General features: G+C 35.1%; 44 protein-coding genes and 1 CRISPR repeat array. Of the genes, 7 read left to right on the top strand and 37 right to left on the bottom strand.

Annotated elements, in window-relative coordinates; all coding sequences use genetic code 11:
* Positions 1 to 95: 95 nt before the first annotated feature.
* The 12 genes from clpB to M2139_RS10990 all read right to left on the bottom strand — a co-directional run bounded on the left by clpB (position 96) and on the right by M2139_RS10990 (position 12,722).
* Positions 96 to 2,705 carry an ATP-dependent chaperone ClpB gene (clpB, locus tag M2139_RS11045; protein WP_280738905.1) on the bottom strand — a complete coding sequence of 870 codons (2,610 nt, stop codon included), beginning with the start codon at positions 2,703 to 2,705 and terminating at the stop codon, positions 96 to 98.
* Positions 2,706 to 3,099: 394 nt separating this feature from the next.
* A complete protein-coding gene (locus M2139_RS11040) occupies positions 3,100 to 4,152 on the bottom strand; it encodes a lysylphosphatidylglycerol synthase domain-containing protein (RefSeq protein ID WP_280738908.1) in 1,053 nt (350 codons plus the stop codon).
* Between the two features lie 79 nt (positions 4,153 to 4,231).
* Complete coding sequence (locus tag M2139_RS11035; RefSeq protein WP_280738907.1) at positions 4,232 to 4,474, bottom strand: DUF1294 domain-containing protein; 243 nt, start codon at positions 4,472 to 4,474, stop codon at positions 4,232 to 4,234.
* Positions 4,475 to 4,604: 130 nt separating this feature from the next.
* Positions 4,605 to 5,834 carry a peptidase T gene (gene pepT / locus M2139_RS11030; RefSeq protein ID WP_280738904.1) on the bottom strand — a complete coding sequence of 410 codons (1,230 nt, stop codon included), beginning with the start codon at positions 5,832 to 5,834 and terminating at the stop codon, positions 4,605 to 4,607.
* Between the two features lie 36 nt (positions 5,835 to 5,870).
* Positions 5,871 to 6,680: a Nif3-like dinuclear metal center hexameric protein gene (locus M2139_RS11025; protein WP_280738903.1), complete on the bottom strand. Its 810-nt coding sequence runs from the start codon at positions 6,678 to 6,680 to the stop codon at positions 5,871 to 5,873.
* A 19-nt stretch (positions 6,681 to 6,699) separates the two neighbouring features.
* On the bottom strand, positions 6,700 to 7,401 hold the full coding sequence (locus M2139_RS11020; protein ID WP_280738902.1) for a tRNA (adenine(22)-N(1))-methyltransferase TrmK: 702 nt from the start codon (positions 7,399 to 7,401) through the stop codon (positions 6,700 to 6,702).
* A gap of 129 nt (positions 7,402 to 7,530) precedes the next feature.
* On the bottom strand, positions 7,531 to 8,487 hold the full coding sequence (locus M2139_RS11015) for a permease prefix domain 1-containing protein (protein WP_280738901.1): 957 nt from the start codon (positions 8,485 to 8,487) through the stop codon (positions 7,531 to 7,533).
* 28 nt (positions 8,488 to 8,515) lie between these two features.
* Positions 8,516 to 8,833 (bottom strand): helix-turn-helix transcriptional regulator, encoded by a 318-nt coding sequence (locus M2139_RS11010; protein ID WP_280738900.1) that lies wholly within the window; start codon positions 8,831 to 8,833, stop codon positions 8,516 to 8,518.
* Between the two features lie 147 nt (positions 8,834 to 8,980).
* A complete protein-coding gene (locus M2139_RS11005) occupies positions 8,981 to 10,174 on the bottom strand; it encodes a glucosaminidase domain-containing protein (protein WP_280738899.1) in 1,194 nt (397 codons plus the stop codon).
* A complete protein-coding gene (locus tag M2139_RS11000) occupies positions 10,175 to 10,534 on the bottom strand; it encodes a hypothetical protein (RefSeq protein WP_280738898.1) in 360 nt (119 codons plus the stop codon).
* 168 nt (positions 10,535 to 10,702) lie between these two features.
* A complete protein-coding gene (locus M2139_RS10995) occupies positions 10,703 to 11,710 on the bottom strand; it encodes a hypothetical protein (protein WP_280738897.1) in 1,008 nt (335 codons plus the stop codon).
* 100 nt (positions 11,711 to 11,810) lie between these two features.
* Entirely contained in the window at positions 11,811 to 12,722 is a 912-nt protein-coding gene (locus M2139_RS10990) for an aldo/keto reductase (protein ID WP_280738896.1), read from the bottom strand.
* Between the two features lie 621 nt (positions 12,723 to 13,343).
* Between M2139_RS10990 and asnB the strand changes: the two genes are divergently transcribed.
* Positions 13,344 to 15,203, top strand: a complete 1,860-nt coding sequence (asnB, locus tag M2139_RS10985) for an asparagine synthase (glutamine-hydrolyzing) (RefSeq protein WP_280738895.1) — start codon at positions 13,344 to 13,346, stop codon at positions 15,201 to 15,203.
* A 63-nt stretch (positions 15,204 to 15,266) separates the two neighbouring features.
* Here asnB and M2139_RS10980 read toward each other — a convergent pair whose 3' ends face one another.
* The 14 genes from M2139_RS10980 to purC all read right to left on the bottom strand — a co-directional run bounded on the left by M2139_RS10980 (position 15,267) and on the right by purC (position 33,044).
* The gene (locus M2139_RS10980; protein ID WP_280738894.1) at positions 15,267 to 15,584 is read right to left on the bottom strand and encodes a hypothetical protein; all 318 of its coding nucleotides are present in this window, start codon (positions 15,582 to 15,584) and stop codon (positions 15,267 to 15,269) included.
* A 159-nt stretch (positions 15,585 to 15,743) separates the two neighbouring features.
* Positions 15,744 to 16,167: a CRISPR direct-repeat array (repeat unit 36 nt; unit sequence GTTTGGGAACCATTCAAAATTACATACCTCTAAAAC).
* A gap of 91 nt (positions 16,168 to 16,258) precedes the next feature.
* Positions 16,259 to 16,948, bottom strand: coding sequence for a type II-A CRISPR-associated protein Csn2 (gene csn2 / locus M2139_RS10975; protein WP_280738893.1), 690 nt, complete (start codon positions 16,946 to 16,948; stop codon positions 16,259 to 16,261).
* Complete coding sequence (gene cas2 / locus M2139_RS10970) at positions 16,935 to 17,285, bottom strand: CRISPR-associated endonuclease Cas2 (protein WP_280738892.1); 351 nt, start codon at positions 17,283 to 17,285, stop codon at positions 16,935 to 16,937. Before cas2 ends, csn2 begins: the two co-directional genes overlap by 14 nt.
* Positions 17,275 to 18,153, bottom strand: coding sequence for a type II CRISPR-associated endonuclease Cas1 (gene cas1, locus M2139_RS10965; RefSeq protein ID WP_280738891.1), 879 nt, complete (start codon positions 18,151 to 18,153; stop codon positions 17,275 to 17,277). The genes cas2 and cas1 overlap by 11 nt, the downstream gene beginning before the upstream one ends.
* A 220-nt stretch (positions 18,154 to 18,373) precedes the next feature.
* Positions 18,374 to 22,825, bottom strand: coding sequence for a type II CRISPR RNA-guided endonuclease Cas9 (gene cas9 / locus M2139_RS10960; protein ID WP_280738890.1), 4,452 nt, complete (start codon positions 22,823 to 22,825; stop codon positions 18,374 to 18,376).
* Positions 22,826 to 23,141: 316 nt separating this feature from the next.
* Positions 23,142 to 24,410: a phosphoribosylamine--glycine ligase gene (purD, locus tag M2139_RS10955; RefSeq protein WP_280738889.1), complete on the bottom strand. Its 1,269-nt coding sequence runs from the start codon at positions 24,408 to 24,410 to the stop codon at positions 23,142 to 23,144.
* 110 nt (positions 24,411 to 24,520) lie between these two features.
* Positions 24,521 to 26,056, bottom strand: a complete 1,536-nt coding sequence (purH, locus tag M2139_RS10950; RefSeq protein ID WP_280738887.1) for a bifunctional phosphoribosylaminoimidazolecarboxamide formyltransferase/IMP cyclohydrolase — start codon at positions 26,054 to 26,056, stop codon at positions 24,521 to 24,523.
* 17 nt (positions 26,057 to 26,073) lie between these two features.
* Positions 26,074 to 26,646: a phosphoribosylglycinamide formyltransferase gene (gene purN, locus M2139_RS10945; RefSeq protein WP_280738886.1), complete on the bottom strand. Its 573-nt coding sequence runs from the start codon at positions 26,644 to 26,646 to the stop codon at positions 26,074 to 26,076.
* Positions 26,643 to 27,689, bottom strand: a complete 1,047-nt coding sequence (purM, locus tag M2139_RS10940) for a phosphoribosylformylglycinamidine cyclo-ligase (RefSeq protein ID WP_280738885.1) — start codon at positions 27,687 to 27,689, stop codon at positions 26,643 to 26,645. The genes purN and purM overlap by 4 nt, the downstream gene beginning before the upstream one ends.
* Before the next feature lie 34 nt (positions 27,690 to 27,723).
* Positions 27,724 to 29,163, bottom strand: a complete 1,440-nt coding sequence (purF, locus tag M2139_RS10935) for an amidophosphoribosyltransferase (RefSeq protein WP_280738884.1) — start codon at positions 29,161 to 29,163, stop codon at positions 27,724 to 27,726.
* Positions 29,148 to 31,370, bottom strand: a complete 2,223-nt coding sequence (gene purL / locus M2139_RS10930) for a phosphoribosylformylglycinamidine synthase subunit PurL (protein ID WP_280738906.1) — start codon at positions 31,368 to 31,370, stop codon at positions 29,148 to 29,150. Before purL ends, purF begins: the two co-directional genes overlap by 16 nt.
* A 2-nt stretch (positions 31,371 to 31,372) precedes the next feature.
* Positions 31,373 to 32,050 carry a phosphoribosylformylglycinamidine synthase subunit PurQ gene (gene purQ, locus M2139_RS10925; protein WP_280738883.1) on the bottom strand — a complete coding sequence of 226 codons (678 nt, stop codon included), beginning with the start codon at positions 32,048 to 32,050 and terminating at the stop codon, positions 31,373 to 31,375.
* Position 32,051: 1 nt separating this feature from the next.
* Positions 32,052 to 32,306, bottom strand: coding sequence for a phosphoribosylformylglycinamidine synthase subunit PurS (purS, locus tag M2139_RS10920; RefSeq protein WP_280738882.1), 255 nt, complete (start codon positions 32,304 to 32,306; stop codon positions 32,052 to 32,054).
* A 30-nt stretch (positions 32,307 to 32,336) separates the two neighbouring features.
* Positions 32,337 to 33,044, bottom strand: a complete 708-nt coding sequence (gene purC, locus M2139_RS10915) for a phosphoribosylaminoimidazolesuccinocarboxamide synthase (RefSeq protein WP_280738881.1) — start codon at positions 33,042 to 33,044, stop codon at positions 32,337 to 32,339.
* Positions 33,045 to 33,322: 278 nt separating this feature from the next.
* Between purC and M2139_RS10910 the strand changes: the two genes are divergently transcribed.
* Complete coding sequence (locus tag M2139_RS10910) at positions 33,323 to 33,703, top strand: hypothetical protein (RefSeq protein WP_280738880.1); 381 nt, start codon at positions 33,323 to 33,325, stop codon at positions 33,701 to 33,703.
* Between the two features lie 43 nt (positions 33,704 to 33,746).
* Here M2139_RS10910 and purB read toward each other — a convergent pair whose 3' ends face one another.
* The 8 genes from purB to M2139_RS10870 form a co-directional block, all read right to left on the bottom strand.
* On the bottom strand, positions 33,747 to 35,048 hold the full coding sequence (gene purB / locus M2139_RS10905; RefSeq protein WP_280738879.1) for an adenylosuccinate lyase: 1,302 nt from the start codon (positions 35,046 to 35,048) through the stop codon (positions 33,747 to 33,749).
* A gap of 37 nt (positions 35,049 to 35,085) precedes the next feature.
* Positions 35,086 to 36,237: a 5-(carboxyamino)imidazole ribonucleotide synthase gene (gene purK / locus M2139_RS10900; protein ID WP_280738878.1), complete on the bottom strand. Its 1,152-nt coding sequence runs from the start codon at positions 36,235 to 36,237 to the stop codon at positions 35,086 to 35,088.
* Positions 36,230 to 36,718: a 5-(carboxyamino)imidazole ribonucleotide mutase gene (purE, locus tag M2139_RS10895; protein WP_280738877.1), complete on the bottom strand. Its 489-nt coding sequence runs from the start codon at positions 36,716 to 36,718 to the stop codon at positions 36,230 to 36,232. The genes purK and purE overlap by 8 nt, the downstream gene beginning before the upstream one ends.
* Before the next feature lie 143 nt (positions 36,719 to 36,861).
* On the bottom strand, positions 36,862 to 37,437 hold the full coding sequence (locus M2139_RS10890; protein ID WP_280738876.1) for a xanthine phosphoribosyltransferase: 576 nt from the start codon (positions 37,435 to 37,437) through the stop codon (positions 36,862 to 36,864).
* 161 nt (positions 37,438 to 37,598) lie between these two features.
* Complete coding sequence (locus M2139_RS10885; RefSeq protein WP_280738875.1) at positions 37,599 to 38,285, bottom strand: hydrolase; 687 nt, start codon at positions 38,283 to 38,285, stop codon at positions 37,599 to 37,601.
* 47 nt (positions 38,286 to 38,332) lie between these two features.
* Positions 38,333 to 38,974 (bottom strand): glycoside hydrolase family 73 protein, encoded by a 642-nt coding sequence (locus M2139_RS10880; RefSeq protein WP_280738874.1) that lies wholly within the window; start codon positions 38,972 to 38,974, stop codon positions 38,333 to 38,335.
* A gap of 121 nt (positions 38,975 to 39,095) precedes the next feature.
* Positions 39,096 to 39,932, bottom strand: coding sequence for a M15 family metallopeptidase (locus M2139_RS10875; RefSeq protein WP_280738873.1), 837 nt, complete (start codon positions 39,930 to 39,932; stop codon positions 39,096 to 39,098).
* Between the two features lie 12 nt (positions 39,933 to 39,944).
* The gene (locus M2139_RS10870) at positions 39,945 to 40,466 is read right to left on the bottom strand and encodes a hypothetical protein (RefSeq protein ID WP_280738872.1); all 522 of its coding nucleotides are present in this window, start codon (positions 40,464 to 40,466) and stop codon (positions 39,945 to 39,947) included.
* A gap of 253 nt (positions 40,467 to 40,719) precedes the next feature.
* Between M2139_RS10870 and M2139_RS10865 the strand changes: the two genes are divergently transcribed.
* On the top strand, positions 40,720 to 41,676 hold the full coding sequence (locus M2139_RS10865; RefSeq protein ID WP_280738871.1) for a Gfo/Idh/MocA family oxidoreductase: 957 nt from the start codon (positions 40,720 to 40,722) through the stop codon (positions 41,674 to 41,676).
* 74 nt (positions 41,677 to 41,750) lie between these two features.
* On the opposite strand, the gene M2139_RS10860 is transcribed toward M2139_RS10865, so the two are convergent.
* Entirely contained in the window at positions 41,751 to 42,710 is a 960-nt protein-coding gene (locus tag M2139_RS10860; RefSeq protein WP_280738870.1) for an aromatic acid exporter family protein, read from the bottom strand.
* A gap of 124 nt (positions 42,711 to 42,834) precedes the next feature.
* On the opposite strand from M2139_RS10860, the gene M2139_RS10855 reads away from it, so the two are divergent.
* Positions 42,835 to 43,428: an aromatic acid exporter family protein gene (locus tag M2139_RS10855; RefSeq protein WP_280738869.1), complete on the top strand. Its 594-nt coding sequence runs from the start codon at positions 42,835 to 42,837 to the stop codon at positions 43,426 to 43,428.
* Between the two features lie 84 nt (positions 43,429 to 43,512).
* Here the strand turns inward: M2139_RS10855 and M2139_RS10850 are convergent, their stop codons facing one another.
* Both M2139_RS10850 and M2139_RS10845 read right to left on the bottom strand, forming a co-directional pair.
* Positions 43,513 to 44,823, bottom strand: a complete 1,311-nt coding sequence (locus M2139_RS10850) for a GH25 family lysozyme (protein WP_280738868.1) — start codon at positions 44,821 to 44,823, stop codon at positions 43,513 to 43,515.
* A gap of 166 nt (positions 44,824 to 44,989) precedes the next feature.
* Positions 44,990 to 45,451 (bottom strand): GNAT family N-acetyltransferase, encoded by a 462-nt coding sequence (locus M2139_RS10845; protein ID WP_280738867.1) that lies wholly within the window; start codon positions 45,449 to 45,451, stop codon positions 44,990 to 44,992.
* A 167-nt stretch (positions 45,452 to 45,618) separates the two neighbouring features.
* Here M2139_RS10845 and M2139_RS10840 point away from each other — a divergent pair, with 167 nt between their 5' ends.
* From M2139_RS10840 to M2139_RS10830, 3 genes are all read left to right on the top strand, one after another.
* Complete coding sequence (locus M2139_RS10840; RefSeq protein ID WP_280738866.1) at positions 45,619 to 46,221, top strand: YdcF family protein; 603 nt, start codon at positions 45,619 to 45,621, stop codon at positions 46,219 to 46,221.
* 179 nt (positions 46,222 to 46,400) lie between these two features.
* Complete coding sequence (gene helD / locus M2139_RS10835; RefSeq protein ID WP_280738865.1) at positions 46,401 to 48,680, top strand: RNA polymerase recycling motor HelD; 2,280 nt, start codon at positions 46,401 to 46,403, stop codon at positions 48,678 to 48,680.
* A 31-nt stretch (positions 48,681 to 48,711) separates the two neighbouring features.
* Positions 48,712 to 49,110 carry a hypothetical protein gene (locus M2139_RS10830; RefSeq protein WP_280738864.1) on the top strand — a complete coding sequence of 133 codons (399 nt, stop codon included), beginning with the start codon at positions 48,712 to 48,714 and terminating at the stop codon, positions 49,108 to 49,110.
* Positions 49,111 to 49,173: the final 63 nt, after the last annotated feature.

The following is a 49,173-nucleotide window of genomic DNA, read 5'->3' as shown; positions in this document are numbered from 1 at the left end:
TCTTTTTTATTTTACTAGAAAAAACGCATGAAATGAACGATTTTTCGTTATTTCATGCGTTTTTTGTTAGAGACTTTTGTCACAGCCCCTTTTTCTTAATTTTCTTCTGTTAAAGGTTCATTTTCAAAAACTAATTGATTGGCTAATAAACTAATGGTCACTTTCGTTTTTGGTAATACCCGACCAGCGATGATTTCTTTGGCTAAAGGCGTTTCGACTTCTTTAGTGATAAAGCGTTTCAAAGGTCGTGCCCCAAAAGCCGGTTCATAAGCATTTTCAGCAATCCAAGTTTTCGCTTCGGCAGAAATTTCTAAATAAATTTCTTGATGCTCTAAACGTTTAGATAATTGAGCAACAATTTTTTCAACGATTCCCATAACATTTTCTAAACTTAATGGTGTAAATAAAATCGTATCATCAATCCGATTTAAAAATTCTGGTTTAAAATATCCCCGCAATAAATTAAGCACTTGATTTTGTGTTTCTTCTGAAATCGTACCATCTTCATTTACTCCATCCAATAATAATTGGGAACCAATATTACTAGTCATAATCATCACAGTGTTCTTAAAGTCCACTACGCGCCCCTTAGAGTCGGTTAAACGACCATCATCTAATACTTGTAGCAGAATATTGAAAACGTCTGTATGGGCCTTCTCAATCTCATCAAGCAAGACAATCGTATAAGGATTACGCCGCACCGCTTCTGTTAATTGACCGCCTTCTTCATAGCCAACATAACCTGGAGGCGCACCGACTAACCGTGAAACGCTGTGTTTTTCCATATATTCACTCATATCAATCCGCACCATGTGGTCTTCTGAGTCAAATAAGTTTTCTGCTAAAGCTTTCGCTAACTCAGTTTTACCCACCCCAGTTGGACCTAAGAATAAGAAAGAACCTAAAGGTCGATTTGGATCTTGTAAGCCAGCTCGTGAACGTAAAACGGCATCGCTAACAGCGGAAACTGCTTCATCTTGCCCAATCACCCGTCGATGCAAGGTTTCATTTAATTTCATTAACTTTTCCCGTTCGCCTTCGACCAATTTCGTCACAGGAATCCCAGTTAACCGGCCTACTACTTGGGCAATTTCATTTTCGGTAACTGATTCTTGCACCATTTTTTCATGGTCTGTTTGATTTTTCGCTTCAAGGGTGGCTAATTCTTTTTCTAATTCAGGAATCGTGCCATGGCGTAAAACAGCAGCTCGCTCTAAATCATAGTTATTTTCAGCTTCTTCTAATTCATGCTTAGCTTTTTCGATTTCAGCTCGTTTGTTAGATAAGTGGTTGACTTCTTCTTTTTCCGTTTCCCACTGTAACTTCATCGCATTGGCTTCTTCACGCAACTCGGCTAATTCCGCTTGCAAATTGCCTAAGCGCTTTTTACTAGCATCATCAGATTCTTTTTTCAAAGCAGCTTCTTCAATTTCCAACTGCATTAAACGACGGGTAACTTGATCTAGCTCGGTTGGCATAGAATTCATTTCCACCCGAATCGTAGCACAAGCTTCATCCACTAAATCAATCGCTTTATCTGGTAAAAAGCGATCAGTAATATAACGATCTGATAAAGTTGCGGCTGCCACTAAAGCATTGTCGTGAATATTCACGCTATGATGAATTTCAAAACGTTCTTTTAGCCCCCGCAAAATACTAATGGTATCTTCAACAGTCGGTTCTTTAACTAAAACTTTTTGGAAACGGCGCTCTAACGCTTTATCTTTTTCCATATATTGACGATATTCATCTAAAGTTGTTGCGCCAATGGTATGTAATTCGCCCCGCGCCAACATTGGTTTTAACAAATTCCCGGCATCCATACTGCCTTCGGTTTTACCTGCGCCAACAATATTATGGATTTCATCAATAAATAAGATGATGCGGCCATCGCTTTTTTTAACTTCTTGTAAAACCGATTTTAAGCGTTCTTCAAATTCACCACGGAATTTTGCTCCAGCAATTAAAGCTCCCATATCTAATGAAAAAATCGTTTTATCTTTTAAATTTTCTGGCACATCTTTTCTGACAATTCGTTGGGCTAGCCCTTCAACAATTGCTGTTTTACCAACCCCAGGCTCACCAATTAAAACAGGATTATTTTTAGTTTTTCGAGATAAAATCCGAATTACATCACGAATTTCTTCATCACGACCAATAATTGGATCTTGCTTACCACTTTTAACTTGCTGCACTAAGTCAACACCGTATTTTTCAAGGGCTTTGTAGCGTTCTTCTTGATTTTTGGAAGTCACTTTATCGCCTCCTCGCATTTCTTCGATTAATGCACGCAAACTCTTTTCTGACACACCTTGTTTGCTTAAATATTTAGTTAAAACATAATTTTTTAATTTCATTAAAGCTAAAATGACGATTTCAGTTGATAAATATTCATCATCAAAGCTGTTTTTTAGTTGATCGGCTTCGTTTAATAAACTATATAAATTCTGACTCATTGATTGACCATATTGCACATTGCTACCAGCTACGGTTGGTAAGCTATCAATCACTTGATCGACTTCACTTTCAAAAGCCTCCACATCAAGACCGGCATCGGTATAGAAATTACGGCCAAAATGATTAGGTTGTAAGAAAATTTTCCACAAATGAGCAATATCAATCGCTTGTTGTTGACGGGTAACTGCTATTTGCTGTGCTTCAGCAATTGCTTCTTGTAAAGTACTAGTCATTTTCTCTGGATTCATATGGCATCCCTCCATTTTATAAAACTATTATACGATTTAGGTCAACAAAGGTCAAAAAATAGCCCCTACTATTTTCAGCAATTTATAAAAACTTAAAATCCCAAAAGCGAAAGTGGCTTATTCAGCTCTCAAGTAAAATGCAGCCATAAATTATAGTGCGTTTTCTACCGCGAATTCATTTCTCATTTTATCGAAGCGAGTTAGCCACTGCAGCTAGATTATACAAAAAGCGCAGAGACTTTTTATGCACCCGAGTAAAGTGCAAGAATAAATTATAGTGGCGTTTTCTGCCACGAATTTCTTCTTCACTTTATCGAGCGGTGCAAAGACTCGCAGCTAGATTAGCAAAACGAAAAAACCATACCATCTTTAAAAGATAGTACGGTCATTAAAATTATTCTTCTGCCGCTTGTTCTTTACGGACTTCTTCAATATCGGTTTTCATTTTATTTCGTCGATCAAACAAGAAATAAATAAAGCCGATAATGACTGGTAACACATAAGAAGCAAAGCGATACAACAAGACTGAAGATAACGCATCTACCGTTCCTACCAAAGGTTGAAATAGTAGTAAATAAACAAATTCTAACGAGCCCACACCAGCTGGTGCCGGAATGACACCTGCTAAGATAACCGAAAAACTAATAAAAGAAAAAATTTGCAAGAAGTCTAACTGGGGATAATCGGGCACTAAAACCACATAAGGCACAACGTACCAAAAAACTAATTTCAAAAGATTCCAGAAAAAGCTACGAACCCAAACCGTTTTATCACTGGTAACTGTTGCCACCGTTTCCCGTAAAGAATAAATTTGTAAATTTCCTTTATCAACTAAATCCCGCAATTTTTGATTTTTAAACAAGCGATTGGCTATTAGTAGTAAGCCTACTTGTAAATTGACACTAGATGATAAGGCTAACAAAATCGCAATCACGCCAACCGTCATAATTAAACCGATGATGATAAAAGGAATCATTTTTGGCGCATTGTTCGCTAAAAAAGAGCCTTGAATTAATAAACCAATAAATGCATAAGCTGCTACTGCCATTTTGTATAAAACCATATGCAAGCTAGCAACACCAATTCCTTGAGAAATTTTCATGCCTTTTTTCTTATAGAAATTGATTTCTGTTACTAAAGTGGCTGCTCCTAATGAAATAACTCTGAAAAAAGCAATTGAACAAGACATGAAAAATCCATCTTTTGCAGTAAATTTTTCATTTTCTTTCATAAATGGCGCTGCAATTACCGAGATTGATTGTCCTTCTATGACTTGATACATCAATCCTAAACCAGTAATCATAATTAAGGTTTTTAACGGTGTCTCTTTGATTTCATTAAAAATATCTTGTAACGAATTTTCGAAAAAGTAAATCAACAAAAAGATGATACCCGCAATTACAAGGGCGTTTAATAATAAATTGAATTTCGAATTTTTTTTCATTATTATCAGTAAGAGTCTATAAGCTTTGCAAAATAAGCTAACAGCTTAACACTCTAAGCTTTTCAATTCCTTTCCCGTCTATCTAGTTAGTAAAGTATAACAAAAAACTAAGTAAAGCAATCGCTACAATTGTGCCAAAAGTATAAACAACATAAAAAAGTGTCTTTCTTGATTTATGATGAAAAACTTGTTGCGCAATTAATCCCGCTAAACCGCCACCGAAAATTCCCAATAACAAAAGTGTTTTTTCTGGTATCCGCCATTGTTGGCGTTTAGCTTTAAATTTATCAACACCCATTAAAATAAATAGCAGTCCATTTATCATGATTAAATAGCCAATAATTAAGATTTTCAAAAACTAGCCCCCTACTATTTTTTAGAAATAAAGCTGGAAAATTAGCTCAGTCATGACTAATAACTAATCTCCAGCTTCTATTATACACTAAAATCTTACTTTACTTACTGTTTAATTCAATGATTTTAACAATCACATCTGTAGCTTTCTCCATCGCTTGTAAAGAAACGAACTCAAAACGACCATGCATATTTTCGCCACCAGCAAAAATATTTGGTGTGGGAATCCCTAAATAAGAAATTTTAGAGCCATCTGTGCCCCCACGAACAGGTTCAATTAAAGGTTCAATATCTAATTCTAGCATCGCATTTTTAGCTAACTCAACAATACTCATATCTTTTTCAATTATTTCTCGCATATTATAGTATTGATCGTACATATTTACTATAACCCGTTCTTGATCAAAGCGTTGATTGATTTTTGCTTGAATTTCCGTAATTTTTGCTTTGCGTGCTGCGAATTTTTGGCTATCATGGTCACGAATAATATAACTCATTTTTGCTTCTTCTACATTTCCTGCTAAATACATCAAATGGAAGAATCCTTCATAGCCATCCGTTTTTTCAGGAACTTCATCAGCTGGCAATTGTTCTTGAAACTCAATTGCTAATTGTAAAGCGTTAATCATCGTATCTTTCGCAGTCCCTGGGTGAACATTTTTCCCTAAAATAGTAATGTCAGCTTGAGCGGCTGAGAAAGTTTCATATTGCAACTCACCCACTGGACCGCCGTCCATTGTATAAGCAAAGTCCACCGCAAATTCTTCCACATCGAATTTATCAGCACCAGTGCCGATTTCTTCATCAGGACCAAAAGCGACTTTAACTAAACCATGTTTGATTTCAGGATTTTTGATTAAAATTTCCATAGCAGTCATGATTTCCGCAATACCAGATTTGTCGTCTGCTCCAAGTAAAGTAGAGCCGTCTGTAGTAATCAAAGTTTGATTGGCATAATTTTTTAAATTAGGAAAGTCTTTTGTATTTAAAGTATATTTACTTTCTGCATCTAAAGGAATTGTAGAGATGCCATCATAATTTTCAATAATTTGTGGACTAACATTGACCGCATTAAAATCCGCCGTATCCATATGAGCAATAAAGCCGATTGAACGGACTTCTTTATCAAGATTACTTGGCAAAGAAGCCATTACAAAGCCATTGCTTTCATTATAGTGAACATCGCTTAAACCTAATTCTTCTAATTCTTTCTTTAAAACTTGAGCAAAAGCGACTTGCGTTGGTGATGAAGGAGTTGTTTCACTCTGTGGATTAGAGCGGGTTTCTGTTTTAACATAGCGTAAAAATCTTGGTAATAAATTTTCGTACATTTTTTGTCATCCTATTCTATTTTAAAATTTAATTCCTTAACAAAAAGTAAAGGGATTGGTATTAACTTTTGAAGCAATAAATTCAATATCCCAGTGGTTTTCAGCTCGCCATTGATTAAATTTATCAACTAATTTAGCTTTACACAAACTTTCAATGTAGTGACCAGGGTCAATCACAGTTAAACCAGCACTTTGCATATCATGAGCTGTGTGATAATAAACATCACCCGTAATATAAACATCAGCTTTTTTCTGCAAAGCGTCATGATAAAATTTCTCTCCGCTGCCACCGCAAATCGCAATTCGTTGCACCAGATCTTTTGGCTCAGTTGGAAAAACCACCCGTAAATCAGCCACTTGAAAAGCGGTTTTAACTTTTTCGATAAAAGCATTAATTGGCATGGCTTCGGCTAAATCACCAATGCGACCAATTCCGTAAGTTTGATTAGCGACTTGATGCGTTTCATGTAAAAAATCATCAACTTCAATCGTCAAGACCTCACAAAACCAATCATTTAAACCATCGTTAACGATATCCATGTTAGTATGAGCCACATAGACTGCAATATCATGCTTAATCAAGGAAAGTAACATTGCCGATTGCAGATTTTCATCCGTTAAATGCGCCACCGGTCGAAAAATCGGTGCATGTTTGGTAATGATTAAATCAACTTTTTCAGCAATTGCTTCTTCAACCACTTGCGGACGAATATCTAAGGTCACCATGACTTTAGTTAATTTTTTTTGTAAACTTCCTACTTGCAAGCCAGAAACATCGCCAGTTTCTGAAAGCCACTGGGGGCAGTAATCTTCAAAAACTTCAATAAATTCCTTTGCCATAACCATTTAGCCTGCTCCTCTCGCGTTAATTTAGGACTATTTCAATCATTGAAATTTCTGCTTGAATTTCCGTGATTTTTTCTGTTTGTGGGGTTTTAGCCACTTTTAATTGCGCTAAAACTTGCTGTCTTTGGTGTAATTCCCGTTGCCATTTTTTAATAAAAGCCGCATTTTTAGTTTTAAGCAAATAAGGGCCGAAATAAAGTTCTTCCTTAGTATAACTTACAGCTGTTTCACTAAGTTCAGCCACAATAATTTCATAGATTTTATGATTTTCCTCTAAAATCTCTTCGGCAATGATTTGATACTGATTGGCTTGCAACCATTCTCGCAACAAAGCTTCGCCAATGTTCGCTTGTAAAATCAAACGTTCTTGTAAAGTAAGCTGTTGATTATTTTTTCCCGCTTCCAAAATGCTGCGGATTAAGCTACCACCCATGCCACAAATAGTAATTACATCAATCTTGTCAGCCGGACTAATCGCTGCTAAGCCGTCAGCTAAACGAACATCAATCATTCCTTGCAAACCATTTTTAGCTACTTGTTTTTCGGCAGATTGAAAAGGACCAAGCACGACTTCCCCAGCAATCCCATAAGAAATTTGTTGCTTAAGGGCTAAAAAAACGGGTAAATACGCATGGTCGGAACCAATATCTGCTAGGCGGCTGTTTTCAGGAACAAAACGCCCCACCATTTCTAAACGCTTTGATAATTCTTGATGATTCATTTAAAAATTTTTCTCCATTCCGTGATTTGCCATTCATATGTTATCTATTATAGCATTTTCTAAGAAGGTTAAAAGCGAAAAAAACTATGAAATTCATCTTTATGGAAAGAAAAATTTCATAGTTTTGTTTTAATCTTTTTTTATTAGTGCTTGTAAGCCTTGAAAAAGGATTCCCGCTATCGCAAAAATCACCCAAGTATAATGCCAATTCATCGTGGTAAAGCTCCAAAGTAAATAAATAACAGTTATAATCGGCCAGTAAACTTTTTCTAAAAAGCTTAGAGAAGCAGCTTTTTCACCGTAACGCTCGTACATTGCTCGTGGACCTAAGTTGTCGTTATCGTAAATAAAAATATTACCTTTTAAAAAAGATTCAAAACTCCCTTGAACCATGCCGGCATAGACAAACAGAAAAACACCAAAACCAATCGTGGTAAGCATTAAAAACAACCCAAAAGGACTACCATCTGTCATCAGTAAAAGTGCTACCGACACAATACACAAACCGACACCTGAAACAATACAGACAGTAAAGGAACGTTGAAAAGCATTTTTAAGCTCTGAAATATAATTTTTAGTATTACCGGCTATCGGTCTGTCATTTAATGATTCCCCAATATTACTTAAACGCATACCGCCAGTAATAAAGAAACCGACTGCAATCGCAATAAATAGTAACATAACAAATAATGCGGTCGTATCATTAACATGACGAAAACCGTCTTCTAATAATAAAAATAGCCCAATTCCTGTGGTGCACAATAGCACACCAAAAGCAATTTCAAGACCGCTTTTACGAAAACCAGCTAAGTAAGAACTAGCTTCTTCCGGTTGAATTGCTAAATATTCTTCACTTTCTTCTTCAAAATCATCATGAATTAATTTCAATTCTTCTAATAATTCATCAATAGAACCTAATTCCGTTATTACGGTTCCTACCGCTTCCGCTTCACCTTTACCATCTGCCAACAACTCTTGATAGCGGTCTTCCATATTTGCTAATAAATCCGTCTTCAACTGTTCCTTCTGCGGACTATCTTTAACCCCTAAAAATAAACTTTCTAAAAAATTATTAATTGTATCCATTGCTCTTCTCCTTTAATGTACTAATTTTCTAAATAAATAAATCAACTACTTCTTTAGTTAACTGCCATTCGGCTTTTTTTTCTTCTAAATATTGCAGACCTGCATCGGTGATCCGATAATAAGTTCTTTTTTTACCATGAGTAACTTCACCGGCAAAAGACTCAATATATTGATTTTTTTCTAAACGATTAAAGGCTGAATATAAAGTTGTTTCTTTGATTATATAAGCTTCTTTTGAAATCTCGCGGATTTCCTTAGAAATTGCGTAACCATAAGATTCTCCATGGCTTAAAATGGTTAAAATAATCACGTCATTATAGCCACGAATACCATCACTAGAAATCATCTCTTCACCCTTTCCAAAATTACTACGTCTGTCGGTATAATTACTATAGCATTTTTACTACGACAGGTAAAGTAATTTTTATAAAAAATGCGAAGAAAGTTTCTCGGCACAAAAAAAGACAACCCAATTTTGAGTTGTCTGAAAAGTTTATTTAATTTCTTCACTTGCTAAAATTTCATTGATCGGTCTTTCTAAAGCAGCTTTACCATTCAAAGCGGCATCATAGCTATATTCTGGTTGCACATTACTTAAATCATTTAAGAAATTCACAATCGAAACTTTCGCTTCTTTGGCTTCTTCAGTACGACCTGATGCTTCAGAAACTTTTTGCAAAACTTCTTCTTTGATTTTTTGGCTTTCACTCTTCTTAGATAAAGTTGAAAGTGGTGCTTCACCAACAGCAACATCATAGTCAGTTAACTTGTAAGTTTCAATCAAAGCATTTAATTTTTTATTATAACTTGTATCGGTTGCATATTTACCTGTTAAAAATTTCGTGGCATCTTTATAAGTTGCCGCATTACTCTTCCAAGCACCTTTATAAAAATTAGTATGCAATAAGCGGGCATAATCTTCCAAAGATTCTTTGACACTAGGATACTTTCTAAAAGCAGCTTGAATGGTGTAAAGATTCCCGCTACCGTCATCTTCTTGGGTTGGGAAAGAAACACTAGCGCCTTCATAAGCCCCTTTAATCCCAAATAAATTATAGTTTGGTGGACTTGATAAAGCACTGTTACCTGAACCCGTTTCTAAAATTGCTTGGGCAATCATCACTGATGCATATAAATCATAATCCCAAGCGACTTGTTGGGCATCATTTTTAATTAAATCAATAAATTCTTGGGTAGTAGAATTGCGAGAAACTGAAAAATTGTAGTTTTCTTCAACTTCTTCTGAATTAGCCACCCCAACGTCTTCACTCTCAGCTGGTGGTTCAACAGTATCGCTGCTTTCAGAAGATTCCTCTGTCTCGGTTGTTTCAGAATCTGAAGTTTCACTACTTTCTTCGCCTTCATCACTGCTAGTTTCTTCTTCATTCGTTGATTCTTCAGGATTTTCTTCATTAGAAGAAGAACTAGTTACTTCATCGCTAGGTTCTGAAGATGCAACAGTTTCTTCTTCAGAAGAACTTTGTGTTGTAGTTGTCGTAGTTGCTGTTTCTTCATCAGGCTTTTCAGCTTGTTCTGTCGAGCCAGTGGTAGAAGTTTTATGAGCGCTAGCTTGAGTTGTTTTTTCTTTTGCCAGCAAAACTGAACTTGGTGAAGTTACAATTAAGCTTGTGATTAAGCAACTAAAAGCGGTTGCTGTAGCAATCGTCATTAAAAGTCTTTTTTTCAATTAGCGGGCGCTCCTTTTCTTCTTTTTGGTATTTTTTGTCGATTTATCTTGTTTTTTAGACATAAAATTTAACTTGAACGTTTTTGAAAACTGAATATCTTCTTGAATGCCTTCCCCGCGGTTTTCATTTTCAATCAAAATGCGGTGATAATGTAACGCATTGATCCGGAAATAAAAAGCACCTAAAAAGAAGACCATTAATAAAAATAAACTACCCACATTTAACGAGTCACTAAAACCAGTTAAATAGTAAATAATCAAAAGAATGACTGTCATTAAAAAGCAAAAAATTGATGCACCTAAATACAACCAAAATAAAAAGTAGTATAATTCTTGTGCATTGCGATTATTAAATCTCATAAAAAACCTCGTTTATATCGTATTCACCTACAAAACCCTCTACTAACTATACCTAAAAATAGTGGAATTTGCTATCACTTTTTAGCTTTCTTCCGCTATTTTCGAAAAAAATTCAATATTTTACAATTAATTCATGCAAATTAAGAAATCTTTTCAAGAAAACAGCCTTTAACCGCGATACCACATGGTATAACTTCTTAAAAACGTCAGAAACTCTCCGTGAATAAAATCTTTCACAATATTGTAAACTTCCGGATTACGCAATTTTTGCTTGGTACTGCCGTTATATTTCGGATTAGCTAATTTAACAGAAACAATCACATCAAAGCGATCACAAAACATTTCGCGATCATAGTAAGCCAAATTGTTTTGCTCTTCTAAAAACTGATTAAAAGCCGGAATGGCACCGTCAAAAAAGCCTTCCAAATGAGCACCGCCTAAATAAGTCGGCTCACTATTAGCAAAACTGGCCATGACTTGCCCTTGATCATTGCGAGAAATCAAAATTTCAATTTCCAGCTGCTCAATCTTCCCTTTAAAATAAGCCGGGTTGCCTTTGCGTGATAAATAGTTATCATATTTATGTAAATAAATCTCTAAGCCATTGCTGTAACAAAAAGAATTTTGCTGTTTGTCTTTCTCTGATAAAGTAATGGAAAAATCGCTATTTAACATAGCTAAATGCTGACAAAAATCATAATAAAGAAAATAAGGCAAAGTTTTCAAGCCGAAAAAACGATAATCTGGCGTAAAAATTATACGGATTTCTTCGGCATCAACTGATGTTTCACGAGTGACTTCAGCAATCATTTTATCTTGCTTAAACTCTTGTGAAACAATTTGATTAGAAAACTGAATTTCTATTAAAAAATTTGTGGATAAAGTCTTCATTACCGCCAAATTAATGAAAGAAATTACTTGTTGATTTTGCTGCCAATCTGCTAAAGAATTGCCTGCACCTAACGTGAAAACTAAAGCAATCTGCCCTTCTTCTAAATTAATTTGCAACTGTGATTTCCCTAGATTTTTACTACTTTGTATCAGACTTTTAATGCCAGTGAAAATCATGGATTGCAAGCCTTCATAACCACGGGTACCTAAAAACATCGCTGGTCGTTCTTTAATATTACCATCTAATTTTTGATCGTTTAATGTATCCCACAAAGGCTTAAGCATTTTTTTCATCTCCAGTATCATCTATGTATTATTATGTAATTCAAGGCAACCGGGACTGAAACAAAGCTTTTGTCTCAGTCCGTAGTTGAACCCTGTCACTTTAAGGTAAAATATTGCCAGCTGCCATATATAAAGCATACCAGTCTTCTTTGCTTAAACGAATTTCAGCTGCTTGAGCAATTTCAGTAATCCGACCTAAATTCATTGTTCCGGCAATCACTTGCATATTTGGCACCCGTAAAATCCAAGCTGCCGCCATACCTGTTGGCGTTGTTTGATATTTTTCGGCCATTTCGTTTAATTTTTGATTCAATTCAGGGAATTTTTCATTACCAATAAAGACACCTTCAAAGAAGCCATATTGATAAGGCGACCAAGCTTGAATTGTCATATCATGCAAACGAGAATATTCATAAATCCCGCCGTCATGGTCAAAGCTACCTTGATCAGACATATTTACATGAATACCTTGATCAATCATCTCAGTATGTTTTAAGCCAAATTGTAATTGATTAGCCACTAATGGTTGTTTTACAGCTTTTTTCAATAAAGCAATTTGTTGGGGACTTTGGTTACTCACACCAAAATGTTTTACCTTACCAGCTTGCGCTAACTCGTCAAAAGCCGCTGCGACTTCTTCAGGCTCCATTAAAGCATCTGGACGATGAAGTAATAAAGCATCGACATAATCCATGCCTAAGCGCTGTAAGCTGCCTTCTACTGAAGCAACAATATGTTCTTTTGAAAAATCAAACATCTTCCCAGGAACAATCCCACATTTTGTTTGAATAAATAAATCTTCACGTTTAATACTCGTTTCTTTTAAAGCCTTACCAAAAATACTTTCACAATCGCCGCCGCCATAAATATCCGCATGATCAAAAAAGTCAATACCACTTTCATAAGCCGTTTCAATTACCTTAACCGGATTTTCAGCATTATTAATCCGCATACAGCCTAAAATAACCGCTGCCACATCTACATCGGAGGAACCAAATTTCATTTTTTTCATCAGACACACTCCTAAAATTTAATTAATTCATTTTCAGTGACTTAAAAGATTTATATATAAAAACTTACACTTAACAGTTTATCACAAAACCCATTTAACAGAAAATAATTTAATATAAAAAAGCGAAGTGGGCTCGTTCAGCTCTCGAGTAAAGTGCAAGAATAAATTATAGTGGCGTTTTTTGCCACGAATTTCTTCTTCACTTTATCGAAGAGAGTTAGCTCACGTAGCTAGATTAGAAAAAAAGCGGAATGGCTTGCCCTGCACCTGAGTAAAGTGCAAAAGAAAATATAGCGATGCTTTTTACCGCGGATTTTCTTTTCACTTTATCGAGTGGTGCAAAGCCATGCAGCTGGATTAGAAAAAACGGAATGGCTTGCCCTGCACCCGCGCAAATTTCACTCTCATTTTACCACTAAGAGCCATTACACCAAAAATTCCCCAGATATTCTTTAAAAAAGGTAAAGAATCTTTCTTTTTCTTGGTGAATATGATAATCTCAATAAGGAAAACAATAACTAAGATTGTCTATTTACTATAGATAGCATTGGAAAAAACAGGAATATTTGTTCAATTCTTTCCTGTTCTTCCTACGAAAATAAATTTGAGGTGAAAAACTGTATGTGTGGATTTGTCGGTTGTATGCACTACAATCAAAACACTGATTTAAAAGCTGAAATTAAGAAAATGAATGACCGGATTGTGCATCGTGGTCCTGATGATGAAGGTTACTATCAAGATCAACACGTTACTTTAGGCTTTCGTCGTTTAAGTATCATCGACTTAGAAAAAGGCGGTCAACCCCTACCTTACGATAATGAGCGCTATTGGATTCTTTTTAATGGTGAAATTTATAACTATGTTGAAATGCGGGAAGAATTAAAAGCTGAAGGCTATTCTTTTGCGACTCATAGTGATACAGAAGTTATTTTAGGTATGTACAAAAAATACGGCAAAGACATCGTTAACTACTTACGTGGGATGTTTGCTTTTGTAATTTGGGATCGCGAAGAAGAAACTTTATTCGGTGCTCGTGACCATTTCGGAATCAAACCTTTCCATTACGCTGAAGAAGATAATAAATTTTATTTTGCCTCAGAATCAAAATCTTTACGGGCAATTTTAAAAGAACAAACTTTCAGCAATGAAGCTTTACAACAATATATGACTTATCAATTTGTTCCAGACCCACTAACAATGACAACTGAAATCAAACGTTTAGTTCCTGGACATTATTTCATTAAAGAAAAAGATCAACCATTAGTAATCGAACGCTACTTCACGCCTGCTTTCCACCCTGTTCATACTGAAGAAAAGCAGTTAACTAAAGAATTAAGAGATGTGCTATTTGAAAGTGTTGAAAAACATATGCGCTCTGACGTAACTGTTGGATCTTTCTTATCTGGTGGGATTGATTCATCAATCATTGTAGCGATTGCTAAAGAATTTAATAACGATTTAAATACCATTTCTGTTGGTTTTGAACGTGAAGGTTATAGCGAAATTGACCTAGCCAAAGAAACCGCCGTTGACTTAGGTGTTAAAAACCACAGTAGCGTGATTACTGCACAACAATTTGCGGATGCTTTCCCTGATTTCGTGTGGGATATGGATGAACCTTTAGCTGACCCAGCTGCTGTTCCCCAGTATTTCCTAGCTAAAGAAGCTCGTAAAATCTGTAAAGTGGCTTTAAGTGGTGAAGGTGCGGATGAATTATTCGGTGGCTACACGATTTATAACGAACCTAACTCATTAGCAGTCTTTGATAAAGTCCCTTCTCCAATTAACAGTGCCTTAAAACAAATTTCTAAAATTATGCCTGAAGGGGTTAAAGGAAAAAGTTTCTTAGAACGTGGAACTACACCAATTGAAGAACGTTATGTGGGCAATGCGAAAATTTTCTTAGAAGATGAGAAAAAATTATTTATGCCCCAATATAACAAGCAAATTTCCTATATGGATGTTACCAAACCATTTTATGATGATTCTAAAAACTTAGACCCAATCACTAGAATGCAATATATTGATATGAACACTTGGCTAATTGGTGATTTACTAACCAATGCCGACCGTACCACTATGTCTGCCAGCTTAGAATTGCGGACACCTTTCGTTGATAAAGAAGTCTTTAAAGTTGCTAGCAAAATTCCATCTGATATGCGAATTGCTAACAACACAACGAAATATATTTTGCGAAAAGCAGCTGAAAGTTTCGTACCAGAACCAGTTATCTTCCGTAAAAAATTAGGTTTCCCAGTACCAATTCGTCATTGGCTGCAAGATGAATTATACGATTGGGCAAAAAATATCATCCAAACTTCTGACACTGAAGCTTGGATTGATAAAAAATATGTATTAAACCTATTAGAAACTCACGCCTCTGGCAAACAAGATGTTTCTCGTAAATTATGGACTGTCCTAACCTTTATGGTTTGGTACAATGTTCAATTAGAACGCAACCCAATTACCGTTGGAAAATAGAATTAGAAATTGAAAACCAACCACTTGTCATCATTGATTGATGATGGGGTGGTTGGTTTTGTTTTAACCATTATATTCTTTAGAATAATATCTTACTACTTTATTATTTTGCATCGCATAATCAATTTCTTTTCTCGTGCTCTCGCCAATATAGCCATTGACATCAATAACAAAGATTTCATCAGATAAATCAATCTTGCTAAAGTGTAACTGCTTGAATAGTTTTTCCTGTTCCTTAGTAATTTCGATACCTTCACTCTTTTCAAAAAAGCCTACACTAAAGACTGCTGCTCCGACTAATGCTAGTTTTGCTTCAATTTCTCTAAACTCATCTTTAAATCTAGTTGAACCACATAGGGTAATTACTTTTAGATTAGTCATGGTCGGCTCCTTACAAAAATGGGAATCATTTATAATACAGAACAATAAACACTTCGGCGTCCCCTACGACATCAGCTATACTCATATTTCATAAACAAAATGAAATGCAGCTTGGGAGAAGCCCCTTTCAAATTTTTTTGTGGTGTTAGCAAGCGAATTTTTGGGGAATCATTCAAGATTACATACCTCTAAAACATAACTAAATGAAATAAACGCAGTTTGGGAACCATTCAAAATTACATACCTCTAAAACGAAGAATTGAAAAGAAACGTGCATATGACAGTTTGGGAACCATTCAAAATTACATACCTCTAAAACAGCTAATTACTAAGGCAATTACAATACATAGTTTGGGAACCATTCAAAATTACATACCTCTAAAACTCGCGATTGTGACAGCTCTTGCAAGGTGCAGTTTGGGAACCATTCAAAATTACATACCTCTAAAACGATATTTTGCATATTATTGAAAAAGGTGGAGTTTGGGAACCATTCAAAATTACATACCTCTAAAACTCGTGTGTACGATTTGCGGAATATGGGAAGGTTTGGGAACCATTCAAAATTACATACCTCTAAAACCTCAAATGAATTTTTTGAAGCTCTAGATTTTTGGTAGTTGGGCTACCAACCCTTCAACTCTGAATGTTTCCTCTTAAAATCGATATGTTATTTAATCTAATTTTACCATACTTTCATCAAGAAAGAAATCGGTGTCTAGATAGTAATAGGGGATATTTTCTAGTGTATATCTGCTACTTTCAATAATTAAAACTGTTTGGTTATTCAAATTAATTTGCTCCATCATATACAAATATTCTTGATTTGATAGAAAGATATTTAAATTAGTAAAAATTAACAATTTTTCCGCTGCTAATTCATCTAAAATATTAATAATTAATTGAATTTTTTCAAAAATACTGCTTTGGATTGTTTGATTGATAGAAAGATCAATACTTTTGAAGAAGTTTTTGAAATCCAAATCGTCATTATAAGCTACATCCAAATTATTATTTTCATCAACTAACTCTACTAATTGATTAACTAAACTACGAAAGTTATTTTCTAAGCTTTGTTTTTCTTCAACTTCCATATTAATTTGGTTAATAATTCGATTATAAAAAAGCGTCTTAATGGATTTTTCATTGAAATCAAAAGCCAAAGGGTGAAAAATAGTTACTATCTCTTTAGCTTTTAAAAGCTTATTATTTTCGTCGAAGATTTTAAAATACTCGTCTTGATGATTGTAAATTGAATAAATGACTTTGGAATAAATCGGATTATTTTCAACCACCAAAACATTGCATTTTCCTTTGACTAATTCAATGGGCTGGTCTAAATGAGGAAAATTAATTTGAATCACTACTTCTCAACTCCTCTCCTAAAAATACGACCCTTTGATCAGTATTGGCAATCGCAATATCTTTTTCACCTAACAAGTAAGTCATTTGTGCAAATTGTTTTTCGGTAACTTTCAATACAACAACGTTGCCACTTTTGGGCTTATTTTGTTCTAACCGCCGTGTGATAGTTTTTGCCTGTATATCATTTAATGTTAATTTAGTATAAACAGAAAATTGTAACATTATGAACCCTTCTGAAAGTAAAAACTTACGAAATCTACGATATTCTTTTTTATCTTGTGGTGTATCGGTTGGCAAATCAAAGAATAGTAATTGTCTCATATACCTATAACTCACTTATTCTAAACTCCGGAAATTTATCCAATGTTTGTTTATCCAAGCAACTTAAAACTTTTTTGACATAATGTTCAATAATATTCGTCAAATACATCTTCTTTTTATTATAGTCATAAGTTTTTTGGAAAATATCAAACAACCGGTGCTTATTTAATTTAAAAGAATAATCTTGTACTTCGTAAACAATTTCATCTACCACAATTCTAAAAGGCTCCATTAAATCACTAGAAAGATTATATGGATTAAAATAATTGGAATGTTTCAGACCAATCTGTGTTAATTGACCATTTTTAGCAATTTCACGATTGACAATAGAAAGAACTAAGGAATAACCATAATCTAAAAAAGCATTAATATCATTTTCCTGCTCACGAGAAAATTTTTTACCAAATAAGGCATTAAAATAAACTTTCGCACTATGCCCTTCTCGGTTAGTCGTATCAAAAACTTGTAAATTATCTAAATAAGATAGTAACATTTTGGACTCTTCCAATTTATTTATCTTACTTAAATGTAACGCTTGATTATAAATTTTTTGTTTCATTACCTCAGTCCAAACAGTTTGTTTATGTTCTTCTTGCCAATTTAATTGCTGCACAATTTTTCTGCTACTATCGTGAGTACCATAATAAGGGATGATTTCAGCTTGAGGATTTCTTTTTTGATCACAAAAAATTATTTTTATATTATTTTCAATTAGTTTGCAAGTTAAGCCAGTAGTAATTGTAATATCAGTTGTTTCTAACAAAAGTGTATGTATTTCTGATAAATGAATCTTTTCTACCAATGTATTTGATTTATAAATCAAACTGCCATTTTGATAGCTCAACTTCGAATGTTCATTAATAACAATCGTGCGCCAAGTCATATTTCCTCCTCCATTCTGTTGACAATCAAATGCTTATCAATTATAATAATTGTGTTATATGAACTATGGGAATCGTTCAAAATAACATACCAAAGTTAAAATAAGCTTTATGCGTAAACAACTTTTAAAAGTAAGAGCGTCATCGCTCTTTTTTTGTCTAAAATTATTAAAAAATTACTCTCAGAAGACAAGCTTCTGAGAGATTTTTTGTTTATAGTGTCTATTTCAAAGTTCTACGTGTTTCATATAATCCAGTAATTGACTGATAGATTAAGGTAGTGTTGTTGGTGATTGTATCTATCGCTTTGGATGTATGACGCTGTCTTCCATTTGGACCACCAATTTTTCCTTTTATCATTCCATTAGCTGTTGTAGTACCTGATTTAGTAATTGAAAAAGCATCCATAATAAACTCTGCTTGTTCTTTCCAAATTAACGTAATAAACTCTTCTCTTATTCCTGTTTGCCATTTATTTAGGTTAACGTCACTATATACTTTATTTCTTACAAGATAATTGCTAACCTTATCGTATAAAGGAATTAAAATACTATCTTCCTGCTTTAATAAAGACATTTCTTTCTGAGTAAAGGATAATGCGTCAGCTTTTTGCGCTTCAACTGTACTCGCTAATAGTCTTAAAACATTGTTGTTTTCAAATTTCGTGTACTTCGGCACTTTCTCTACTACAACTTCAACAACTTTATCTTTAGGGTAAAGTTCTTGAACAAAATTCAACTTATTTTCAGCAGCTAAATACTTATCAGCAACCATCGCTGGTATTGAAATAGGTTTAATATTTCCCTTGGAATTTTTAATAACTGCTGTAAAGGCTGAAATCGGTGCCTTCGTCCCACCATAATTATTGGGATTCAAATCATCTTTCAAACCATTAGCAAAACTCTTAGCTTTTGGATCCTTTTTATAAACAGATTCATCACCAAACTTACCAATTTGCGTTTCTATTTTCTTAACTAGATTAACATTTCGATAACTTAATATTTTACCAATCTTAGTCAGGATTTCATCTCTTTTACCTAAAATTTCACCAGTTTCTTTGTCCACCCAATTTTCATCAAGCATATCGCTTAACAATTGAAGTGATTTGTTTTTCCGTTGATTTGCCCATTTACCAAAAGTATCTGCCGCCTTTCTCTCATAGCTACCATAAACCCAAACATTTTTTAGCTCTGGTTTTGTTAAATATAAATAATTAGCAACTACCGCATTCAAATAGGCATCATGAGCATGGTGATAATCATTGATATCACGATTTTTAGGGAATCCTGGGTGAAGAACTTCTTTTTTCAAGCGCTTCACTTGATAGTTTTTAGGATCTGCTTTAGCTTTATTTTCATCAAAATCAGGATTTGGTAAATAGATGATACCTTTTCTAAATTGGCTTGTCAGAGCTGATTTTGGTGTCAAAATCACTGTATCAGTATTTTCATAATATTTTGCTAAAATATTAGCTACATTTTTAGTGATTTGGCGATTCTCTACTAACTGACGATTGATAAAACCTTCTAATTTATCAGGCATTTTACCCATTGTTAGTGATTTATATTTTTTCTGACTCATTAAATTAGCTTTAACTAATATTTCCCAGAAAGATATTCTATCATTAATTATATTTTGACTAGGTACATTACCACCTTTTTTTTGATTCGCATACTTGGTAACTAAGACTTTATTAGCAATGCTATCATCTTTGATAAAACTTTGAGGAATAATATGGTCTACCTCGTAATTTGCTAACTCATTGATGTGTAATTCAGTGTCTGTATAAGCACACTTACCAAGCTGATTAAAATATAAATAAAGTTTTTCAGTATTTAAATCTTGTTCTCTTTTTTTATAACTTTCAAGTTCTTTATTAACTTTTTCAATTTGTTCCTTATTAACTTCTTCAATAAGTTCTTTATTGTTCTCCTTAAAACTATCATACAATTTTTTCAATTTGTTATAACGAGATTGTGTTCGTCCTAAGGCATTTTCTCGAGACATTTCAATGACAACTTTACCGATATTTTCTCTACCCAAAAAGTCTTCCAGTTCTTGAATAATCTCTAAACTTTGCCAAATACCTTTTTTAATTGCCGGACTACCCGCTAAGTTTTCTACCGCTTCATAAGAAATGGTTGTTTCATCAATATTTTGTGTTTGCAACGCTTCAATTTGTTTTTTATAAGTATAGCGATTTGCAGTTTCTCCAAAAACCAAACGCATAAAGTTATCATAACCATTAGCCTTCAGCTGCTCTAAAATAGTTAAACCTGTCTGCTTATCGCGAATGCCATCAATTAATTTCATAGATAAATTACCAAAACCGCTATATCTGCGACCAGCTAAGTTTTTAACTTGAGTGTCAGAGAAAATTTGCCATTTTTGATTTGCATTACGAATGGTCTTTTTCAAAACTTTTTTATCTTCAAAAATTGTTTGCCACTTAATGATTTCTTCTAATTCTTGACGATTTTTTTCAATCATCTCAGCAGGAATACCAGCATTGATTAAGTCAATATAGGTTGCTAAAGAATTGTTAAAACTCGGTTTGCCATTTAGCGTTCGTCTATCGATTCCGAAGATATCCGTTGCTCGAATATTTTTTTGATTACATAAAAAATCTAAAACTTGATTGGCGGTTACTTTTTTATGCTTCTTAAAAAGATTTTCTACTAGCTCAGACATCAGTCCTACACCAAAGTAAGTTTTTCTGGATTTTCCTGTGTAGTCTTTTTCATAATAGCCTGAAACAATTAGCTCATTGTATACACAAAATTCTTGATAAGTTAAAGAATTTTTCGGTAAGACTTTTTCATCTGGTAAATAGGTACAAAAACTAGTCATTCTTTCGATAAACTCTACAGCTGAAGTTTCCTTGTTAACTATTTTATCAAAATTCCAGGGTGTAACTTTTTCATCAGTAATTTTTTGCATCCAAGCAAATCGAGATTTTGAGCTTTGTTTTTTACCAGCAGTACCTTGTTTAGCTTCAGTTAACGGTCCTACATAATAAGGAATTCTAAATTTCATTAATGTTTGAATTTTATATTCCGTTTTTTTAACTATATTTCCTTCATCATCTTCTTCTGAAAGAACAATCGTTTCTCCTAAAAAAGGATAATATTGCTTTTGATTGTTAATGATTGTTAACAATTCTTCTTCATGAATTTGATAAGGAATTGCACCATTTTTGTACATTCTTTGTTTTAACAGATAAGTTTCAAACTTCATTTCATTACTAATTTCGTTTAAGAATTTTTGAGTTTCATCTGATAAATCTACTTGAGAAAAATCAAAAGTTTTTTCACCATCAGGGAATTTTACTTTAAATTCTTTTTCAAAAGATTTTTTAATAGCCTTATAGAAATCTTCTAAGTTGGTTGTTTTGGCTGGATCGCCAGTTCCTTGAATATATTGGCTATAGATACCGTTTTCTTTAAAGAAACTATCATACAATTCTTTCGAGATTGATAAAGTAAATTTTTTCAATTTTGATAATTGATTTTTATGGTTTTCATATTTTTCAACCATTGCTGCTGATAAAGAAGATTTCCCATTTAAAATGCCAGCTAAAATAATGCTTTCATAAACTTTTTTTCCACTAATCAAAACTTCTAATTCTTCTGGTTGAATCAAATTTTCTAGGGTTGCTAAATTATCTTCAAAATCTTCTTTATTAAAGTATAAATCTTTCGGGAAAAGTTCATTTTCTTTTTCTGTATATTGAGAATTAGCAAAAATATCTTTCAAATTGATTTTATTACCAACAATTGCTGTAAACAAAGCTTTGATTTGTTTTTGTTTATCTTTGATAAAATCTGCTTTTTGCTTGACAGTCTTTTCTTCAAATATTTCAACAAATTGTTCATTGCCAGCCATATAAACTGAATTTTCAGCCACTTTGTAAACTTCATTTAAATCAAAAGCTTTTTTAGATTTAGATAAGCGATTATTTTCTAAAATTTCATTAGCCTTTGTTGTATCAACGTTTGCTATTCCAAAAGTAAAACTGGTTGCTTCTTCAAAAATACTTAGAGTTTCTGCAAGACTGCCAGCGATATCCATGTTACGTAAGTCAAATTTCTGTCCTTGATTTGTAAAATGACCGCGGTATTTCACAATATGATGCATTGCTAAATATATTTCTCGTAAATCGGCTTGTACATTACTTTCCATCAAGTGTTTACGTAAATGATAAATCGTTGGATATTTTTTATAATAATCTTTTTCTGCTGATTTCGTTTTAAATAGCGGATATTTCACAATTGGTTTATTAACTACAGATTGGGATTGTAAGTAACCTTTACTATCTCGATATTGATAAGTATCCGCCTTTTTATCTTCCATTTGATAAAAACTTTCATCTAAGCGAATGAAGAAACTATCATCTACTTTAAACATTTCCTCAGCAAAAATACCTCGTAAATAATTTAAGCGTTCATGACGTCTTTTCAAGCGACGACGTTGACCACGTTTTAAGCGCCGATCCGCTGCAACATCTCCAGCTTCAAATAATCGCACACCCCAAAGATTCGTCTTAACTTTACGTAATTTACCATTATCATTAATCCGTTTTTTTCCTTGAATTAGATTAAATTGATCATCAATAACTGCCCACCCCACTGATGCTGTTCCTATGTCAAGGCCTACAGTGTAATTTTTATTCATCAAATCCCTCATTTCCCATCATAATGCTTACTCAATAAGTATAGCAAATTTCTGATGAATAAAAACGTTTACTAGAAAAATTATTCGAATAATCTGAATAATTCGATATAAATCTTTTGATTTCCTTGCTGTACCTCGTTTTTTACAAATAACTTTAACAAGCCTACACTCTATAAACGAAAATTCTCCAACAAAATGTCACCCTATTTTTGAAAAATACTTTTTCCAATCTTCATACAATAAATTTTCATTTTATGAAAAACAGCAAAAAAAATAGTAATCAGCGCTCAAATCCGCTAATTACTATTTTCATGCTCTATTTACTTATCGCTTTCCCGCCAATATCTTTCCGATAAAAAGTGCCTGCTGTATTTTTTTCTGCTAAGACTTGATAAACTTTTCGCTGTGCTTCTTCTAACGTGTCGCCACTCGCTTCAACTAAGTAAACTCGGCCACCATTGGTTACTAACTCAGCTCCAGCTTCTGCCACGCCTGCATAATAAATATTTTCATTTTCCAAATCAGCAAAATCCGGAATCACGACCCCTTTTTGATAATCGTCAGGATAGCCGTCAGCCGCAACCACGACTCCTAAGCTATAACCAGTGTCTTTCCAGGCAATCTGTGGCTGTTTATCATTTAATAAATCATCAATAATCAGTGCTAGATCACTATTCAGCCGTTGCAAAACAACTTGCGTTTCTGGATCGCCAAAGCGGGCATTGAACTCAATAACTTTCGGCCCTGCTTCAGTGGCAATTAAACCCGCATATAAAATTCCTGTAAAAGCTCTACCTTCAGCAACCAGACCTTTAGCCGCAGGTTTAACGATTTTTTCAATAGCTTCTTGAACCATGCTCTCAGGAATTTGCGGAACAGGTGAATAAGCGCCCATGCCACCAGTATTCGGTCCTTGGTCATTATCATAAGCGCGTTTATGATCTTGTGCAATCACCATTGGATAGACTTCTTCATTTCTAACAAATGACAACAGTGAAAATTCTTCTCCTGCTAAAAATTCTTCTACCACTACTTTAGCGCCACTATCACCAAATTTATTTGCTTCCAACATATCGCTTAACGCTTCAATGGCTTCAGCTAGGGTTAAAGCTACCACTACGCCTTTCCCCGCCGCTAAACCGTCGGCTTTAATAACAATTGGTGCTCCTTTTTCTGTTACATAGGCTTTGGCTTGTTCAAAATCCGCAAAAGTTTGATAATCACCAGTGGGAATTTGATATTTCACCATGATTTCTTTGGCAAAATCTTTTGAGCCTTCAATCATCGCCGCCGCTTTTTTAGGTCCATAAGCTTTCAAGCCAGCTGCTTCAAAATCATCAACAATACCATTTAATAAAGGAACTTCTGGCCCGACAAAAGTCCAATCAATTTGATTTTCTTTAGCAAAAGTGATTAAAGCTGGATGATCATCTTCAGCAATATCAACTAACTGAATACCATTTTTTTTCATGCCAGCATTTCCTTTGGCGCAAAAAACAGCAGAAACTTTTTCACTTTGGATAAACTTTTGGGCTAGCGCATGCTCACGGCCACCACTACCAATTACTAAAATTTTTAATCCCATAATGTCCTCCTTGTTCATAATTAAAGGGTTAATTTTCATTTTCTTCAAAATTAATTTAAGAAAGTGCAAAATAAAATCATTGAAATAATTTCATTTTGCACTTTTCATTTTTAATGTCTAAAGTGACGAACATTAGTGAAGAGCATCGCGATGCCGTATTTATCAGCCATATCAATTGATTCTTGATCGCGGATACTACCACCAGGTTGAATAATCGCTTTTATTCCTTTTTCAGCAGCGTATTCAATACTGTCGCTCATTGGGAAAAATGCATCACTAGCTAAAACCGCTTCAGAAACTTTGGCGCCTGCTTGTTCAATCGCAATTCTAACAGAACCCACCCGATTCATTTGACCGGCACCAATCCCTAAAGTTTGATGGTTATTAGCCACCACGATTGCGTTAGATTTCACGTGTTTCACAGCTTTCCAAGCAAAATCCAGCGCCACCATTTCTTCAGCCGTTGGTTGACGTTTCGTTACCACTTGCCAGTCAGCTACATTTTCGCTAATCACATCTTGATCTTGCAGTAACACGCCACCTAAAACGGAAACAACTTCTGCATCAGTCGCTTGTTTTTTGTTAGTGAAATCAATCGTCATTAAGCGTAAATTCTTCTTCTTAGCTAAAATTTCAAAAGCGTCTTCTTCAAAAGCTGGTGCAATGATAATTTCTAAGAAAAGTTCATGCATTTTTTCAGCCGTTTTTACATCCACTTCCCGATTTAAAACGATGATTCCGCCAAAAATCGAAACTGGATCAGCAGCATAGGCTGATTGATAAGCATCAAAAATGGTTTCCCCAATCCCGATACCACAAGGATTCATATGTTTAACCGCCACAACTGCTGGTTCATCAAACTCACGCGAGATGCGAATCGCAGCATCGGCATCTTTAATATTGTTGTATGATAATTCTTTACCATGCAATTGTTTTCCACTAGCAATTGAAAAATCAACTGGTAAACTATTTTGATAAAAAACAGCTTCTTGATGGCTATTTTCACCATAGCGTAAAGTTTGTTTTAAATCATAAGTCAAAGTTAACGATTCTGGATTTTCTTCTCCCACTAAATCAGTTAAATAACTAGCAATTAGAGCATCATAAGCAGCCGTATGACGGAAAACTTTCGCCGCTAATTTTTTGCGATTAGTTAAAGTTGTATCGCCAGTTGCTTGCAACTCATCAAGGACAACTTGATAATCTGCTGGATCCACAACTACAGTTACAGCACTGTGATTTTTAGCAGCCGAGCGCAGCATACTAGGACCACCGATATCAATATTTTCAATTGCCAATTCTTCTGTTACATCAGGTTTCAGAATGGTTTCTTTAAAAGGATATAAATTAACACAAACCACATCAATTGGTTGAATATCATGTTCAGCCATTGCATCCATATGACTAGCTAAATCTCTGCGACCTAGTAAACCACCATGAATTTTAGGATGTAAAGTTTTCACTCGTCCATCCATCATTTCAGGGAAACCAGTTACTTCATCAATCGCCAAAGTAGGAACACCGGCTGCTTCTAAAGCAACTTTAGTGCCACCTGTTGAAATGATTTCAAAATCTAAATCTACTAAGTTTTTAGCAAATTCAATAACGCCTGTTTTATCAGAAACACTAATTAATGCTCTTCTCATGAGTTAAATTTGCTCCTTTATGCTTGATTTTCTTGAACAACTTGATTAATTACTTGCGGATATAATTGATGCTCTAAAGCATGAATTTTTTCTTCTAAAGAAGCTAAAGTGTCTTCTTCAGTAATGGCAACTTTGCCTTGAGCGATAATTGGCCCCGTATCTACGCCAGCATCAACATAATGAACCGTTACACCCGTTTCAGCGACACCAGCGTTAAAAGCATCAGCAATGCCATGCATGCCAGGAAAATTAGGCAGTAAAGCGGGATGAATATTAATGATTTTATTTGGAAAAGCCGCCAATAAATCTTTGCCGACAATTCGCATATAGCCTGCTAGAACAACTAATTCCACTTGATACTCTTGTAAAATTGTCAGCAAAGCTGTTTCATAATCGCCTTTAGAATCAAAATCTTTAAGAGAAAAAGCGGCGGTTGCAACATTAAATTTTTTTCCCCGCTCTAAAACATAAGCTTTTGGTTGATCAGAAAATAGTAAAACAATTTCACCAGCGATTTTTTTATCAGCAATAGCTTGCGCAATGGCTTCAAAATTACTACCACTTCCTGAAGCTAAGACAGCAATTCTCATTCTGCTTTTCCTTTCAAAATAACGACTTCATCAGCTTTTTTAACTACTTTGCCGACAACATAACAAGCTTCATTTTGCTCAGCTAACGTTGCTTTTACTTCCGCTAACTTATCAGGCGCTACCGCTAAAACCATCCCTAAGCCCATATTGAAGATTTCATACATTTCCATCGCAGAAATCTCACCATATTTTTCTAATGCCTTAAAGATTGGTAAAACTGGCCAAGAACCCATTTCGATTTCAGCAGCTAAATCGTTTGGCAACATTCTAGGAATATTTTCAATAAAACCGCCCCCAGTAATGTGAGCAATTCCATGAACTAATTCTTGTTTAACTAACGGCAACAAAGCATTGACATAGATTTTTGTTGGTGTTAATAACTCAGCACCTAAAGTGGTATCGCCTAATTCAGGTAGCTGACTGCTACCGGTGAAATCATTCATTTCAAAAAAGACTTTACGAACTAATGAATAGCCATTAGAGTGAATCCCTGAAGCAGGTAATCCTACCAAAATATCCCCTTCAGCAATCTTTTCGCCAGTTACTAATTGGCTTTTTTCAGCAATCCCCACAGCAAAACCAGCTAAATCATAATCATCTTCACCGTACATCCCAGGCATTTCAGCCGTTTCGCCGCCGATTAAAGCCGCTCCTGCTTGAACACAGCCTTCAGCTACACCAGCCACAACTTGCTCTAAGCGGGCCGGAATATTTTTACCTGTAGCAATATAATCAAGAAAATACAATGGTTCTGCACCTTGAGCGACAATATCGTTGACACACATAGCCACACAGTCAATGCCAATTGTTGCGTGTTGATCTTCTTGAATGGCTACCATCAACTTCGTGCCCACACCATCTGTTCCTGAAATTAAAACTGGTTCCTTCACATCCACCGTCGATAAATCAAAACAACCACCAAAACCGCCTAATGCTCCCATCACACCAAGACGTTCCGTGCGTTTAACATGTTTTTTAATTCTTTCAACTACTTCATAGCCAGCTTCAACATCGACACCGGCTTTTGCATATGCATTTGCCATGCTGTCCTCCTTAAAATTTAATCCCTTTTAACTTTTAAAAAAAGGATACTTTTTCTTCTAATGATGCTTGATAAGCTTCTTCATAATCATACAAAGGCGTTGGATAATCGCCATTAAAATAAGCCATACATAAACCTGAATATGGTGCATCGAAATTTAAGCCAATCCCATTGATTACGCCTTCTTCGCTTAAATATTTTAGCGAATCAGCACCGATACACTGACGAATTTCTTCAATAGAATGATTGGCGGCAATTAATTCTTTGCGCGTTTGAATATCAATACCATAAAAACAAGGATATTTTAATGGTGGCGAAGCAATCCGCACATGAACTTCTTTTGCGCCGGCTTCTTTTAATAGTTGAACAATTCGTCGACTGGTCGTTCCTCGCACAATTGAATCGTCAACCATGATAACTTTTTTCCCTTCAACAACGCCACGAACGGCTGATAATTTCATCCGCACGCCTTGATCCCTTAACTCTTGCGTTGGTTGAATAAAGGTTCTAGCAATATATTGATTTTTAACTAATCCAATTTCATAAGGAATCCCGCTGGCCTCGGCATAACCGCTGGCAGCTGATAAAGAAGAATTTGGAACGCCTACCACCATATCGGCATCAATCGGCGCTTCTTCCGCTAAAATTCGCCCCATATTTTTACGAGCGGTATGGACGTTAATACCAGCAATATTTGAATCGGGACGAGCAAAATAAATGTATTCCATCGCACAAATCGCATATTGGGTATCTTCCGTATAAGTTTCAACCTGAATCCCTTGATCGTTAATTATCACAAATTCGCCAGGATGAACATCTTGCACAAATTCCGCACCAATCACTTCTAACGCACAGGTTTCTGAAGCTACCACATAAGCACCGTTCTTCATTTTGCCAATCGCTAAAGGGCGAAAACCGTTAGGATCTAGCGCCGCAATCATAGAAGTTTCAGTCATTAACAAATAAGCAAAACCGCCTTTAACTTGATTCAAAGCTTCTTTTAGCTGTTCAGTAAAAGTTGGCTGCTGACTGCGCCGAATTAAATGCATTAAAATTTCAGTATCGGAATTAGAATGAAAAATCGCCCCAGCTTGCTCTAACTCATTGCGTAAGCTCTTGGCATTAGTTAAATTGCCGTTATGAGCTAAGCCTAATGAACCATCATAAAATTTAAAAAGGAAAGGTTGAATATTATCGACGCTGCCATTACCCGCCGTTGCATAACGGACGTGACCAATGGCGGCGTTGCCTTTTAAACGATCTAATTGGCGATCATCTTTAAAAACTTCTGACAATAGCCCTAAACCACGATGACCGTCTAATTTTCCTTCGCGATTGACAACAATGCCGGCGCCTTCTTGCCCGCGATGCTGTAAACTGTGTAAACCAAAATAAGTTACCCTGGCAGCGTCTGGATGTCCCCAGACTCCAAAGACACCACACTCTTCATTTAAACTTTTTACTTCATAAGACATGGAATAGCTTCCTCCCACAATTTATGCGCTTGTTTCACATCAACAGCAACTTTGCCATCAGTAACAGCAATCAATAATTGTGGATTTTCAGTAACAACCCCAATCTTAACAGCTTTCTCAGCTACTAAAGCTTCAAAGGCTTCTTGATTTTCAGGTTTAACGGAAATCACAAAACGTGATTGTGTTTCTGAAAATAGATTTTCTTTTGGCATCTCTAATGTTACTGAAGCGCCAAGTTGTTGCGTAAAGCAACTTTCGGCAAGTGCAACGCTTAAACCGCCTTCCGCACAGTCATGAGCACTGGCTACTAAGCCGGCTTGAATTGCTGCTAAAACTAAAGCTTGATTATTTTTTTCAACAGTTAAATCAAAGTCCATCAAACGACCTTCAATTTTACCTAACTGCATTTTTTGTAATTCAGAACCGTTGAAATCAGCTTTGGTTTCACCGATAACATAAATTAAATCGCCAGCTTGTTTAAATTCTTGAGTCGTAATATCTGCTAAATCTTTAATTAAGCCAACCATACCAATCATTGGCGTTGGATAAATGGCTTTGCCATCAGTTTCGTTGTATAAAGAAACATTACCAGAAATAACAGGTGTATTTAACATTTCACAAGCTGCCGCAATCCCGTCAGCTGAAGTCCATAATTCCCAAAAACCTTCTGGCTTGTCAGGAGAACCATAATTTAAGCAATCGGTAATCGCTAAAGGTTGACCACCACTCGCTACAATATTTCGAGCTGCTTCAGCTACTGCGATTTGACCACCAATTTCCGGATTTAAATATAAATAACGAGCATTACAGTCAGTCGTCATCGCTAATGCTTTATTCGTTCCCCGAACACGTAGAACAGCAGCATCGCTACCAGGTCGAACAACCGTATTGGTACGCACTTGTGAATCATAAGTTTCGTAAATTGATTTTTTAGAAGCAATCGTTGGTTGTTGTAATAAAGCCATTAAAGTTTCAGAAGCATCTTCAACCACTGGTTTAAAATCTGCCATAGCAGCAAATTCTTGAATCCGCGCTGGTTCTTGTTTTTCTTTATTGTAAACAGGTGCATCTTCCGCTAAAGCATCAACTGGTAAATTCGCTACTTCTTGACCTTTATGATATAAGCAGTACATGCCGTCATCAGTTACTTCACCGATAGACACTGCATCTAAATCATATTTTTTGAAAAGTTCAACAACTTCTTCTTCATGACCTTTTTCAACACAGATTAACATCCGTTCTTGTGATTCTGATAACATCATTTCATAAGGCGTCATGCCTGTTTCCCGTTGTGGTACATCATCTAAATAAAGTTTTAAACCAGAACCGGCTTTTGAAGCCATTTCGGCACTTGAAGAAACTAAACCAGCGGCTCCCATATCTTGAATCCCAACTAAAATGTCGGCGTGATCTAAAATTAATTCCAAACAAGCTTCTAATAATAATTTTTCCATAAAGGGATCGCCAACTTGTACGGCTGAACGTTGTTGTTCTTCCCCTTCAACAAATTCTTCAGAAGCAAAAGTTGCCCCGTGAATGCCATCGCGACCAGTTTTAGCGCCAACGTACATAATGGCATTGCCGACACCTTTGGCTTGACCTTTTTGAATGTCTTTATGGTCGATTAAACCAACACACATAGCGTTCACTAAAGGATTTCCACTATAACAAGCGTCAAAAGCAACTTCGCCGCTAACTGTCGGAATCCCGATACAGTTGCCATAGCCACTAATTCCGCTAACAATTTCTTCTAATAAATATTTGGTGCGCTCATTATCTAACTCACCAAAACGTAGAGAATCTAAAATCGCAATCGGGCGAGCTCCCATACTGAAGATATCGCGAATAATGCCGCCAACACCAGTTGCTGCGCCTTCATAAGGTTCAACAGCAGAAGGATGATTATGGCTTTCAGCTTTAAAAACAACCGCTTGGCCATCGCCGATATCAACAATCCCCGCACCTTCACCGGGACCTTGTAAAACTTGCGAACCACTTGTCGGAAATTTGCGTAAAACAGGTTTTGAATTTTTATAAGAGCAATGTTCGCTCCACATTACTGAAAATAAACCTGTTTCAGTATAATTGGGCATTCTGCCTAAAATATCTTCGGCAATCATGCGATATTCTTCATCAGTCAAGCCCCACTCTGTATAAATTCGTTTTTCTTTAATTTCTAAAGGAGTCGGTTCCATTATGTTCATCATCATTAAGCAGTCACCTTTCCGAAGTTTTTCAAAATTGAAGCAAAGAATTTTTTACCATCTTCAGAGCCTAACAAACTTTCCATCGCCCGCTCTGGATGGGGCATCATTCCTAAAACATTACCAGCTTTATTAGTAATACCGGCGATACTTTCAATACTGCCATTAATATTTTCATCTTCATAAGTAAAGACGATTTGGTTGTTGGCTTTCAGCTCAGCCAAGGTTGCTTCATCACAGTAATAATTGCCTTCACCATGAGCAACAGGAATTTGAATGATTTCTTTTTCAGCGTACTCAGAAGTAAAAGCCGTTTGATTGTTAACAACTTTTAAAGTAGCTGTCTTACAAATAAAATGTAAAGACTCATTTCTCCGTAAAGCGCCTGGTAATAAGCCCGCTTCAGTTAACACTTGAAAGCCATTGCAAGTACCAAAGACTGGTTTCCCTTCTTCAGCAAAACGAATGACTTCTTCCATAATATTTGAAAAACGCGCAATTGCGCCGCAACGTAAATAATCTCCATAAGAAAAGCCGCCAGGTAGTAAAACGCCATCAAAGCCAGCTAAACTTTTAGCATCATGACGCACGTATTCAGCTTCTGCCCCCATCACATCTTTAACTGCCCAAAGCATATCCATATCACAATTGGAGCCTGGAAAGACGATTACAGCAAATTTCATTTTACGCTTCCTCCAACTCAGTAATTTCGTAACGATAGCTTTCCATATTAACATTAGCTAACAATTTATCACAAACTTCTTCTACTAACGTTTCAACTGGCCGTTCACTCTTAGCAATTTTTATTTCAAAATACTTACCAATTCGAATTTCCTCAAATTCGTTGTAACCCATCCGGTGTACAGCACCTTTAACGGCTTCGCCTTGGGGGTCTAAAACAGATTCCTTATAAGTGACATAAACTTTTACAAAATACATAATAATTGAACTCCTTTTATTTTTTATTATTTATTTGGTAGATAAACGATTTAACACTTCTTGGTAGACAGGAATTAAATCACCTAAATCACGACGATAAATATCCTTATCTAAATGCTGATTGCTGTTCATATCCCACAAACGACAAGTATCTGGTGAAATTTCATCAGATAATAAAATTCCTGATTCGCTGCGACCTACTTCAATTTTGAAATCAATCAAGCGAATCTCGATTTCTGAAAATAAAGCTAGTAAAGCTTGATTAACTTGTAAAGCAATTTCTTTAATCACTTCAATTTCTGCAGCTGTCGCAATTTCTAATACTTTGATATGTTCGTCATTTATGAAAGGGTCATCTAATTCATCATTTTTGAAATAGAATTCAATGATTGGAAATTTTAGTGGTGTACCTTCAGGAATAGCTAAACGCTTGGCAAAGCTGCCAGCTGCAGTGTTACGAACAACTACTTCTAGGGGAATAATTTCGACGCTCCTAACTAATTGTTCGGTTTTAGATATTTTTTTAATAAAATGGCTTGAAATACCTTTTTCAGCTAAGCGCTCAAAAATTAAACTGGTAATTTGATTGTTTAACTGACCTTTACCTTGAATCAAATCTTTTTTAGCGCCATTTAAGGCAGTCGCTTGGTTTAAATACTCTACCCATAAGACATCAGGCTCATCTGTCTTAAAAAGTTTTTTGGCTTTTCCTTCATATAAAAGTTCTATCTTTTCCACAAATCTTATCTCCTTTAATATAAAGCGGAATGAGTTGTTAACTCTTACAGCTGATTTTATACAAACGTTTTTCAGAACAAAGTGAAAATTCGTTCGTTAATTCACTTTTATTTTAGCAACTGAAAATATTAAGGTCAACGTTTTATTTACATTAAAAAGCATTAACTAACAAAACGTTCGTGTTTGCCGCAAAAATTGATTAATCACAAATTTATCAAGCGTTTACATTTCCGGAAAACAATGCTATAGTTTAAATATCTATTTCAGGGGGCTTGAATATGGAAAATTATTGGAAATTGGCGCAAACGTTTTTGGCTGGCTTGGATAATCAGCAAAAAACAGCTCTTTATAATGAATTGTTAAAGATTAGTAAGATTCACGAAAAAAATCAAAACGTTAAACACTACTCTTTACGAAAAATTCGTCGAGCAACACATAGATTATTTGATGATCGTAAGCAAACGTTCCATTATGTAAACAATTTTCACGAACAAATTACTGTTCAACAAATTCAAGAACAACATCTACTTAAAACTTGTTATAAAATTCAAATAAGCTTTAATGAAGATGAAGTTGACTATTTATTAATTGAAAATCTCTTAACTTTGCTAAAAGAAGAATATGTAAATGCCAATCTTTTACAACCTGTTATTGCTTAAATACGTAAAAAAGCGACTGAGAATCTTCTCAGTCGCTTTTTCTTTACGCTTCGCCTAAGCCCATACGCTCAAAAATGATATCAACATTTTTCAAATGATAATTGTAATCAAAAGCATCATCTAGATCTGCTTTCGATAACACTGAAGTGATTTTTTCATCTGCATCCAGTAATGGTCGAAAAGCCGTTTGATGATCCCAGGCATAAGCTGTTTTTGGTTGCACTAAATCATAAGCTGCTTCTCTGGTCATGCCATTATCAATTAATTTCAACAAGACCCGTTGGCTATAAATTAAACCAAAAGTAGCATCCATGTTGCGCTTCATATTTTCAGGGAAAACCGTCAGATTTTTAACAATATTACCAAAACGATTTAACATATAATTAAGTAAAATTGTCGTATCAGGAATAATAATCCGTTCTGCTGAAGAATGAGAAATATCCCGCTCATGCCATAAGCTAACATTTTCATAAGCAGTAACCATGTGTCCCCGGACAACCCGCGCTAAGCCCGCCATATTTTCTGAGCCGATTGGATTGCGTTTATGGGGCATTGCTGATGAACCCTTTTGCCCTTTAGCAAAAAATTCTTCTACTTCTCGTGTTTCAGATTTTTGAAGCCCGCGAATTTCTGTAGCAAATTTTTCAATACTAGTAGCAATTAGTGCCATGGCAGAAAAATATTCAGCATGCAAATCTCTTGGTAAAACTTGCGTAGAAATATCTTGTGGACGAATTCCTAAATGGGTACAGACATATTCTTCAACAGCTGGTGGAATATTAGCAAAAGTTCCCACCGCACCAGAAATTTTACCAGCTTCTACTCCTTTAGCAGCATGTTCAAAGCGTTCAATATTCCGTTGCATTTCAGAATACCACAATGCCAATTTCAAACCAAAAGTTGTTGGTTCCGCATGCACACCATGCGTTCTACCCATCATCACCGTATATTTATGTTCTTTAGCTTTTACTGCAATAATATCCGCAAAATTTTGCAAATCTTTTCGCAAAATATCGTTGGCTTGTTTAATTAAATAACCATAAGCAGTGTCTACTACATCGGTACTTGTTAAGCCGTAATGCACCCATTTACGCTCTTCTCCTAATGATTCAGAAACAGCTCGCGTAAAGGCCACAACATCATGACGGGTTGATTCTTCAATTTCTAAAATACGCGCCACATCAAAAGTAGCATTTTCGCGAATTTTTTTCACATCTTCTTGGGGAATATAGCCTAGCTCCGCCCAAGCTTCATCAGCTAAGATTTCAACTTCCAACCACGCTTGATAACGATTTTGATCTGTCCAGATCGCCGCCATTTCGGGACGAGAATAACGCTCTAACATGAATTTCTCCCTCTCTTATCTCTTTTACTTTAAACTTTTAAAGATTTGACTGATTGCTTCTAGTTTTTTTATCCCAAATACCTGTTGCTTTTACTTCTTTTAAAAGTTTCCGCATTTCTTTGGTTAAAATGGTGATATGCCCCATTTTACGGCCGCTTTTCGCTTCGGCCTTTCCATAATAATGGAAATTCCAAGTTGGTTTTTCAGGAATTAATTGATAAGTTTCTTTCAACTCATCCCCTAAAATATTAATCATTAAGGCACGACTTAATAAACGAACATTTGGCATTGGCCAACTACAGATTCCACGAATATGGGCATCAAATTGACTAATCGAGCAAGCCTCAATGGAATAATGCCCAGAATTATGCGGTCTTGGCGCCAATTCATTAACATATAAGCCACCATTTCGCGTTAAAAACATCTCAACAGCTAAATCACCAGCTAGATTTAAAGCTTTAGCGATAATTTTAGCAATCCGTTGTGCTTCATCAGAAACTTCATTTGTAATTCGCGCTGGTACAATCGTTTGATGCAAAATATTATGGCGATGAATATTTTCAACTACTGGGAAAACACTAGTTTCTCCTTTACCGTTGCCAGCCACCACAACTGAAATTTCTTTTTCAAAAGGAATCCATGCTTCTAACACACAAGTGCCTTGTTTTAATAAAGGCATCGCTTCAACTAAATCCTCTTCTTTATGAATCACAAATTGACCTTTGCCATCATAACCACCACGCGTGGTTTTCAACACGCAAGGATAACCGATGCTGTCAATTTCTGTAATTATATCGGCTGGCGTGGTAATGGTTGCATAAGGTGCAATCACAATATTATTTTCTTCCAAAAAGGCTTTTTCTAATAAGCGATCTTGGGTAATAGCTAACATATCTGTCCCTTGGGGAATTGGAACATTATTTTCAATACTGCTTAATGCAGCTACGTCAACATTTTCAAATTCATAAGTAACAACATCGCAACGCTTAGATAATTCCTCTAAAGCACAAGTTTCATCATAACCAGCAATTACATGCCAATCACTTACTTGTGCAGCCGGACAATCTTTTACGGGATCTAAAATCCCTACGCGAAAACCCATTTGTTTGGCGCTAATCGCTAACATTCGTCCTAGTTGCCCACCACCAACGATACCGATGGTTGCTCCTGGTAATAATGGCTTATCCAAGTTGATCACTACTTTCTAATACTGTTTTCGTCATTTGCTGGCGTTTTTCAGCAATTCTTTCGGCGATAGCTTCATCATTAATTGATAAAATTTGAGCGGCTAATAAGCCTGCATTAGTTGCTCCCGCTTTACCAATTGCCGTGGTAGCCACAGGGATTCCCCCAGGCATTTGCACAATTGATAATAAGGAATCTAAGCCATTTAACGCACGAGACTGCACGGGTACACCAATAACTGGTAAAGTGGTTTTTGCTGCTACCATGCCAGGTAAATGAGCGGCACCACCTGCTCCAGCGATAATAACTTTAATGCCTCTTTCACGAGCCTTTTCAGCAAAATCAAACATCAAATCTGGTGTTCGATGAGCAGAAACCACTTTTTTCTCATAAGCAATTCCTAATTCATCTAAACTATCACAGGCGAATTTCATTGTTTCCCAATCAGATGTGCTCCCCATAATTACTGCAACTAATGCTTCCATCTTTGCTCCCCTTACTGTTAGTTTTCAGAAAATTACTGACTCTTATTTCTTTTCCTAATTTTAACAAGCAATAGATTTCCTGTCAAAGAAAATCGAATGATATCTTTTTTTATCTATCTAATATTCGTGTTTTAAGCTATTTACTACTCTTCAATAAATTCTACTTGGTTATCTACAAAAGCTTTAATGCGAGCTAGTGAATAAACTGGCATCCCCATATCTTCCAATAGTTTACGGCCACTTTGGAAAGATTTTTCAATTACAATCCCTACACCAACAACATTAGCCCCAGCTTGTTGGCAAAGTTCGATTAACCCTTTGGCAGCTTGACCATTCGCCAAAAAATCATCAATTACTAAAACATTGTCATCAGCTGATAAAAATTTACGAGAAATAGAAACCGTACTAGTTACTTGTTTGGTAAAAGAATAAACAGAAGTAGTTAATAACTCTTCATTCAAAGTCAAGCTCTTAGCTTTACGTGCAAAAACCATAGGTACATTTAACGCTAAAGCTGTAAAGACAGCTGGTGCAATGCCGGAAGCTTCTAGCGTAACTACTTTAGTAATGCCTTCACTTGCAAATTTTTCAGCAAATACTTCGCCGATTTCTTTCATTAATTCCGCATCTACTTGGTGAGTTAAAAAACTATCAACTTTAAGAACTTCCCCACTTAAAACAGTCCCATCTTTTTGAATACGTTCGATTAATTTTTTCATTTTTATCCTCCTCATAATATTAATTTTTCTTTTGAAAAATTAGTTTGATTTTCGCTTATGTTTTAGTTTATTCATAAATCTAATAAATTGCAAGCAAGCTTTATTATTAAAAAGCAAAAAAGCTAAGAAATCACTCATTTAGCAATTTTCTTAGCTTTTGATTATTGATTTAAATTTTCTAATTCTGTTTTACGGTATTTTTCCATTTTCTTACTAAATAAATCACCATTAGTCGGTGGCGTAAAAGTAATCGCATTTGCGCCTGCTGCGATCGTTTCTTCAATACTTGCTTCTGTTGGTCCACCCGTTGCCATAATTGGTAATTCTGGATAAAGTTTACGGAAGTGAGCAACTGTTTTGGCGGTATCTTTACCTGCGCTAATATTGATGATGGAAACGCCAGCTGCCAATTTTTCTTCAATCGGTGTATGAATTGAAGTTACGGTACTAACTACCGGAATATCAACAACTTTGCAAACATCAACGACTGTTTCCAGCGGGGTTGGTGCATTTAAAACCACACCAATTGAACCTTGTGCTTCAGCGAACATACTCATATAAGAACAGCGACTCCCTTGGGTTAAGCCACCACCTACCCCAGAAAAAACGGGGATATCAGCGGCTTCGATAATACTTTTCGTTATCGCTGGATGTGGCGTAAAAGGATAAACCGCAATTACAGCATTAGCATCGGTATTACGAATAATTGAGATATCAGTAGTAAAGATAATCGAATGAATAACTTTACCAAAAATCATAATCCCACTAGTTTGATTAATAATCGGTGGTACCCGCACAATATCTTGACGTAGCTCAGTCATAATTTCTGGCACAAATTTTTCTTCCATAACTTCCTCGCCTGCTTTCATGTAATCATACAACAATGTAAAGATTTTTAATCGTATTGATTTAGCTGATGACTTTCAATTACTTGAATAATTTTAGTGCTATAATCAGGATCAGTAGCATAGCCAGCTTCTTGTAAAGCTATGGCTGCTTGTTGATAATTCTCGGCAACTAAAACCCCCGCATATAAATTAGGATCCCAGCTAACGCCATTAACAAATAGCAAAGTATGCTCTCGCATTGATTCTTCCCAGGAATTGTAAACACGGAAATCACCTTGAATTGTAATCCATTTTTGATTAACAAATTCCATAGTTTCTAAAGTAACTTTGGGCGTGCCTTCAGAGGCTTTAATTCCAAATAAATTATAATATTCAGAAGCTAACTGACTCTTACCCCAATCTGACTCTAAAATCGCCTGCCCTAAAATAATACTTGGTAAAATACCATATTCTGCTTGCAAGGCTTTTGCATGAGGTTGCAAGAATTGAATAAATTCTTCGTGACTCATACTTTCATGTTGCTGTTCTACAACTACTTCGTTATTGTCATTATTAAATACTGGGCTAATTAATGAAATAAAGGCTCTCACAAAAATCAAAAAAGAACCAATTAAAATAATAATCGCAATGCTTACTTTTCCAAAATCAGATTTCCTTTTCCTTGAGGAACGTCGTCTCTTTCTTGCCAATTTATGCTCCCCTTGTATAAAAGCCGCAAGAGCTGCTAGTTTAAACTTAAGTAAAAACTACTGGCTCTTACAGCTAAATTAATTAAGCAATTAGTTTTGTATTTCCATTCTAATGCTTTGTCTATTCTTCTAATAACTCTAAATACTCTTCTAGAGTGATATTGTGCTTAGTAATATACTGGGCACTTTCTTTACCAACATAACGTAAATGCCATGGTTCATAAGTGATTCCGGTAATCTTTTCAGCACCGTCTAAATATCTAATGATAAAACCATAATTAGCAACATTTTTCGCTAACCACTCAGCACCTGGTCGTTTACCGTAAGCTTCATCTAAAAGCTCGCCAGCATACTCAGTGTAATTATTGTACCAATCACCATCTACCACATCCACTGCTAAACCGGTATGATGTTCACTAAAGCCTGGTTCAGTAACGGTTTCTTTCGCTTTGGTAATTGCGTCTTCATCAGAAAGATTCAATTCAGTCTTCTTCTGCGCAACTGTCCCGTCAAAAACCGTTTGTTGGGAAGCGATTGAACGGAATGCCGAAACCGGCACTAATTGAAACCCAGCTTCTTGAGCAGCAGCGGCTAAAGCTGTATACTCTTCGGCAATGCGCTTATCTAACTTCTCTTCACCATAATCGGCAACGTTTACCAACTGATCTTCAGGGATTTCCTCTTTAATTTTATTAAAAGGTCCTACTAAAGATAATTGCCAATCATTAACAGATACATCTGGCAAATCACTATTTTTTTTATTATTAGTTGTATCTTTATCATTGTTATTCTTATCTTTGGTATTATTTGCCGTATTTTCTTTAGCAGGTGCAGTCGTTTCTGGCTGATCATTTTTAAAGTTTTTATAGCTATCTGCTAATGAATAGTAAGTCGTTCCAAAAAGAATGATTACTGAAGCAATTCCCAAAAGTTTATTCCACTGTTTTTTATTTTTCACAAGCCTATTCCTTTATTCTTTAATATAGGTATCTAAAAGATTTTCATTGGCCCAATCCAACAAGGGAACTTCTGAGCCTTCAATTTGTTGCTGAACAGCTGCTGGTAAACGAAAACTAATAATATCGTCAAAACCCCACTCGCCGTAGTTAACAGCAACTCGTAAATGAATATAGGGTACCCGCTTTTCTTCGTCTTCCTTGGTTGGTGCGATCAAATCGACTGTAGCTAGTTTGTTTTCAAGCCATTTTTGAGCAATCGCTACTTTTAGTCGCTTATATTCATTGACTGCAACATTACGTTTTTCTGGAAAAAGAACGCTTTGACGCAAGATTTTTTGCAATAGCATCCATTCATAATCACTAAACAAGCCTTTAATCTTTTGTAAATTATCTGAAGATAAGTTAACTTTGCCTTCTTTCCAATTAAGCCATTCAAACTCTGAAATTCCTAATTGCTCAGTATAAAAGTGATTTTCGGAGTCGAACTGCTCTAATATCGCACTAATAACAATGTTAATATAAACTTGATGCATACTTTCAGCCTCCCATTAGTATTATTTTACTCAAAAATGAAGAAAAAAGCACGAGTTTCCTGTAGTTGTTATGTTTTTTTAACCTATCTTTATCAATTGCAACATATTCTTAAAAATATAACATTCAAATAACAATTAAGCAAGAAAACCGACTATTTATTACTAGCGGAAACTATTTTTAATCGTATTATTTTTAGATTAAGGGCATTATAAGTTATAATGAATAGATAATTATACGATAGGAGTGTTTTATTTGAAAACTTATCATTGGGGCATCATTGGTTTAGGTGATATTGCTCAGCAATTTATTACTCAATTTCAGCAAGAACACGCTGAAATAACTGCAGTCGCCTCTCGCCAAATTGCTAAAGCCGAAAAAATCGCTAACCAATATCAGATTCCTAAAGCTTATGGCAGTTATGCAGAGTTACTAGCTGATTCTGAAATTGACATTATATATATCGCTGTCCCTAATCGTCAACATATTGAACATATCTTATTGGCTTTAGAAGCTGGTAAACACGTTCTTTGTGAAAAAGCTATTACTATGAACCAGCAAGAATTAACTGCCGCTAAACAATTAGCTAGCGAGAAAAATTTAATTTTAGCAGAAGCTATGACTATTTTCACTATGCCGCTTTACCAACAACTAAAAGCCACTGTAACTAGCGGTAAATTAGGTCAGCTTAAAATGATTCAAGCGCCGTTTGGTAGCTACAAAGAACCTGATCCTACGAATCGTTTCTTCAATCCAGAATTAGCTGGTGGTGCTTTATTAGATATCGGCACTTATGCGGTTTCCTTTGCTCGCTTCTTTATGAACCAACAACCCACTGTTGTGGCTAGCGCGATGTTACCTTTTTCAACAGGAGTTGATGAGCAATCCATTACTATTTTAAAAAATCAGCAAAATGAAATGGCAACTGTCAGTTTAACTTTCCAAGCAAAAATGCCAAAAATCGGTATCGTCGCTTGCGAAAATGCTTATATCACAATTCCTGAATATCCGCGAGCGGATCAAGCGGAAATTATTTTTAACGATGGCAGCAAAGAATTTATTGAAGTTGGCACTAGCAGCCAAGCTCTAAATTATGAAGTCAGCAATTTTATAGATATGGTGGAAAATAACCGCCCGAACACTTCATTGGATTTAACAACTGATGTGATTAGTCTTTTAGACCAAATGCAACAACATTGGCAAAATAAATAATAAAAAACGTGAACATTAAGTCGGCTTCCTTTACTGATGAAAGGAAAATTAAAAACTTATTGTTCACGCTTTTTTTATTCTTGATTTTCTTTTTGAGCAAATTCCGCTTTAATTTCTATTAAAGAAGTAAATAATTGTAAAAATTGAAATAGCTCTGCCCGATTTTCAAACTCATCTCGGGTTTGTGGTAGCGACATTTGTCGATACATTTCATAAACTTGAAAAATTGCTGCTAATAGTTCTTGTCCATCGTTTTCTTCAGCAAAAGTGCTAGCTGCCAATTCTAACAAAGATTGCATTCCTTGAACTTGTTCAGGGGCTACAGCGATTTTCTGTAAATGACTACTCATTTCTAACAAAATTTCAGCTTGTGTTCGCCGCATTGAAAAATAGCTAACGTAGTATAAATTAGGATTAAACCAATGATTTTCTTGAAATTGTGTCGCTAAAGCTTCTGTTTCACGAATAAATTTCTTCAATTCTGTAATTTCTTGACATAAAGTCTGACTTTGAGCGGAATGATTGATAGCTACCGCCATGGCTGAAAAGATTTCTCGAAAAGATAATTCAATTTTCGCTTGTCTATCTTGCAAATCTTTTTCAATGTTAGGCATATGTAAATTCATTAACAAAGCAAAGCCAACGCCAATAATCATCAAAGCAAACTCATTAAAAATTAAACGATAATCCATACTTTGTTGAGTCAAATAATGCGTAACCAAAACTGAACAAACGACAATTCCATCAGAAAGCTTAAATTTAACTGTTAAAGTAATAAATAATAGTAGATAAATTCCAAAAGCAATAGTGCGATAACCTAAAATAGTAAAACACAAACTACTAATTAAAGTCGCCAGTGCTAATGCCACTAAACGATTAACGCCTGTTTCTATAGAAGAACGCTTTGTATTTGTTAAACTCAAAACGGCAATAATTCCCGCAGAAGTTGGATTGCTTAATTGTAAAAAATTAGCAAGTAAAATAGCTAAAGTAGCACTAACTGCTGTTTTAATTGTTCGTAATCCGATATGCATAACTGTCCCCTTTTTATTTTTTTCAAAAAGTCAATTTCTAAAGATTATACAAAATCTAGTAGCAAAACACTAGCTTTTTGTCTTTTCTTTGCTATAGTATAGACAGAAACGGAGTGGTCAAGCGATGGAGTGGAAAAAATTTAGAATCGGCTTAAGAACAACAAAAAGTGCCATAGCTGTCATGCTCTGTATTTTGATTTTTCATTTTACTACTGGTGAAAAACCGATGATTGCAGCAGTTGCAGCAATTTTCGCTTTAAGGCAGGATTTAAATACTAGTGTTTCCTTCGGTAAATCAAGAATTATCGGAAACAGCTTAGGTGGCGGCTTGGCTTTATTTTATTTTTTCGTTAAAGCTTATTTTCCTGATGAATTTTTAGCGGAAGTTATTTTAGTGCCTTTATTAGTCGCTTTATGTATTGCGATTTCCAACGGGATTGATAATAATACAGGGATTGTTTCAGCAATTTCGACATTACTATTAATCACTTTAAATATTCCTGAAGGTGAATCTTTACTTTATATTTTAAGTCGGGTTTTCGAAACTTTTGTAGGAACTTTTATTGCAATTGCCTTAAACTTTTTTACTTCACCTAAACCCAAAGAACAAAAAGCGGAAATTACCGAAGACCTTGCTGTTTTAGCGGCAAAACAAGATAGCTTAAGAAAACAGCTTTTAGCGGTTCAAGAGCAAATTTCTCAGCAAAAGAAAAAATGACTCAACTACATAAAGAATCCTGTGATAGACGCCCTTTTATCGGACATCTGCCACAGGATTTCTTATTTTCTTATCAGTAAATCATTAATCGGCACATCTGAAAGCCACTTGTTCATAACGCCAGCCTTGGCCAACTAGCCAATCAACTTCGGCTTTACTATTTGTGTAGTGATGAGAACCGGCACTCTTATCGTTAGGATTATAGACACGGTAAACTTCTTTACCACCATTACCACTAGCAGAATGGAATGAAATGCCTTCTTGACGCCAACCAAGTGAACCTAAATGATTATATTCATTAGCATCTTTTGTTAGGAAATGTTCTCCAGAATTAGGGTTGTAAACACGATAAACTGGTACACCATTACTTGCATCAGCAGCTTTGAAAGCTACCTTTTCATCATGCCAACCTTGGTTAATTGCGATATTGTGTTCAATTTTATTCAAAGTATACAAATGTCCACCATTATTTGGGTTATAAGCTCGGTAAACACTACCTTCTGCCTCTGCTGACACGCCATTACTAAATAGTCCAGTGTAATCAATTGAAATATCAAAAGAATGAGCGATGCCATCAACATAATATCTTGAGCTCCACTGCCAAGCCGCATTGCCATTATTCCAGTTCATTGAAGCATCAGGTTGATAAGGATATTGGGCTACCCAAATATTTTTCGCACCAAATTGGTCAACTGAAAATGGACCACTATAACTTGACTGGTTCAACCAGCTTAATGAAGTATAATAATAAACATTATTATAGCCTAATTGATTCAAACGACTAGTAAAAGCTGCCGTTGTCGGATTCAAATTGGCATTTTTCATAACGCCTTCTTCAATATCATCAACCATGTTAACAGTCTTAGGTAAACCTAATTCTGCTACATAGTTTGCAAAATATTCAGCTTCAGCATTAGCTGCTTCACCGCTTGTATAATGAGCATAGTGATAAACAGAAACTTTCAAGCCTGCTTGTAAAGCATTATTAACTTGTGAACCTGCATTAGGATTACGGTAGCTAGTTCCTTCTGTGGCTTTAACAATTACACCAGTAACGCCATAAGCCATCATTTTTTGATAGTCCGCAACAGAAATATTACCGTTGTGAGAAGAAACATCAATAAAGTCCGCCCGTGGACGATTACCCTCACCCGCACGAACATCATCAACATCTGTCCGAGTTAAAAAGCCTCTAACTGCTGTTTCTTCTGGATTTAAATCCGAATTTTTTTCTTCCTCTGGTAAATAGAAATCAAAACCTTCTAGAAGATTATCTTGTAATTCAATTTCAACAACCTCTTGCGTAGTTTCAGTAGCTTCAGCAAAAACTGCTGGCATACCAATTGTCGCAAGTGTACTTAGCACCAAAAAACGACAAACATTTTTTTTCTTCATCTTTATTCCCTTTCAAAATCTCTTTATAATTTTTTTATTTCTATATTATTCTAACACTAATAACTATTAAAAGAAGCTTTGTTAAATAATTGATAACTTTTTAATCTAATTGTTACAGAAAAAAACAACCACCTATCCCCCGCGTGAATAAGTAGTCATCTTTCGCTTACAATGTTTGATTTAAGCGAACCATGTCTTTTAAAACAAGACCATTTTCGATAATTTCTTCTGAATAATGACTTACAAAAAAGTCCTGTTCAATATGACTCATACGAAAACCACATTTTTGATACAAATAAAGTTGTTCTACGCCTGTACTGCCTGTGCCGACTTCTATTTGTTGATAATTTTCTTGTTTGGCTAACTCAATTACATGGTGAATCAATTTGGTAGCAATTCCTTGACCACGAAACTCTTCTGCCACAGCAAGATTAATAATTTCAACAATTTCTGGACGAGTTGGTAAAAGTAATAAAATCCCAACTACTTGTGATTGTCTTTCTGCTACAAAAATTCGGCTACGTGATAAATATTTTTCAACCACCTCTTTAGCAGGGTCAGCATCTAAAATTAACAACCAATGAGCGTCTTCCAATTGATTCATGGTTATTTCTTTAATTTCAATCATTTTCTTCCCTCATTTCTGTAAAAATTTGACTACTTATTTATAATATATCACACTTCCCCATTTTATAAGGCTTAATAATTTATTCAATTTTAATTAAATCCAAGGGAAATTTATCGCATATTTCTGAAAAACTTGCTAGACTAAAAAGAAAAAGGAATTTTCAACTGATGAAGAAAAGAATCAAAAAAACAGTTATTAATCTTGTGGCTATTATTTTTGTAGTGGCAACTGGTTATGGCTTAGTTGTAACCGCAATGATTTTAAAGGAATTTAAAAGTTCCCCCAATCCAGAAATCACTAGTGATACCTTGATTGTTTTAGGGGCACAAGTGCAAGGAAAAACTAAAGAAACAGCTATTCCTAGCAAATCACTACAAGAACGTTTAGATAAAGCTATACAATATTTCACTAATCATCCAGAAATCACCATTATTGTTTCTGGTGGCCAAGGTACTGATGAAGCTGATTCTGAAGCCAATGTCATGGCAAAATATCTTATTAAAAATGGCATCCCTGAAGCACAAATCATCCGTGAAAATAAATCAACTAGCACTTTAGAAAATTTGAAATTTTCAAATGAGTTAGTGCCTTTAAACAATGCCGTTGTAGTCACCAATGATTATCATATGTCCCGCACAAAATCAATCGCTAAACGTCTCGGTTTTCATTTAGAAGGTTCCAGTGCTACTACTGATAATTCTTCAAAATATCACAGTTATTTAAGAGAAATTTTGGCAATGGGTTATCATCTATTATTTGTGTGGAAATAATAGACGATAGCCCTATTTTTTTAATTATCTTTTTCTGGCTAGCTATGCTATAATTTTATGTCTAAATATTTATTATTTCCTAAGAAAAAGGTATTTTTCTTAGTTTTTCAAAAGTATACGTATAGCATTTTTATTTCAAAGCAGAAACATTTGGCTTTTTAAAGAAAAGGAGCATTTTTTTGGATAAAGAACAGCAATTAGAACAGCTTCATGTTGAAGAAACAGTCACTATTATTAAGCAGGAAGATTATGTATTAAAGAAACAACAACAATCTGCTCAGCAAATTATGAAAGAACAAAGTGAGCAAACTGCTGATCAGCAAATTCGCTTTGGTTCAGATGAAGCTTTTTATGAGTCCGCTATGGATTATTATCAACATGAACAAGAACTACTTTTACGCTACCAAACACTAGAAGCCCAAGAAAAACGTTTAAAAACCTTGAATATTATGGAAGATAATCCTTATTTCGCAAGAATTGATTTTAGCGAAGATCAAGAAAATGAAAAATTATATATTGGGATTGCTTCTCTTAGAGATCGTCATGAAAATCCCATCGTAATTGACTGGCGGGCCCCTATTTCTAATCTTTTTTATGAAGGTGAATTAGGAGCTACTAGTTATGAATCTGTAGATGGTATGCATGATGTTCAGTTAACTTTAAAACGTCAATTCAAAATTCGTGATGCTAAGATTCAAGCAATGGCGGATACTTCCGACACTTTAACCGATGATTTATTATTAGATATTTTAGCGGAAACGTCTTCGAATAAGATGAAAAATATCGTTTCCACCATTCAAAAAGCTCAAAATGCTATCATTCGCGATAAAAATAAACACCTTTTAGTACAAGGAATTGCCGGTAGTGGGAAAACATCTGCACTTTTACAAAGAGTTGCCTATGTTTTGTATAGTAATCGCAAATGGTTGGATAGCCAAGAAGTATTATTATTCTCCCCTAACCATTTATTTAGCGACTATATTTCAACTGTGTTGCCTTCATTAGGTGAAAGTGGCATTCCAACGCTAACTTTTCAACAATTTGTTCATGGCTTGTTGCCGCAATATCAAATTATTAATGAAGCGCAACAAGAAGAAACTTTTTTAAGTGGTGAAAAAAATCTTAGTAATCGTTTAAAAAGTGGTTTACAATTGGTAGATTTTTTAGAAAAATATACTAAAAAAATCACTCTTTTCGGTCCCCTTTTCCAAGATTTAAAAGTTGACCAACAAGTTGTGATTGAAAAAAGTAAAATTCGTTATTGGTATCAAGAAACTAATATTGAATTACCAATGTATCAAAGAATGCAACTGTTGCAAACAAAGCTTTTGAAAAAAATTGGTGGCCTACAAAAAGATGAAGCTCGTAAAACTTGGGTAAAAGATGCTGTCGAAGAAATTATTGATGATGTCGTGGCTAATGATCCTGATTTTGAAGATAATGAAAAAAATGAAAAACGACTACGTCGCAAATTGGCACAACAAATTGTTGCTCAAAAATTCCGACCTTTATCCTTACGAATCAAACGCTATCGCTTTATCAATTACAATAAGCAATATTTGCATTTCTTACAATCAACTCCTGCAAAAATTTTGCAAGATAACGATATTACAACAGAAGATTGGCAAGAAAACTTATTAGCTACCCGACGTGCTTTTGGTCAAAAAGAACTCTTGCAAGAAGATGCCGTCTTGTTCTTTTTATTACAAAAAGCCATGATTCCTTTCACCCCTAAACAAAAAGCTCGTTTTATTTTTATTGATGAAATGCAAGATTTTTCTCCAGCGCAAGTGGCTTTATTACGGAAACTCTATCCACGAGCAAGTTTTAATTTCTGTGGTGATTTAAATCAAAAAGTCTTTGCTAACGAAAGTATTGTGCAGTTATTACCACATTTATTTACTAATGATGAAGTAAAAACTTATGAATTAACAACAAGTTATCGTTCTACTAGTCAAATTACTGAATTTGCTAATCATTTACTTTCAGAAGATAGTCTTTCAGAAACAACTGCTCGTGATGGTAATTTACCAATAGTTATCAGAGCTCACAGCCAACAAGGAGCTTTATCTTATTTGCAAAAACAATTATTACAAATCAATCAGCAACACCCTTACTGGCGAACAGCCATTATTGCTAAATCTCTAGCTGATTGTCAAGCTTTGTATGCACAATTATCTGATGAGTGGCAACAGAAAATTCAATTAGTGGCTTCTGAAGATGACTTTTTAAAACGTTCAGTAATTATTATCCCAGCCTATCTAGCAAAAGGGTTGGAATTTGATAATGTCTACCTTTGGGATATTAATTTCCAAAACTTTACAACTAGCCAAGACCAATTAATTTTATATACGATGGCTACCCGGGCAATGCATGAATTAGCTGTGGTTACTATTCAATCTGCTAGCCCACTTTTATCTGAAATACCTGAAAGTGCTTATTTATTGAAGGAAGTGTAAGAAATTTTACGGTTCAAAAAGGGGTGTCAAAATGAAAAAAAGGTTAAAAGTGTTTGTTTTTCTGTTTTTAAGTATAATTTTTCTAAGTGGTTGTCGAAAGCTAACAAGTGAATCTTTTGATGATGTAGGCAGAGGAATGACTGAACAAGAAGTCACGGAGATACTTGGAAAACCCTCAAAAAAGATTACTAAACAAACCGAAGTATCAGAAGAGATAAACTCTCATTATAAAACAGCTATCTCTATTTTAAGCATTGCAGATGAAAATAAATATTCTGATGAATACGAGTATATTTATAATCAAGCACTCAAACTAGGTGGGGTTAAAGAATTAATTGAACAAGGTAACTCAATTATAATTTATCAGTATAAATATAAAAAAGAACATTCTGATGGCAAGGGAATGCAACTACTTTTTGACACAATTTAAAAAGAGCATCTCATTTTAGTCATCTTTTTCCGGTAATCTACTGGTGAAAGGTGACCTAATTTC

The sequence above is a fragment of the Enterococcus sp. PF1-24 genome (assembly GCF_029893325.1).
Classification (GTDB): Bacteria; Bacillota; Bacilli; order Lactobacillales; family Enterococcaceae; genus HY326.
Note: the sequence above shows the minus strand (reverse complement) of the source record. Positions and strands in the feature narration are given on the sequence as shown.

Excerpts from the sequence above, each read along its gene's own strand:
- M2139_RS10885 (WP_280738875.1), bottom strand. The coding sequence starts at position 38,285 with ATGGAAGAAAAATTTGTGCCAGAAATTATGACTGAGCTACGTCAAGAT.
- purL (WP_280738906.1), bottom strand. The coding sequence starts at position 31,370 with ATGATGAACATAATGGAACCGACTCCTTTAGAAATTAAAGAAAAACGA.
- M2139_RS10980 (WP_280738894.1), bottom strand. The coding sequence starts at position 15,584 with ATGACTAATCTAAAAGTAATTACCCTATGTGGTTCAACTAGATTTAAA.
- purN (WP_280738886.1), bottom strand. The coding sequence starts at position 26,646 with ATGAGAATTGCTGTCTTAGCTTCAGGAAGTGGTAGTAATTTTGAAGCC.
- M2139_RS11010 (WP_280738900.1), bottom strand. The coding sequence starts at position 8,833 with ATGATTTCTAGTGATGGTATTCGTGGCTATAATGACGTGATTATTTTA.
- pepT (WP_280738904.1), bottom strand. The coding sequence starts at position 5,834 with ATGTACGAAAATTTATTACCAAGATTTTTACGCTATGTTAAAACAGAA.
- M2139_RS10995 (WP_280738897.1), bottom strand. The coding sequence starts at position 11,710 with ATGCTTAAGCCTTTGTGGGATACATTAAACGATCAAAAATTAGATGGT.
- purB (WP_280738879.1), bottom strand. The coding sequence starts at position 35,048 with ATGTTAGAGCGTTATTCTCGTCCCGAAATGGCGGCGATCTGGACAGAT.
- cas9 (WP_280738890.1), bottom strand. The coding sequence starts at position 22,825 with ATGAATAAAAATTACACTGTAGGCCTTGACATAGGAACAGCATCAGTG.
- M2139_RS11000 (WP_280738898.1), bottom strand. The coding sequence starts at position 10,534 with ATGAGATTTAATAATCGCAATGCACAAGAATTATACTACTTTTTATTT.
- M2139_RS11035 (WP_280738907.1), bottom strand. The coding sequence starts at position 4,474 with ATGATAAATGGACTGCTATTTATTTTAATGGGTGTTGATAAATTTAAA.
- M2139_RS11025 (WP_280738903.1), bottom strand. The coding sequence starts at position 6,680 with ATGGTTATGGCAAAGGAATTTATTGAAGTTTTTGAAGATTACTGCCCC.
- purS (WP_280738882.1), bottom strand. The coding sequence starts at position 32,306 with ATGTATTTTGTAAAAGTTTATGTCACTTATAAGGAATCTGTTTTAGAC.
- cas1 (WP_280738891.1), bottom strand. The coding sequence starts at position 18,153 with ATGACTTGGCGCACGATTGTTATTAATGAACATTCGAAGTTGAGCTAT.
- M2139_RS11015 (WP_280738901.1), bottom strand. The coding sequence starts at position 8,487 with ATGGATACAATTAATAATTTTTTAGAAAGTTTATTTTTAGGGGTTAAA.
- clpB (WP_280738905.1), bottom strand. The coding sequence starts at position 2,705 with ATGAATCCAGAGAAAATGACTAGTACTTTACAAGAAGCAATTGCTGAA.
- M2139_RS10850 (WP_280738868.1), bottom strand. The coding sequence starts at position 44,823 with ATGAAGAAAAAAAATGTTTGTCGTTTTTTGGTGCTAAGTACACTTGCG.
- M2139_RS10845 (WP_280738867.1), bottom strand. The coding sequence starts at position 45,451 with ATGATTGAAATTAAAGAAATAACCATGAATCAATTGGAAGACGCTCAT.
- purF (WP_280738884.1), bottom strand. The coding sequence starts at position 29,163 with ATGTCTTATGAAGTAAAAAGTTTAAATGAAGAGTGTGGTGTCTTTGGA.
- purE (WP_280738877.1), bottom strand. The coding sequence starts at position 36,718 with ATGGAAGCATTAGTTGCAGTAATTATGGGGAGCACATCTGATTGGGAA.
- purM (WP_280738885.1), bottom strand. The coding sequence starts at position 27,689 with ATGGCAAATGCATATGCAAAAGCCGGTGTCGATGTTGAAGCTGGCTAT.
- purD (WP_280738889.1), bottom strand. The coding sequence starts at position 24,410 with ATGGGATTAAAAATTTTAGTAATTGGTAGTGGTGGCCGTGAGCATGCG.
- purQ (WP_280738883.1), bottom strand. The coding sequence starts at position 32,050 with ATGAAATTTGCTGTAATCGTCTTTCCAGGCTCCAATTGTGATATGGAT.
- M2139_RS10870 (WP_280738872.1), bottom strand. The coding sequence starts at position 40,466 with ATGCATCAAGTTTATATTAACATTGTTATTAGTGCGATATTAGAGCAG.
- M2139_RS10890 (WP_280738876.1), bottom strand. The coding sequence starts at position 37,437 with ATGAAAAAATTAATCGAACGTATTCAAAAAGATGGGACTGTTTTAAGT.
- M2139_RS10990 (WP_280738896.1), bottom strand. The coding sequence starts at position 12,722 with ATGAAAAAAATGAAATTTGGTTCCTCCGATGTAGATGTGGCAGCGGTT.
- asnB (WP_280738895.1), top strand. The coding sequence starts at position 13,344 with ATGTGTGGATTTGTCGGTTGTATGCACTACAATCAAAACACTGATTTA.
- M2139_RS11020 (WP_280738902.1), bottom strand. The coding sequence starts at position 7,401 with ATGAATCATCAAGAATTATCAAAGCGTTTAGAAATGGTGGGGCGTTTT.
- M2139_RS10855 (WP_280738869.1), top strand. The coding sequence starts at position 42,835 with ATGGAGTGGAAAAAATTTAGAATCGGCTTAAGAACAACAAAAAGTGCC.
- M2139_RS10830 (WP_280738864.1), top strand. The coding sequence starts at position 48,712 with ATGAAAAAAAGGTTAAAAGTGTTTGTTTTTCTGTTTTTAAGTATAATT.
- purH (WP_280738887.1), bottom strand. The coding sequence starts at position 26,056 with ATGAGAAGAGCATTAATTAGTGTTTCTGATAAAACAGGCGTTATTGAA.
- M2139_RS10840 (WP_280738866.1), top strand. The coding sequence starts at position 45,619 with ATGAAGAAAAGAATCAAAAAAACAGTTATTAATCTTGTGGCTATTATT.
- M2139_RS10860 (WP_280738870.1), bottom strand. The coding sequence starts at position 42,710 with ATGCATATCGGATTACGAACAATTAAAACAGCAGTTAGTGCTACTTTA.
- M2139_RS10910 (WP_280738880.1), top strand. The coding sequence starts at position 33,323 with ATGGAAAATTATTGGAAATTGGCGCAAACGTTTTTGGCTGGCTTGGAT.